Source organism: Modestobacter sp. KNN46-3, from assembly GCF_011039295.1.
In genome coordinates this window covers 1-55,685 of sequence record NZ_JAAKGN010000013.1, presented here as the reverse complement: position 1 = coordinate 55,685, position 55,685 = coordinate 1, and the positions used below count along the sequence as shown (strand labels likewise).

Below are 55,685 nucleotides of genomic sequence, written 5' to 3'. Positions count from 1 at the left end.
CCGGGGTCCGGCGGCCGGGGTTTTGGCGTGCCGCCGCCCGCAGAACCAGTGCCGTCTCCAGGGGTACCGGACGTCGGTAGTCCAGCTCCAGCCGCCCCGCCTGCGGACCAGGCGCCCGGCCCCCTCCTGCCCCGGCCATCGGACCACCTGGTCTGATCCACGGGTGACGATCGAGGGGACCGCGACCGAGGCCGAGCTGCTGGCAGCCGTCACCGACCTGGGCAGCGCCCTGCGCGAGCTGGTCGGCACCGCGGTGACGACGACGGTCCCGGCTGCCGAGCTGCGGTCGGCGGCCGTCGCCGTCCGGCAGGTCACCGCCCGGCTGTCGGCCGCCCGACGCAGCCGCGACCAGCTGCCGGCGCTCGACGACCCGGGGCAGGCGCGCCGGGTCTTCAACCCGGTCAGCGGCGTCGGGAACCCGCTGGCCCCGCCCCTGGTCATCCGGCGCGAGGACGACGGCGTGGTCACCGAGGTGGCGCTGGGGCTGGCCTACGAGGGCCCACCGAGCTACGTGCACGGCGGGATCAGCGCGCTGATGATGGACCAGCTGCTCGGCTCCGCGGCGATCGCGGCCGGGCTCTGGGGCATGACGGCGCGGCTGGAGCTGGACTACCGCCGTCCGGTACCCCTGGAGACGGCACTGGTGCTGCGGGCGGCGGTCCGCGAGAACGCCGGCCGCCGGAGCACGGTCTTCGGGACGATCGCGCTGGCCGCGGCCCCGGACCAGCCGCTGGTGGAGGCGCGCGGGGTGTTCGTGACGCCCCGGCCGGAGCAGGCCGCTGCCTACTTCTCCGCCATCACCGACGCGTCCGGCCGGTCGACCCCGCCCGGCCGCCCCGGGGACGCGACCGCGGTCGTCGAGCAGCCCGGCGCCACCGGCTGAGCCGACCGGCCGCCGGGCCCGAGGGCGCCATGCCGGACACTGGTGCCGGGAATCCCCATCACGTCGATGGGGTTGCCCCACTGATCGCGTCGCCGGCCGGCGACGTCTGCCGTCGTCCCCGGGAGCTCGACAGCGTGTCCATCGCCGACCACCGGCTCACCCAGCTGCAGACGCTGGAGGCCGAGTCCGTCCACGTGATCCGCGAGGTGGCAGCCGAGTCCGAGCGGCCGGTGCTGCTCTTCTCCGGCGGCAAGGACTCGATCGTCATGCTCGAGCTCGCCCGCAAGGCGTTCGCACCGGCCCGCATCCCCTTCCCGGTGATGCACGTCGACACCGGGCTGAACTTCCCCGAGGTCCTGGAGTTCCGGGACAAGCGGGTCGCCGAGCTGGGCGTGGAGCTGGTGGTCGCCTCGGTGCCCGACGCCATCGCCGCCGGCACGGTGCGTCAGGAGCCCAACGGGTCGCGCAACCGGATCCAGACCCCGGTGCTGCTGGACGCCGTGGAGCAGCACGGCTTCACCGCGCTCTTCGGCGGCGCGAGGCGCGACGAGGACAAGGCCCGGGCCAAGGAGCGGATGTTCTCCTTCCGCGACGAGTTCGGCCAGTGGGACCCGAAGAACCAGCGCCCCGAGCTCTGGGACCTCTACAACGGCCGTACCCACCTCGGCGAGTCGATCCGGGTGTTCCCGCTGTCGAACTGGACCGAGCTGGACATCTGGGGTTACGTCCTCCAGGAGGAGATCGCGATCCCGCCGCTGTACCTGGCGCGGGAACGGGACGTCGTCGACCGTCAGGGGATGCTCTACGCGGTCAACGAGTTCATCACGCCCCGGGACGGCGAGCAGGTGCTGCGCGAGAGCGTCCGGTACCGCACCGTCGGCGATGCGAACCTGACCGCGGCCGTCCGCTCGACGGCCACCAGCATCGAGGAGGTCATCGCCGAGATCGCGGTGACCCGGCTGACCGAGCGCGGCGCCACCCGCGGTGACGACAAGGTCAGCGACGCCGCCATGGAGGACCGCAAGAAGGAGGGCTACTTCTGATGGCGGTCCTGATGGCGGCGAGCACGCGCGGCCAACGCGGCCTCCAGCCGCTCGACCTGGGCCTGCCGCCCCTGGACGCGGGCCCGGCGCAGCGACCGCCGCATGCGCCGGCGGCGGTCGACCAGCACCCGGACGACGACGCCCAGGAGCACCAGCCCGGTCAGCCAGCCGACCACCTCGGGCACGCCCGGGCCCAGCGGCGCCCCGAACGCCGCGCCGATCAGCCCGCTGGCCCACTCGGTGACGACGTAGCCGACGACGTAACCCAGCAGCACGACCATCAGCGCGGGCACTGCGGCAGCGAAGACGAACACCGTCACCTCTCCGTGGACGTGGTGCCCAGCGTCCGCCTCCACGGAGCCCCCCGCCAGCGAGACCTCCGACGAGACAGGGAAGAGGCCGCCCGATGACCTCCGCCGAGGCACCCATCGACGTCCACTCCGCCGCCGCCGAGGCAGCCGCGGAGATCGCGCACGCCCGCAAGGACATCTTGCGCATCGCCACCGCCGGCTCCGTCGACGACGGCAAGAGCACGCTGATCGGCCGCCTGCTGTACGACAGCAAGGCCGTGTTCGAGGACCAGTACGCCGCGATCGAGCGGGCCAGCCGGGGCGACTACGTCGACCTGGCGCTGCTCACCGACGGGCTGCGCGCCGAGCGCGAGCAGGGCATCACGATCGACGTCGCCTATCGCTACTTCAGCACCCCGCGGCGCACGTTCATCCTCGCCGACACCCCCGGGCACGTGCAGTACACCCGCAACATGGTCACCGGCGCCTCGACCGCCGACCTGGCGATCGTGCTGGTCGACGCCCGCAAGGGCATGGTCGAACAGAGCCGCCGGCACGCCTTCCTGGCCTCTCTGCTCCGGGTGCCGCACCTGGTGGTCGCGGTGAACAAGATGGACCTGGTCGACTGGTCGGAGGACGTCTTCGAGGGCATCCGCGACGAGTTCACCGCCTTCGCCACCAAGCTCGAGGTCCCCGACCTCACGGTCGTCCCGATCTCCGCGCTGCAGGGCGACAACGTGGTGACCCGGTCCACGAACATGCCCTGGTACGAGGGCACCTCGCTGCTGCACCACTTGGAGCACGTGCACGTGGCCAGCGACCGGAACCTCGTCGACACCCGGTTCCCGGTCCAGTACGTGATCCGGCCGCAGTCCGACGCCTTCCACGACTACCGCGGCTACGCCGGCCGGGTCGGCGCCGGCGTGCTGCGCCCCGGCGACGAGGTGCAGGTGCTGCCCAGCGGGCTGACCACCACGATCACCGCGATCGACGGGCCGAACGGCCCGGTGGAGGCGGCCTTCCCGCCCATGTCGGTGACCGTGCGGCTGGCCGACGACCTCGACGTCTCCCGCGGCGACATGATCTGCCGCCCGCACAACGCCCCGCAGGTCACCCAGGACCTCGACGCGCTGGTCTGCTGGATGGCCGATGCCCCGTTGACCCCGCGGATGCGGCTGGCCGTCAAGCACACCACCCGCACGGTGCGCGCGATGGTCAAGGAGCTGCAGTACCGGCTGGACGTCAACACGCTGCACCGGGAGACCGACGCGACCGGGCTGGGTCTCAACGACATCGGCCGGGTGCGGCTGCGCACCACCCAGCCGCTGTTCGTCGACGACTACCACCGCAACCGGGTGACCGGCCGCTTCATCCTGATCGACGAGGCGACCAACGCCACCGTCGGCGCCGGGATGCTCACCCCCGCCGGCTGATGGCCGCAGGACCCCGTCCTCCCCGGGGCGGGGTCGTGCGGCGGTGACCGACGTCGCCGCACCGCGGGTCCGCTCGCGGGGCGCGGTGCTGCTGCTGGTCGCGGCGATCGTCGTCGTGGCGCTGAACCAGCGACCGGCCGTCGTCGCGGTGGCCCCGCTGCTGGGCGCCCTGCGTGCGGACACCGGCCTGAGCAGCGCGCTGGCCGGCCTGCTGACCGCGCTCCCGGTGCTCTGCTTCGGTGCCTTCGCCCCGCTCGCCCCCCGGCTGGCCCGCCGGATCGGGCTGGAGACGGCGGTGGCCGCCTCGCTCGTGCTGCTGGCCGGTGGCATCGCCCTGCGGCTGCTGCCACCGGTCGCGCTCCTGTACGCCGGCAGCCTGGTGGCCGGCGCGGCGATCGCCATCGCGAACGTGCTGATGCCGGCCTACGTCAAACGGGAGTTCACCCGGCCCGGCGCGGTGATGGGCGCCTACTCAGCGTCGCTGAACATCGGCGCGGCCGCCGCCGCGGGGCTCACCGTGCCGATCGGCGCGGCACTGGGGCTGGAGTGGCGGGTGGCGCTCGCCTCCTGGCTGGTGCTCGCCCTCGCGGCCCTGGCGCTCTGGCTGCCGGTGGCGGGGGTGCGCGGCACCCGGACGGCGCCGCCGCAGGCCGGCTCGTGGTCGCTGCTGCGGCAGCCGCTGGCCCGGCAGGTGACCGCCTACCTCGGCCTGCAGAGCGTGCAGTTCTACTCCTTCGCCGCCTGGCTGCCCACCCTGCTGGCCGACGCCGGGGTGCCGGTCCGGGAAGGTGGGCTGCTGCTGGCGGCCTCCAACGTCACCGGCGCCCTCGGGGCACTGCTGGTGCCGGCAGCGGCCGGGCGGATGCCGGACCAGCGGCCACTGGTGGCCGGCGTGCTGACCGCGTACGCCGTCGGGCTCGGCGGGCTGCTGCTCGCCCCGGCCAGCGGCACGTTGGTCTGGGTGGCCGTGTTCGGCGTGGCCCAGGGCGGCGGGTTCGCCCTGGCCCTCACGCTCATCGTGCTGCGCAGCCCGAGCCCGCTGGTGGCCGCCCGGCTGGGTGGCGTGGCCCAGTGCCTGGGGTACCTGGTCGCCTCGACCGGGCCGGTGGTGCTGGGGGCGCTGCACGACGCCACGACCGGGTGGACCTGGCCCCTGGTGCTGCTGATCGCGCTGCTGGCCCCGATGGTCTGGGCCGGCTGGGGTGCCGCGCGCGACGCCGTCCTGGACCCGGGAGGGGCGAGGACGGCGTCGCGGCCGGACTAGGCCGTCGGGTCGGTCGCGGCGTCCGGCTGCGGGGCGTCCGCGGCCTCGCCGTTCCAGTCCCTGCCGGCCTCGTCGGCGTTCTCGGAGGCGCTGTCGGTCTGCCCGGCGACGGTCTCCACCATCTCCTCGTCGGACAGGCCCTGTCCGGCGGGCTCGGTGTGGCTGGTCGGCTCACTCATGCGACGACTCCTTCGTCTGACGGTCGCGGTCCCCCGGACCGTCCCCGTCCCGCCGGGGCGGCAAACCAGCGGCGGTCAGGGCTCGGCGGGCTCCCCAACGCCGGCGGGCGACAGCTCGAACCACACGCGCTTGCCGCCGCGGTGCTCTTCGCAGCCCCAGCGTTCCGCGATGGCAGCGACCAGTTGCATCCCCCGGCCCCGCTCCTCGGTGTGCGACATCTCCCTGATCACCGGCACCACCGCGGAGCCGTCCAGCACACCGACCCGCAGCCAGGCACCGGCCAGGCTGAGCTCCAGCGTCAGCACGTCACCGCCGGCGTGGTCCACGACGTTGGCCACCAGCTCGGTGACCAGCAGCTCCGCGTCCTCCGGGTCCTGCGGTGCGCGCCAGGTGCGCAACACGTCGCGGACGAGACGCCGGGCCAGCGGGACGCTGCTCGCCCGGGGCGGCAGGTCGATGCTCGCGGTGAAGGAGGACACGGGTCTCATCTCGGCAGGCAGAGCTCCGGTTGTACGCAACCGGCAGGTGCACCACCATCCCATCGAGCACGCCGAAACGCAACGCCCATTGCATGTCATGGTCGTTGCATGCAATAACCGTTCAGTCCAGTAGTGTGCAACTGAACTGATGGGCCGAACGGTCCGTACCGATGCCCGAGGAGGTGATGGCGTGACCGAGACCGGCGGACCGTTCGAGGACGACGCCACCCGCGCCTTGCGCACCCTGCTCACCGAGCTGGACGCCTGCACCGCCCAGCTGGAGCAGGCGAAGGCGCGGGCCGAGGCGCTCCTCGCGGCCCGGGCGTCCGGCCTGCCCTGGCAGGACGTCGTCGGCTCGGAGGCGCGTCCGCTGATCGTGGAGCGGATCAGCACCGTGCTCGGCGCCCTCTCCACCGCCGGGCACGCCTGGCGGCGGGAGCAGGCGGCCGCCCTGCAGGCCGAGGACGTGAGCATCAACCGGATCGCCGCGATGTTCGGCGTGACCCGCCAACGGATCTCCGCCCTGCTCCGCGAGGCCAACGACCCCGCCTGACCCCCACGGCCCTGGCGGGGCCGTCACACGCTGATGGCGTCGATCGCCTTGTAGACCCGCTGCTCGGAGATCGGCCGGGGGGTGCCGACGGTCTGCGCGAACAGCCCCACCCGGAGCTCCTCGATCATCCAGCGCACCCGGGTGACCGGGTCGTCCGGCGCCCCGCTCGGCGGCGCGGCCGCACGCAGCTGCGCGTACTCCGCCGTCACCGCGGCGACCTGCGCCGTCCACAGCTCGTCGCGAGCGGCGTTCGCCGGCAGCTTCTCCAGCCGGTGGGCCATGGCCGTCAGGTACCGCACGAGGTCCGGCAGCCGGCGCCGGCCGGCGGTGGCGACGAACCCGCGGTGCAGCAGCCCGCCCATCTGGGCGCGCAGGTCGGCGATCGCCGCCTCCGGCACCCGGCGTCCCGGTGCGGCACCGATGGCGATGGCGACCTCGCGCGCCTGGGTCAGCACCGCCTCCACCCGGCGGACGGCGTCGGAGGTCAGCGGCAGCAACTGCTCCCGCGCAGAGGCGACCAGCGCGGTGAACGCCGCCTCGGTGCGCGGCGGGCCGCCGCCCGCGGCGATGAGCTCGTCGGCCGCCGCGTCCACGCAGTCGGCCACCAGGTCGGGGATCTCGCCGTCCGGGTTGAACTGCAGCGCCAGCCGGCTGCGCGGGCCCAGCCCCTTGACCACCTGCTTGACCGGTGCCCCGGCGACCAGCACCAGCAGCCGCCGCGCGCCGCACCAGCCCAGCCGGATCGCCTCGGCCTGGGTGGCCACCACCCGGACGCCGACCGTCGCGCCCTCGTCGACCAGCGCCGGGTACGCGGTGACCACGTGGCCGCCGCGCTGCACCTCCACGGTCGCCGGCAGGTCCCCGAAGGTCCAGCTGGTCTGGCCGGTGCGCTCGTAGGTGGAGGCCGCCCGCGCCAGGCTGGCCCGGGCGTGCGGTGCCACCTCGGCGCGCAGCGCGGTCAGGTCCTTGCCCTGGGCCAGCGGACGCTGCTGGTCGTCGAGCACCCGGAAGGTCGCCCGCAGGTGGGCGGGCACCTCGGCCGGCTGCCAGGCGTCGGGCGGGATGACGACCGAGGTGGCCCGGCGCAGTTCGCGCTCCAGCGCCGGCAGCAGCGGCTCGGTGGGGTCGATGTGCGGCAGCACCTCACGCACCCGGTCGGGGATGGGCACGAGGCCGCGGCGCAGCTGCTTGGGCAGGGAGCGCAGCAGCTCGGTGACCAGCTCCGCCCGCTGCCCGGGCACGGTGAACGCCAACGACTCCCCGGAGGTCGCGGCCAGGGTGTCCAGGACGCCCAGCGGGACGTCGACGGTGACGCCGTCCTCGGCCGCTCCCGGGGCGAACGCGTAGGACAGCGGCAGGGTCAGCCCCTGGGTCAGCCGCACCTCGTCCGGGTAGTCCTCGGCCTGCACCTGCCCGGCGGCCGCGGCGTTGGTGAGCATCTCCGGGGTGAAGGTCAGCAGGTCCGGCTGGGTCCGCCGGGCCTCCTTCCACCAGCGGTCGAAGTGCCGGGTCGAGACGACGTCGGCGGGCACCCGGGCGTCGTAGAGCTCGAACACCGTCTCGTCGTCCACCCGGATGTCCCGGCGGCGAGCCCGCTCCTCCAGCTCGGCGACCCGCTCGATCGCGGCCTGGTTCGCCGCCCAGAACCTGTGGTGCGTCGTCCACTCGCCCTGCACCAGGGCGTGCCGGATGAACAGCTCGCGGGAGACGACCGGGTCGATCGAGCCGTACTGCACCCGCCGGCCCACCACCAGCGGCAGGCCGTAGAGGGTGACCCGCTCGGTGGCGACGACCGAGCCGCGCTTCGCGTCCCACCGCGGCTCGCTGTACTGCCGGTTCACCAGGTGGTCGGCCAGCCGCTCGACCACCTCCGGCTCCACCCGGGCCACGGTGCGGGCGAAGAGCCGGCTGGTCTCGACCAGCTCGGCGGCGACCACCCAGCGCGGCGGCTTCTTGGCCAGCGGCGTGCCCGGGGCGATCACGAACCGGGTGTTGCGGGTGCCCAGGTACTCCCGGCCCGGCCGGCCGGGCTTGCCGCTGCGGTCCTTGACCGGCTCGGCCTGCATCCCGACCTGGGAGAGCAGCCCGGCCAGCAGCGACGCGGTGACACCACGCTCGTCGGGCGCCGGGGCCAGCGAGCCGGTGGTCATGCCCAGCCGGCGGGCGGTGCTGCGCAGCTGACCGTGCAGGTCCTGCCACTCCCGGATCCGCAGGTAGTGCAGGAACTCCTTCTTCACGGTCCGCCGGAACTGGTTGCCGGACAGCACCTCGGCCCGCTCCGCCAGGTAGCTCCACAGGTTCAGCAGGGCGAGGAAGTCGGAGTTCTCGTCGGCGAACCGCTTGTGCAGCTCGTCGGCGGCCTGTTGGTGTTCGGCCGGGCGCTCCCGCACGTCCTGCACGGTGAGGCCGGCGGCGATGACCAGCACCTCCTCCAGCACCCCGCGCCGGTCGGCCTCCACGACCATCCGGGCGATCCGAGGGTCCAGCGGCAGGGCGGCCAGCGCCCGCCCGGTCTCGGTGAGCTTCCCGTCGCCGTCGAGGGCGCCGAGCTCCTGCAGCAGGGCGAGACCGTCGGCGACCGCCCGGCGGTCCGGGGGGTCGATGAACGGGAAGTCGGCGATGTCGCCCAGGTCGAGCGAGGCCATCTGCAGCAGCACCGAGGCCAGGTTGGTGCGCAGGATCTCCGGGTCGGTGTACTCCGGCCGTGCGTCGAAGTCGTCCTCGGTGTACAGCCGGATCGCGATGCCCTCGCTGGTGCGCCCGCACCGGCCGGAGCGCTGCCGGGCCGAGGCCTGGCTGACCGACTCGATCGGCAGCCGCTGCACCTTCGTCCGATGGCTGTACCGGGAGATCCGCGCGGTGCCCGGGTCGACGACGTACTTGATGCCCGGCACCGTCAGTGACGTCTCGGCGACGTTGGTGGCCAGCACGATCCGGCGGCCGGTGTGCGCCTGGAAGACCTTGTGCTGGTCTGCGGCCGACAGCCGCGAGTAGAGCGGCAGGACGTCGATGGGCGTGCCGTTGCGCTCCGTCGTCCCACCCAGCGCCTCGGCGGTGTCCCGGATCTCGCGCTCACCGGCCAGGAAGACCAGCACGTCGCCCGGCCCCTCGGCGACCAGCTCGGCGCAGGCGTCGACGATCGCCGAGACCTGGTCCCGGTCCGGGTCGGCCTCGGGGTCGTCCGGGTCGATCACCGGCCGGTAGCGCACCTCGACCGGGTAGGTCCGCCCGCTGACCTCGACCACCGGCACCTCTGCGCCGTCCCGCTCGCCACCACCAAAATGGCCATTTTGGTGGTGGGAGTGGCCGGAGAAGTGCTTGGCGATCCGGTCGACGTCGATGGTCGCCGAGGTGATGACCAGCTTCAGGTCCGGACGGCGGGGCAGCAGCCGGGCCAGGTAGCCCAGCAGGAAGTCGATGTTGAGGCTCCGCTCGTGGGCCTCGTCGATGATGATCGTGTCGTACTGGCGCAGCATCCGGTCGCGCTGCACCTCGGCCAGCAGGACGCCGTCGGTCATCAGCTTGACCAGGGTCTTGTCGCCGACCTCGTCGGTGAACCGGACCTTCCAGCCGACGGTCTCGCCCAGCGGGGAGCCGATCTCCTCGGCGATCCGCTCGGCCACCGTGCGGGCGGCCAGCCGCCGCGGCTGGGTGTGCCCGATCCGACCGCGCACCCCGCGGCCCAGCTCGAGCAGGATCTTCGGCAGCTGGGTGGTCTTGCCCGAGCCGGTCTCGCCGGCCACCACGACCACCTGGGAGTCGCGGAGCGCGGCGGCGATGTCCTCGCGGCGCTGGCTGACCGGCAGCTCCTCCGGGTAGCTGACCACCGGGACGGCGGCGCGACGGCGGGCGATGCGCTCCTCGGCGGCGGCGACGTCCGCGGCGATCTGCTCGTGCTGGCGAGCCCGGGCGGCCGGGTCCTTGGTGCGCCGGGTGCCGTCGAGCCGTCGGCGGAGCCGGTGCTCGTCGGCGAGGGTGAGTGCGGACAGCCGGGACCGGAGGTCGTCGTGCGGGGTGGTCACGGGGGTGCTCGCAGTTCCTTGGAGAGGGGGGACGACCACCCAGGGTCTCACCTCCCCGGCCACGGTCGCAGGCGTCACACTCCGTGCAGCTTGCAACTGGTTGCGTGCATCGCGCAACGGATTGTACGGTGCAACGGTTCCTCCGGCGCACCGTCGCGCTGCGCAGACCCGCCGCGATCCCCCGGAGCACTGATGACCGACCTTGCCCGCCACCCGGACCAGAGGGTGGCCCTCGGCGACGAGCTCGGCCGCCTGATGCGGGTGATGCACGCGCTCAAGGCACTGGCCACCGACGACTCCGGCCCCGACGCCCGGGAGCGGGCGGCGCACGTGCTGCTGTTCCCACTGACCCGGCTGGGCCCGCTCCGGCAGGGCGCGCTCGCCGAGATGGTGCACGCCGACCCCTCGACGGTCAGCCGGCACGTCACCCTGCTCGTCGACCAGGGGCTGGTGCGCCGGGTCGCCGACGAGCGGGACGGCCGGGCCAGCCGGCTCATCGTGACTCCCGCCGGCGAGGCCGCCCTGGAGCGGCTGCGCGAGGAGCGCAACGCCCACCTGGCGCAGGCCACCGCCGGCTGGACCCCGGCCGAGCTCGACTCCTTCACCGCCGCGCTGCAGCGGTTCGTCCAGGACCTCACCGACCACCTCCCGACCCCCGGCGCCCCTGCTGGCAGCGCCGGAGACGACAGCGAGAAGAAGAAGGACCGATGACCCAGACCAGCGACCGCGCGACGGGCGCCGAACGCCGCAACGCCCGGGCCGCCGCGGCGGCGCCCGACGCCACCGGGGTGTTCACCCACCGCCAGATCATGACGATCCTGGGCGGCCTCCTGCTCGGCATGTTCCTCGCCGCGCTGGACCAGACCGTGGTGTCCACGGCGATCCGCACGATCGCCGACGACCTGGACGGCTACGACCTGCAGGCGTGGGCGACCACCGCGTTCCTGATCACCTCGACGATCACCACGCCGCTCTACGGCAAGTTGAGCGACATGTACGGCCGCCGGCCGTTCTACCTGTTCGCGATCGCCGTCTTCGTCATCGGCTCGATGCTCTGCGGTCTGGCCGACACGATGTACCAGCTGGCCGTCTACCGGGCGATCCAGGGCATCGGTGCCGGTGGGCTGATGTCCCTGGCGCTGGCGATCATCGCCGACATCGTGCCGCCGCGGGAGCGCTCGAAGTACCAGGGGTACTTCATGGCCGTCTTCGGCACCTCCAGCGTGCTCGGCCCGGTGATCGGCGGCTTCTTCGCCGGCCAGTCCGCGATCCTGGGCATCACCGGCTGGCGGTGGATCTTCTACGTCAACGTGCCGCTCGGCATCCTCGCGTTCGCCGTCGTCTTCAAGGTGCTGCACCTGCCGCACACCAAGCGCGAGCACCGCATCGACTTCCCCGGCGCCCTGGCCCTGATCACCTTCCTGGTGCCGCTGCTGATCGTCGCCGAGCAGGGCCGCACCTGGGGCTGGGACAGCACCGGCGCGCTGGTCTGCTACGCCCTCTCCGCCGTCGGCTTCGTGCTCTTCGTGCTCGCCGAACGGGTCTACGAGGACGACGCGCTGCTGCCGTTGCGGATGTTCGCCAACCGGACGTTCGCGGTGACCAGCCTCAGCAGCATCGTGCTGGGCGCCGGCATGTTCGGCGGCATCCTGCTGCTGCCCCAGTATCTGCAGATCGTGCTCGGCTCCAGCCCCACCCAGGCCGGGCTGCAGATGATCCCGCTGGTCATGGGGATCATGGCCGGCTCGATCATCGCCGGCCAGGTCATCGCCCGGACCAGCGTGTACAAGCCGTTCCCACTGGTCGGCGTGGTCTTCATCGTCACCGCACTGGTGTCGCTGTCGGTCATCGTCGGCGCGGACACCTCGGTGTGGGCGATGTTCCCCTTCATGACGCTGATGGGGCTGGGCCTGGGCTTCAACTTCCAGCCGGTCATCCTGGCGGTGCAGAACGCGGTCAGCCCGCGGGAGATCGGCGTCGCCACCTCGTCGGTGACGTTCTTCCGGCAGATGGGCGGCACCCTGGGGACGGCGGTCTTCCTCTCCGTGCTGTTCACCCGGCTGCCCACCGACATCGGCAACGAGGTCTCCGCCGCCGCTGCCGCCGACCCGGCACTGGCCCCGCAGCTGCAGGCGGCAGCCGGCAACGCGGCCGACCTGTCGGGCACCTCCTTCATCCAGGAGCTGCCCAGCGCCGTCGCCCTGCCGTTCAAGGCCGGTTTCGCCGACTCGATCGACATGGTGTTCCTGATCGCCGCCGGCGTGGTCGCGCTGGGCTTCTTCGTGCTGCTCTTCCTGCCCCAGCTGGAGCTGCGGACCCAGTCCGGCATCCAGGCCCAGCAGGCCGGCGCCCGGGAGGTCACCGACGACCCGAACACGGCAGCGGCGCACGCGGCCGGGGTCGCGGCGCCGACGTCGGTGGAGCCGCCGGTCGACGACGCCGACCGCACCGACCGGCGTCTGGACGACGACGGGGTGGGTGCGCCGACGTCCGCCGGGGGTCGGCACGAGGCGGCCGCGGACCAGCCGACCGGGCTGGACAGCGTCCCGGCCGACCACCTGCCCGACGGGGCGCGCGACCGGCGCTGACCGCTCGTCACACCGACTACGGGCGCTGTGCACGTGCTGCGGCACGTGCACAGCGCCCGTAGTACGTGCAGGGCGGTCAGTGGGTGAGCTTGAGCCCGACGACGCAGCCGACGATCCCGGCCAGCAACAGCACGCGGACGACGGAGACCGGCTCCTCCCCCGACCACATCGCCCAGCCGGCGGTCAGCGCCGCACCGATGCCGACCCAGACGGCGTACGCGGTGCCGATGGGCAGGCCGCGCATCGCGTAGGCCAGCCCGGCCATGCTCCCGGCGAGGCCGACCGCGAAGACGACGGTCGGCGCCAGCCGGGTGAACCCCTCCGACCGGCCGAGGGCGGTGGCCCAGACGGCTTCGAGCACGCCGGAGAGGACGAGGACGAGCCAGTACACCGGGGCCTCCTGGTACGCCGTCTTGTCGCTGTCCGGGTACGGCGTGCTCGTCCGGGAGCCCGGTGCCGGGCTCGCCCCCAGCCTGGCACGGCCGGGGACGGGCTCGTCAGCTGCCGGGGGTGAAGACGGCGCGCACGCAGCCGTCCTCCTTGTCCTTGAACATCTGGTAGCCGCGGGGCGCCTCGCTCAGCGGCAGGACGTGGGTGGCCAGGTGCTCGGTGGTCAGCTCGCCCCGCTCCATCCGCTCGAGCAGCTCGGGGATGTAGCGCTGGGCGTGCACCTGTGCCCCGCGGAGGGTGATGCCCTTGTTCATCAACGCACCCAGCGGGAACTTGTCCACCATCGCGGCGAAGACCCCGAGGGTGAAGATGCTCCCGCCCTTGCGGCAGGCCATGACCGCCTCCCGGAGGGCGGTGGGCCGGTCGGTCTGCAGCCGCAGCTGCTGCTTGACCTGGTCGTAGACCCCTGCGGCGCCGGAGCTGTGCGCCTCCATGCCGACCGCCTCGATGCAGACGTCGGGCCCGCGGCCACCGGTCCGTTCGCGCAGCTCGGCGAGGACGTCGGTGCTCGAGTAGTCGATGGTCTCGGCGCCCACGTGCTCCCGGACCTGCTGCAGCCGCTCGGGGAAGCGGTCGACGACGACCACCTGCTCCGCGCCGAGCAGCATCGCGGCCCGGGCCGCCATCTGGCCGACGCCGCCAGCGCCCCACACGGCCACGACGTCGCCGGGCTTCGTGCCGGCCAGGTCGGCGCCCATCCAGCCGGTCGAGGCCGCGTCGGAGGCGAACAGCGCCCGGGTGTCGGAGATGCCCTCGGGGACGACGAAGGTGCCGACGTCGGCGTAGGGCACGCGGATGTACTCCGCGTGGCTGCCGGCGTAGCCGCCCATGGCGTGGGAGTAGCCGAGGCAGCCGCCGGGGCTCTGCCCCCACAGGCCCTCGGTGATCCCCGGGTTCGCGTTGCCGTTGTCGCAGAGCGAGTACTGCTCCTGCTTGCAGTACCAGCAGTTCCCGCAGGCGGCGAACGGGGCGCCGACCACCCGGTCGCCGACCTTGCGGTGCCGCACCGCTGACCCGACCTCGACGATCTCGCCGATGAACTCGTGGCCCAGCACGTCGCCGGCCCGCATGAAGGGGATGTAGCCACCCAGCAGGTGCAGGTCCGACCCGCAGGTCACCGACTGCGTGACCTTCAGGATCACGTCGTGGTCGTTGAGCAGCTGCGGCTCGGGCACCTCCTCGACGGAGACCTCGTTGACGCCGGTCCAGGTCGCGGCCTTCACAGCACGCCCTCCTTCGGTGCTCGCTCGACCATCCCGTCGAGGACCCCGCCCTGCGGGGTCTGCTTGCGGTGACCGTGCGGCTGCGGCTCGTTCCGGAGCACCTCGCCGGTCTCGATCCGCTGCTTGGCCTCCCGCAGCGCTGCGCGGAGCTCGCCGACCTCGTCCTCGCCCACCGGTTCACGGAAGCGGGCGGCCAGCTCGGCTCCGCGCTCGCCCGGGGCCGGGGTCACCCGGACCTCCACCCGGTCGCCGAACCGCACCAGCGGCGCCGGCGTCGCCGTCCGCAGCTCGTCGGGGTCGGTGAGCACGGTGACGGCCCGCCAGCGCCGGGCGGCCGTGTCGGGGTCGTCGGTCACCGACGCCTGACCGATGCCGGGGATGCGGACGTGCTGGAGCTGCGAGAGCGCACCACTGCCGGCCTGGGTGGCCAGACCGGCCACCTGGCTCAGGAACTTGGGTAGGGGCATGGCGCGGCCCTACCCGGGCCCGTCGGGCGCCCAACCCCGGACAGTGCGACACGCTGCACGCCGACCGCCGAAGGCTGGTCACCGAGCACCATCGGCGACCACCGGCGGACGCCTAACCTGGCAGGGGGTCGACCATCCGCCCCGCCGACACCGCCGTCGTCAAGGAGCCCCCGTGCGCTCGTCGCTCGTCCTGTCCCCCCGTGACCTCGAGTTCCTGCTGCACGAGTGGCTGCAGGTCGAGACCCTGACCAAGCGGGAGCGGTTCGCCGAGCACTCGCGGGAGACGTTCGACGCCGTCCTGGAGCTGGCCGAGCAGATCGCCACCGAGCAGTTCGCCCCGCACAACCGCAAGGCCGACGAGAACGAGCCGCACGTCGTCGACGGCAAGGTCGTGCTGATCCCGGAGGTGGCGGCGGCGCTGCGGGTCTTCGCCGAGGCGGGGATGACCGCCGCCGCGCTGCCCGAGGAGCTCGGTGGGCTCCAGTTGCCGGCGGTGGTGAACCAGGCGGTGCACGTGTGGTTCCAGGCCGCCAACATCGGCACCTCGGCCTATCCGTTCCTGACGATGGCCAACGCGAACCTGCTGGTCGCCCACGGCACGCCGGAGCAGGTGCAGACCTACGTGCCGCCGATGGCCGAGGGTCGCTGGTTCGGCACGATGGCGCTGTCGGAGCCGCAGGCCGGGTCGTCGCTGGCCGACATCACCACCCGCGCCGTCCGCGCCGACGACGGCAGCTACCGGCTGACCGGCAACAAGATGTGGATCTCGGCCGGGGACCACGAGCTGACCGAGAACATCGTCCACCTGGTGCTGGCCAAGGTGCCCGGGGGCCCGGCCGGGGTGAAGGGCATCTCACTGTTCATCGTGCCCAAGTTCCTGGTCGGCGAGGACGGGTCGCTCGGCGAGCGGAACGACGTCGTGCTGGCCGGCCTGAACCACAAGATGGGCTACCGCGGGACGACGAACACCCTGCTGAACTTCGGCGAGGGCGTGCACACCCCCGGCGGGCAGCCCGGCGCCGTCGGCTTCCTGGTCGGCGAGCAGCACCGCGGACTGACCTACATGTTCCACATGATGAACGAGGCGCGGATCGGCGTCGGGATGGGCGCCACCGGGCTGGGCTACACCGGGTACCTGCACGCCGTCGACTACGCCCGCGACCGCACCCAGGGCCGGCCGCTGTCCGGCAAGGACCCGGCGACGCCGCCGGTGCCGATCATCGAGCACCCGGACGTGCGGCGGATGCTGCTGGCCGGCAAGTCCTACGTCGAGGGCGGGCTGGCGCTGGGCCTGTACTGCGCCCGACTGGTCGACGAGGAACGCACCGCCGAGGACGAGGCCGACCGGCAGCGGGCGCACCTGCTGCTGGAGATGCTCACCCCGGTCGCCAAGAGCTGGCCCTCGCAGTGGTGCCTGGCCGCCGACGACCTGGCCATCCAGGTGCACGGCGGCTACGGGTACACCCGCGACTACCCGGTGGAGCAGTTCTACCGGGACAACCGGCTCAACCCGATCCACGAGGGCACCCACGGCGTCCAGGCGCTGGACCTGCTGGGCCGCAAGGTCGTCATGTCCGGCGGGGCGGGCCTGAGCCTGCTGGGCGAGACGATCGCGGCGACCACCGCCCGGGCGGCCGGCACGCAGTGGGCCGACCTGGGCGAGCAGCTCGACGGCCTGGTGCAGCAGCTCGGCGCGGTCACCGCGACCCTGTGGGGCCAGGGCGACCCGCAGGTGGCGCTGGCCAACGCCAGCGTCTACCTGGAGGCGGCCGGCCACGTCGTCGTCGGCTGGCTGTGGCTGGAGCAGGCCCTGGCCACCGAGGGCCGCGACGGCGACTTCTACACCGGCAAGCGCCAGGCCGCGCGCTACTTCCAGCGCTGGGAGCTGCCCAAGGTGGGCCCGCAGCTGGCCCTGCTGGCGTCGCTGGACACCACGGTGCTGGAGATGCGCAGCGCCTGGTACTGAACGCGACGACGGCGGCCCTCCGGGAGGAGGACCGCCGTGGTCGGGCAGTTCATCGGCGCCGGTCGGGCGCCGGCCAGGTCAGGAGACGGCGTTCGCCGACAACTTGGACCGGTGCTCCCCGGTCGCGTGCCGTCCGCGCGCACCGGAGGCTGCGCGCTTCTCCGCCTCGTACCGCGCCGTGGACTGCGTGCCCATCGCGATCACCAGGGCCGTCAGGACCAGGAACCCGATCAGGCTCAGTGCCGGCCAGAACACCATCTGTAGCTCTCCATGCTTCTCTTCGAGACTCGCCGGGACGCGCCCGGCGACTTCCGTCCGGCGTCCACTGCCCGGTCCGGCGCGCTCCGAACCCCTGGACACCCGGAATTCACCCGAATGAGTTGTGACGCTGCTCGCACGGGCCGTGGGGGGTGGACCGACCAGCCGCCGAGGGCGGCCGTCGCGGCACCCGGGACCGCCCGGTGTCGGATTCTCTCCCGCCGGAGGAGTGCCGGGGGCCGGGCCGGGGCACCCACCGCTCGACAATGACGGCGCCACACCCCGGAGGCCACGAATGGCCGGAGCCAGTGCGCGCGACCCCCGCGAGGGGGCGCGCAGCGACACTGCGCAGCACGACCCGGAGCGGGACATCGCTCCCGGGGACGACAACATCACGCACGAGCGGGCCGACTTCGCGCCCACCGGTGCAGACACCGACACGGGCACCGGCGCGACCCTGAAGCGCACGGCCAAGGAGTTCAGCGAGGACGGGCTGACCGACTGGGCGGCCAGCCTGACGTACTACGGCGTGCTGGCCCTGTTCCCTGCCCTGACCGCCCTGGCGTCGATCGTCGGTCTGCTCACCGATCCGGAGCAGCTCACCACCGCGCTCACCGAGGTCGTGCCGGAGTCTGCGGCGGACACGCTGAACCCGGTGATCGAGCAGGTCGCCGGCAGCCCCACCGCGGCCGGCTTGGGTCTGGTCCTCGGCCTGCTGGGTGCCATCTGGACGGCGTCGGGCTACGTCGGCGCCTTCACCCGGGCGGCGAACGTGGTCTACGAGACCCGCGAGGGCCGCAAGATCTGGAAGCTCAAGCCGCTGCAGCTGCTGGTCACGCTGATCGGCATCCTGTTCGCCGCGCTGATCCTTGCGATGCTGGTGCTCAGCGGCCCGGTGGTCGACGCCGTCGGCCAGGCGATCGGCCTGGGCGACACCGCGCTGACCGTGTGGACCTGGGTGAAGTGGCCGGTCATCCTGGTGCTGCTGGCGCTGATGATCGCCGTCCTCTACTACGCCACCCCGAACGCCGAGCTGCGCGGGTTCAGGTTCGTCAGCCCCGGCGCCGGCGTGGCCATCCTGGTGGCGGTCGTCGCCTCCGCGCTGTTCGCCTTCTACGTGGCGAACTTCAGCAGCTACAACGCCACCTACGGGGCGCTGGCCGGCGTGGTGATCTTCCTGATCTGGTTCTGGCTGATCAACCTGGCGCTGCTGTTCGGCATCGAGCTCGACTCCGAGGTGGAGCGGAGCAAGGAGCTGAAGGACGGCGTGCCGCGCGCGGAGAAGGAGATCCAGCTGGACGCCCGGGACGAGCCGAAGCGTCAGCAGACCACCTGATCGCACCCTGCGGGTCCACGACGGCCCCCGGTCCAGCTGGACCGGGGGCCGTCGTGCGTCCTCAGTCGGTCGGCCGGCGCATCGACCACATCTGGGCGGGCCGCTCGAACTGGGTGGCGATCTCCCAGCTGACCCCGGGCGGGCCGGTCTCCTTGCGGAAGTTGCCGACCGCCAGCCGGGCCAGGGCCGGGTCCCGGGCCACCCGGGCGGCCAGCTCCCGGGCGCGGCCCTCGACGGCGTCGTCGTCGTGGGTCTCCCAGGCCAGGCCGAGCCGCACCGCTGCCTCGCCGTCCAGCTCCTCGCCGAACAGCGCCATTGCTGCGGCCGCCTCGCGCCCGATCAGCCGGGACAGCAGCACGAAGTGCCCGCCGCCGGGGTGGATGCCGCGCTTGAGGAAGCCGCAGATCAGCCGGGCGTCCCGGGCGACGATCCGCAGGTCGGCGGCGAGCAGCATGTTCATCCCGGCGCCCACCGCCGAGCCGCGGACGGCGGCGATCGTCGGGACCCGCACCTGGCCGAGCCGGTAGAAGGAGTCGTAGATGGCCCCCATCCCGGCGTAGGCCTCGGGCGCCGCCGGGTCGCGGCCGGCGTCGGTCAGGGTCTGCACGTCCCCGCCGGCGCAGAACGACTTCCCGACCGCCTGCACCAGGAGGGCGCCGACGTCGTCCCGGCCGTCGACCTCGTCGAACGTCGCGATCAGCTCGGCCGCCATCGCGGGGGTGAGCGCGTTGCGGCGTTCCGGGGCGTTGAGCGTGACGACGGCGACGCCGTCGGTGACCTCGAGCTGGACCTCGCCTGAGCTGCCGGACATGCGACTCCCTCGCGTCGTCGGCCGGCGGCGGTGCCGACCGTGTCCCTGCGATCAGACCACGAGGCCGGCGACGTCTCTCATCGGCTGGTCGACTGGCCGTCGTCACCGCGGCGGGCCAGCGGCACCCGCTCCACCCAGCCAGCGACCGTGGCCAGCCCGCGGCTGACCGCCTGGCCGGCCGGGGCGATCCGGGCGGGGGCGTGCTGCACGCCCGCGTCGACCAGGTCGCGGGTGCGGTCGAGCACGGTCAGCGGCAGCCCGGAGAGGGCGTTGCCCGGTGGACGGCGGGACACCGTCGGGTGCGGCCGGGTCGGCGAGACCAGCCGGGCCAGCTGCCACTGCCGGCCGAGCCGGCGCAGCGCGTCGGCGTCCAGGGCCTCCTGCAGGCGGGGGAACAGCACGTCCTCCTCGTCCCGGACGTCCTCGCGCAGCACCTCCACCAGGCGGGACAGCGCGGCAGCCCGGCGCGGGTCGTCGTGCGGGAGGGTCTCCAGCTCGCTGACCAGTTCGTTGACCTCCTGGTGCTCCTCCTCGACTTGGCGGGTCAGCGCGTCACCATCGGGCAGCACCCGCCGGATCACCGGCCAGAGCACGGTCTCCTCGGCGAAGGCGTGGCTGAAGACCAGCCGGTCGATCCGGCGCAGCAGCTGCGCCTGCTCGGTGCCGGTGGTGCCGTCCAGCTCGTGCAGCAGCCGGTCCAGCTGCTCGTGGTCGTCCCGCTGGCGGGCGAGGACGCTGCCCGGCCCGCCGAGCTCCTCGACGGTCTGGTCGGCGATCGATCGGGGCATCGGGGACTCCTGGCGTGCGGCGGTGCGGCGTCCGGGGCTGGGACGCTCCTGGTCCCTGCCCGGGACCGGTCCGTCCCATGCGCCGGCCGAGCCCGCCAGCCGCAGGTGAGGGAGAGTGGAGGACATGGCGAACGTGATCGGGCGGGCCCGGCGGACGGCGGAGGACCCGGTGGGCGAGAAGCTGGCCGGGCCGCTGCACGCGGTCGACGCGGCCGTCGGGCGTCCGGCACTGGAGTCGCACGAGGACGTGCCGGCCCTGTGCGGCGCGTACGTCCAGGTGGTGCCGGTGGAGGACGTGCCGGACGACACCGGACTCTGCCCGGCCTGCCAGCACGGCAGCTGAGCGATCGCGTCGTACCCGTCCAGCACACTGCCGCGGTGACCTCGGGCAGTCCGGTCCAGGACGGCGGCGTCCCGGAGCGGGTGCTGCTGGTCCGCCCGGCGCCCGGTCAGGTGGAGGCGCATGCCCTCGCCGGCGCCGGTGCACCGGTGCGGCTCCCGGAGGAGGAGCTGCCCGGGTTCGTCCGGCAGCGCGCACGGACCCGCTGGGTCTGGGACGACACCACCCGCTGGTACCCGGGGCTGCTGGCGGCCGGGGTGCGGGTCGAGCGCTGCTCCGACCTGCGGTTGAGCCGGGCGCTGCTGCGCCACTCCCCTTTCGTCGACCAGGCGTTCCTCGCCGGGGACGACGCCGCGGCTTGGGACGCGCTCGCGCCGGTCGCTGCCGAGGACCACGCCCTCTTCGCCCTCGACGACCTGGCCGACCGGCTCGACCCGGGCGCCGAGCACGGCCGGCAGCAGGCGGCCCTGGCCGCATCGCCGCACCGCGGCCGGCTGGCCCTGCTGCTCGCCGCGGAGTCCTCGGGTGCGCTGGTGGCCGCGGAGATGACGCACGCCGGGCTGCCCTGGCGCGCCGACGTCCACGACCGGCTGCTGACCGAGCTGATGGGCCCACGGCCACTGCGGGGGCAGCGGCCGGCGGAGCTGGAACGGCTGGTGCCGGAGATCCGCACGGCCTTGGGGGCGCCGCAGCTGAACCCGGACTCCCCCGGCGAGCTGCTGCGGGCGCTGCAGACCGCCGGGCTGCCGGTGGCCGACACCCGGTCCTGGACGCTGGAGCAGCTGGACCACCCCGGCATCCCGCCCCTGCTGGAGTACAAGAAGCTGGCCCGGCTGCTCGCGGCGAACGGCTGGGCCTGGCTGGACAGCTGGGTGCGCGACGGCCGGTTCCGCCCCACCTACCTGCCCGGTGGGGTCGTGACCGGCCGGTGGGCGTCCTCCGGCGGAGGCGCGCTGTCGGTGCCGGTGCAGATCCGGCCGGCGGCCGTCGCCGACGCCGGCTGGCGGTTCGTCGTTGCGGACGTCTCCCAGCTGGAACCACGGGTGCTCGCCGGGATGAGCGGCGACACGGCGATGGCCGAGACCGCCCGTGCGGCGGACCTGTACCAGGCGATGGTCGACAGCGGCGCCGTGCCGAGCCGCAGCGACGCGAAGCTGGGCATGCTCGGCGCGATGTACGGCGGCACCCGGGGCGAGAGCGGGCGGATGCTCCCTCGGCTGGCGCGCCGTTACCCGCGGGCCATCGGCCTGGTCGAGGAGGCCGCCCGGGCCGGCGAGCGGGGCGAGGTCGTGCACACCCTGCTCGGACGCGGCTCTCCCCCGCCGACCGGCGCGTGGGCCGAGCGCTCCCTGGAACCGTCAGATGACGATGTGTCGCCGGAGGACCGGGCCCGCGACCGTCGCGCGTGGGGCCGGTTCACCCGCAACTTCGTCGTCCAGGGCACGGGTGCGGAGTGGGCGCTGTGCTGGCTGGCCGACCTGCGCAACCGGCTCTGGCAGCTCGGGGACGCCGGCGGGCTCACCGACCGCCCGCACCTGGTGTTCTTCCTGCACGACGAGGTCGTGGTGCACACCCCCGCCGACCTCGCCGACGAGGTGACCGCGGCGGTGCACCAGGCCGCGGCGGAGGCCGGCCGGCTGCTGTTCGGCTCGTTCCCGGTCGACTTCCCGCTCGACGTCTCGGTCGTCGAGTCCTGGGCCGACGCCGACTGACGCCGGGTCAGACCTGCAGCAGCGACAGGACGCGCTGCGCCGACTGGTTCGCCTGGGCGAGCATCGCGGTGCCGGCCTGGGTCAGCACCTGGCCGCGGGTGAAGAGGGTCCTCTCCTGGGCCATGTCGGTGTCCCGGATCCGCGACTCGGCGGCCGTGGCGTTCTCCAGGGCCACCCCCAGGCTGCTGATCGTGTGCTCGAGCCGGTTCTGCACGGCCTCCAGCTCCGCCCGCTGAGCGGACACCAGCCCGATCGCCTGGTCGATGGCGCGGATCGCGGCCGGGGCGCCGACGGCGGGGCGGTACACCGGGCTGGCCGCCAGCACCTCCTCCGCGGTCGCGTCGTCGGCGGGCACGGGACCACGGAACACGAGGTCGTCGCCGACGGCCGTGAAGGCGTCGTCCCCGCTGGTGAGGCCGGCCGCCTGGGCCGCGGCGCCCAGCTGCTCCAGCGCCTCCGCGAGCGAGACGCCCTGGTCGCCGGTGGTGTCGACGAGGGACACCCGGCCCAGGTCCAGGGTCCGCCCGCCGACGGAGACCGTGCCGGTGAGCCGCGGGACGTGGCCGCCCGCGGCGGCGCCGAGGAGGACGAGCGAACCGGCCGCCGGGCTGTCCGGGGGCAGGGCGGGGACCGTCCACACGGTGACCGGCGGCGCGCCGGTCACCGGTGTGTACACCGGGGTGGCCGCGGCCAGGTCGCCCGCCGCCGCGTCGTCGGCGGGCAGTGGGCCGCGGAAGAGCAGGTCGTCGCCGTCGTCCAGGAACGGGTCGTGCGGCCAGCTGAAGCCGGCGGCCCGCGCGGCCGCCTTCAGGTGGGCCACGGCCTCGGCGTTGGTCACGCCGTCGCCCTCGGGATCGGGGTGGGCCACCGCTCCCAGGTCGAGGGTGCGCCCATCGACCGAGATGGTGCCGGTGAGCGCGGCGACGCCATCGGCCACCAGGGTCACGCCCTCGAACACGAGCGCGGCGCCGCTGGGGCTGTCTGTGCCGTCCGGGCCCACCGCCGCGGTCGTCCGCACCGCCGGTTCGCCCCGGGTGACGTCGACGTCCGCGAGGCCGAGTGCGACGGCGTTCGTGCCCCTGCCCAGGCGCAGCCCGATCGTCTCGCCCACCTGGGCGCCCACCTGGAAGACCCGGTCCCAGGTGCCGTCCAGCAGGGTGTTGCCGTGCGAGGTGGTGGTGACGGCGATCCGGTCCAGCTCGTCCCGGAGCTGGCTCAGCTCGGCCTGGACGGCCGACCTGCCGGCGGCGTCCACCGCCCCGTCGTTGGCCGCCCGGACGGCGAGGTCGCGCATGCGCTGCAGGATCGCGGCGCTCTCGTGCAGCGCGCCCTCCGCGGTCTGCAGGACGCTGATGCCGTCCCGGGCGTTGCGGAGCGCCTGGGTCGTCCCCCCGATCCGGGAACGCAGGCCCTCGGAGAGGGTCAGCCCGGCGGCGTCGTCGGCGGCCCGGTTGACCCGGAAGCCCGAGGAGAGCCGTTCCAGCGACGTGCGCAGCGCCTGGTCGTTCGTCGCCAGCACGCGGGAGGCGTTCATCGCCGCGATGCCGGTGGTGACGGTGAGACCCACGCTGTTCCTTCATGGCCGGGGGGGACCGCCGCAGCCGTGCGGCGGGTGGGTGACAGTGGCCCGGGGCGTGGCCGCCCCGGGCCGCCGTCGCTCAGTGCGGGTCGACCGCCACGAGGAAGCACCCGGCCGCCCCGAACGGCTGGACGTCGAAGCCCAGCTGCAGCAGGCACTCGGCGATCGCGGCGTTCATCGTGTGCTGCACCGCCTCCTGCGCCGCGACGCCGCGGACGTGGTCGCGGCTCATCCGGTCGTGCTGGTGCCAGCTGACCAGCACCCCCGGGTGCCCGGGCTCGGGCGTCAGGCACACGCCGCCGGCCGGACCCTCCCCCGCGCAGTCGTGCAGCTGCAGCCCCGCCTCGACCAGCGCCGCAGTCACCTCGACCCCCAGCGAGACGAGCTCGTCCTCGTCCGCCAGCGGCCCGTCCCACTCCTCGGGCAGCCGGTCGAGCTGGTCCCCGAGGTCGCTGAGCCACTCCCGCTCGGCCGGCAGCTGCCGGCGGATCAACCGGCCGTCGGAGCGCAGCACGCCGTAGACGGCCCGGCCAGCACCCCCCGGTGCCGACATCGCCAGCCAGTCGGCCTCGATCGGGTCGGCGAACGGGCCCGCCAGCACCCGTTCGCGGGCGCCGTCCTCCTGCTCCTCGACCAGCCACCAGGCCGGCGGGGTGCCCTGCGCGCCGCCCTGCCGGCCCGCCGGGTGAGCCGCCATGCCGTTGGCCGGGACCGGCTGCAGCGCCACCGCGTTGGCCGGCTCAGCTATCTGGGGCTGGACTGCCGCACCGCCGGCGACCGCCGCCGCGCCCACCGCCACCGGGACCGCCGCCTCGGCCGGCGCCTGCTGGCGCTGGCCCTGCACCTGGTTCCGCTCGAACTCGTACTGCGCGGTCGAGCTCTGCGCGAGGGCCACGACGAGCGCGGCCAGCACCACGAAACCGACCACTGCGACCAACGGCCAGATCAGCATCACTGCCACCCACCGGGGACGGCGCCCCAGCTCGCGGCCCGACGCGAGGAGCCCTGGGCCCACCGGAGGAGCGAGACAGCGGACGACCACAGGGAGGCGTGCACCGGCGTCGTCCCGTCCTCGCCGTCCACGTCGGCCTCGCCGTCCACGCCGGCCTCGAAGAGCTGGAGCAGGGCGGCCAGGTCGAGCTCCTCCTCTGCCGGGATCACGGAACGGGACGACGGGCGGGTTGCCAGGTCGAGCAGGGCGGTCACAAGGGGCTCCTCGGTGCATTCCGTCGCGGCTGGGGAAGTGCCGCGGACATGCCGAAAGCTAGGGCTCCCGACGCGCCGGACGACGCGCTTTCACACCGTCATCACGGCCCCGTCACCAAATCGTTGTGCGGGGCACCCGAACGGTCGATGACCGACCTGTCAGCAGCCGCCTTGTCGACATCGACACACCGCTGAGCTGGCCTTTTCTCGGATCAGGCCTCGGTCGTCCCGATTCGGCGCGCGATTCCGGCCTGTCGCGCACGCCATTCCACGGTGGGCATCGGGCACATCCCCGGGAAGACGACACCGCCGCCGGTCTGGGCGGGGTCGCCGTAGGAGCGGCCGTGGAGGACCGCCTGTCAGAAGACGGCGGACCGCCGCCGCCACCGTGTGAGCACGACGGCGTAGGACACGAGGGCGACGCTCATCGCGGTCAGCCAGGCCGCCGTCTCGTACTGCGCCGGGTAGAGGACGTCGTGCAGGTAGTGCGCGATGAAGCTGCCCGCGTACGGCGCCCTGCCGCCGACCTCGAGCAGCCACTTCTCCAGAGTGGTGAGGGGACACGTGAAGTCGGCCAGCGTCACGTAGGCCGAGTAGGAGGTCGCCGCCATGCTCGGCCACAGCCAGGCCAGCCTGCGCAGCGCCAGGAACCCGCCGAACACGATGTAGGCCAGGAAGCCCATGTGCACGATGGCGACCACCACCGCGGCCATCACCGCCAACCCGCTCGCCACGTGGGAAGCATAGGACCGGGCGACCTGCCACACCGGGTCTGTCGCGACCGGGGCGGTGGCCGGTGCGGGGCGTCGAGGCACGGTGGTCCGCGGTTGAATGGGGCGTGGCCACGCCTGTGGACCGGGACCTCGGCCCCGCCCCATCCCCCGGGCGCTCGGCCCGGCAGTTCCTCGTCCCGATCTGCCTGGTCGTGGTGCTCGTCCGCGCGACGTACGTGCTGAGACCGCTGCGGAACGACGAGGGGGGCTACCTGCTGGTGGCGCGGCAGTGGCACGCGGGCGGCGAGTTCCTGTACGGCGACTACTTCGTCGATCGCCCGCCGCTGCTCATGCTGATTTTCAAGGTCGCGTCGCTCACCGAGTGGGATCAGGCCATCCGTGCCCTCGCCATCCCGTTCGTCCTGCTGTTCGTCCTCGCCGGCTGGCGTGCGGGCACGCTGCTGGGAGGGCCGGTCGGCGGGCGGTGGGCCGCCGTGGTGGCCGCCGGGATCATGTGCTCGCCGGCGCTCGCGGCGGAGCAGGCGGACGGCGAGCTGTTCGGGGCTGCGCTCGTGATGGCGGCGCTCGCGCTGGCTCTGTCCGCATGGAACGCCGACTCCACCACGAGCCGGTTCGGGTGCGCGGTCGCCGCGGGCGCGGCCGCCGCAGCCGCACCGCTGGTCAAGCAGAGTCTGCTGGAGGGCCTGCTCCTCCTCGCCGGCCTGGTGTTGTCCGCGTGGTGGAGCCAGGGCGCAGACCGCCGGCGCGCCCTCCTCGTCGGAGGCGGGGGCCTCCTGGGCGCCCTGATCCCCTGTGCGATGTCCCTGCTGTGGCTGACGGCCGCCCGGATCGAGCCGGCCGACGCCTGGCACGACCTCGTCGGTTCCCGTGGTGCCGCGTTCGACGCCATCTGGTCGACGAGTCCCGACGACTCGATCCGCCGGGCGGGGATGCTGCTGGTCCTGGGATCGATCACGGGCCTCCTGCCGGTCGTGGTCACCTGGCTCCTCACCGCGCACCGCGGCCTGCGGCAGGGGTCGGCCGAGAGGAAGGTCATCACCCTGCTCCTCGGGTTCGGGATCGTGGGCATCGCGTCGGGTGGCGCGTACTGGCCGCCCTACCTGCTGCAACTCGCGCCGGCGGCCGTCCTCGCCGCCGGCGCGCTCGCTCCGTCCGTCTCCCGCGCCGGCGCCTGGATGCGGGGCTGCTGCAGGCTGGTCGCGGCCGCCGCTCTCGTCGGCACCCTGGCCTCGAACGTGATCTACGCCACCGTCCCGTCGGCCTGGTCCAGCCAGCGGACCGGCGAGTGGCTGGCCGACTCGAAGGCGGCGAGCGACACGGGCTTCGTGGCATACGGCCTCCCCTCCGTCCTGGAGACCGCGGACATGCCGTCGTCGTACCCGCACCTGTGGAGCGCGGCGATGCGCACGCTCGATCCCGAACAGACCCGGCTGCGGGCCACCCTGGCGGGGCCCGATGCGCCGTCGTGGGTCGTCCAGATCAACGGCCTGAACGCGTGGGGCATCGACGAGGGGTCGCGGCTGCGGGACCTGCTGCACGAGCGCTATCAGGTCGTCGCCGAGATCTGCGGCTACCGGGTGTGGTTGCGTGCGGATCTGACCCGGGAGCTGGCGCCACCACCGCCCTGCTGACGAGCCTGTGATCCTCCGTCCGCGCCAGAGGCGGCGGTCAGCGGGGCACCTGCCGCCCAGGGGCCGCCGACGGCTGCGGGGAAGGAGGCCGGGCCCGGGTCAGCGCCGCTGCCTTCACTCCGTAGTCCAGGCCGGTGACCACCGTCCAGAGGACGGTCGTCACCACCACGGCCGTCAGGACCTCCGTCCACCCGGGTGCCGCCAGGGCGAGCACGATCAGCGTCGTCTGCGCTGCCGTCTTCGCCTTGCCGCCGCGGCTCGCCGGGATGACACCGTGGTGCAGGACCGCCAGTCGCAGGACCGTGACGGCCGCCTCGCGGGCGAGGATCAGCACGGTCGCCCACCAGGGGACGAGGCCGCGGGCGGACATGCACACCAGCGCCGTGGCGATCAAGGCCTTGTCGGCGATCGGGTCGAGGAGGGCGCCGAAGTCGGTGCACTGGTCACGATGCCGCGCGAGCCAGCCGTCCGCGACGTCGGTGAGCGACGCAGCGATGAACAGGGCAAGTGCGATCCACCGGCCCCGGGGGGTGTCTCCCGACACGACCAGAACCGCGCCGAAGACCGGCACGGCGAGCAGGCGGAGTCCGGTGAGGGCGTTGGGCAGCGTCCACATCCCGCTGGTCATCGCTGGAACACCATGAGGTGGTACCGGCAGGAGGCACCCTGCCCGACCGCCACGTGTGCGAGGCGGTATTCCGCCATGTCCGGGTGGTCGTGGATCGCCTGCTCGGTCGGGTAGGAGCCGACGAACCGGCTGGCGTCCCGGCTCGCGAGCACGAGGACGTCCGGGGCGCGGCCGTGCACGAGGTCTGCCCGCTCGCGGAACGGGATCCGGCCGGTCTCCTGGATGAGCGGCTCGTTGAGGAAGAAGTCGTCGATGACGAACCGCCCCCCGGCGCGGGCCGGCACCAGGCCGGCGTCGGAGATGGCGAAGGACGTGTCCGGCGGCGTGGTCAGCAACCAGTCGATGGCCGACTCCCGGGCGCCGACCCTGCAGTCGGTGTACCGGTCCTGCATGGCGTGCACGCTCCGGACGTCGCCGGGAGGCAGTGCCAGCACCAGGAGGGCGGCGACGACGACCAGTGCGGCGGCGCTCACCGTGCGGCGGCGCCGGGCGAGGGCCGTGACGCCGTACCCGACGACGACCGCCGCCAGCAGCGCGATCAGGGGCCAGACCGGCATGAAGAACCGGCTGTAGGCGTTCGCGCTGTCGAGGGTGCCGATGGACCCCAGCCCGTAGACGAGCGGCGGAACGGCGAGGAGGCGCGCCCTGCCGGTCAGGAGCAGCACACCGACCGCCGCCAGCACCGTCGGCAGCAGGGCCTGGTCGAGGAACTTGTCCAGCACGGTGAAACCGTCGCCGGCGCCGGACTTGTAGAGCACCGAGTTGGGGAGCAGGTGCCCGTAGATCCCGAGCCGGACGGCCTCGAGCGCGATCTGCGAGCCGAGCGGGATGCCCCCGAGCAGCAGGGCACGTCGGAACGCGCGCCGGCGCGTCGCCGCCCGGAAGAGGCCCGGGACCTCGCCGAGCGCCACCACGGCAGCCGCAACGGCGAGACCCTCCGGGCGCAGCCAGGGCAGCACGGCGAACGCCGCGGCGGCGCGCAGGACCCTGCCGCCGTCCCGTCGGGCGACCTCGAGGGTGCCCGCGGTGAGGGCGAATGCCACCAGCAGTGTCTCCAGGCCGCCGACCGCCCACAGGGCGAAGGGCGCGCTGCAGGCGGTCAGCACCGACCCGATCCGGGCCGCGGTCTCCCCCACGACGGGGCGGCCCGCGGCGTAGACGAGCACCACGCAGGCGAGGCCGGCCGCCACGCCCAGGAGGCGCGCCGCCCCGGGTGCGGACCAGCCGGCCCACGAGGCCAGCGCCTCCACGGCGACGAGCAACGGGTTGCTGAAGCCCTCGACGCGCGGGCCGCCCGGGTTCCACACGAATCCCTCGCCGGCCGCGAGGTTCTCCGCATATCGGACCGAGATCCAGGCGTCGTCGGTCAGGAAGCCCCGGAAGAGCCAGCACAGGGCCAGGTGGACGGCCGCGGAGAGTCCGACGACGGCCCAGCCGGGGCCCGGCGACCACCGGCCAGCGTGTGGGCGAGGTGGCGCGATCTCCTCGACCGGTAGACTGACCGTCCTCACAGCGCTCCGTTTCGGGCGGCCTCGAAGGCGATTCGAACGTCGACGTGTGCTGGCCGACGATTCAGAGAAGATAGCCGCGTATGGACGAACCCGCCGCCCGTGGACCTCGCGACCGCCACGCCTACGGCATGGCCGTCGCCGTCGCCCTGCTCACGGGTGCCGTGGCCGTCGTCTGCGCCGTGGTCCTCGGTCTGCCGCTGCGCGACCCGGACGGGTTCCTCGGCCCGACCTACGTGCGGCTGCCGTTGATCGCGGTGCTGCTGCTCGCGCTCGACGTGCTGACGCGCGTCCTGGTGCGCGTCCGCTCACCGAGAGCGGTTCCGGCAGAGATCCTCAGCGTCGTTCGCGAACGCTGGCCCTGGCGCCGGCTCCGTCCGGTCCTGGTCGGGCTCGTGGCCTTCTACGTCACGTACGTCGCCTACCGGAACCTCAAGCACTACCTGCCCCTCCTCAGGCCCGGCCTGGTCGACGACGAGCTGGCAGGGACCGACCGGGCGCTCACGGGAGGCGTCGCGCCCGCCGAGGTGCTGCACGACCTGCTCGGCACCGGGATCGCCGCCCACGTCCTGTCGTGGTTCTACCTGGCGTTCCTGATCTTCGTGCCGGCCTCCCTGGGGCTCGCCCTCGTCCTCCGGGGTCGGGCCGGGCACGCCTGCTGGTACGTCACGGCGTTGTGCCTCAACTGGGCGCTCGGTACCGCCAGCTACTACGTCCTGCCGTCGAGAGGCCCGATCTACGCGGAACCGGAGCTGTTCTCAGACCTCCCCGAGACCGGCGTGTCCCGACTCCAGGACAGCTTGCTGCTGTCCCGCCTGATCGTCCTCGGCGACCCACAGGGGACCGAGCGACTCAACAGCATCGCCGCCTTCGCGTCGCTGCACGTGTCGATCATCTTCACTGCCGCGCTCATCGGACAGTTCGCGCTCGGCTCGATCGCGGTGCGCGCGGCGCTCTGGGGTTTCTTCGGGCTGACCGTCGTCGCGACGATCTACTTCGGCTGGCACTACCTCCTCGACGACGTCGCCGGGCTGGCGATCGGCGCCATCTCGGTCCTGCTCGCCGCATGGGGCACGGGTCAGTTCCGGGGCCGGCGGAAACCCGTGCGCGGGCCGGACGAATCCGGCGTGGCCGGGGCACGCGAGCGGCGACGCAGCCTCCGACGCCACCCGCAGGCGGCTCCGTCCCCGCTGACGGCCGGGGGCGGTCCGGCTTCCCGCACCGAGGCCGATCAGGTCGCGGGCTGAGCCGGGAACACGTACCGCCGGTAGGTCAGAAAGCGGAAGAGGCTGCCGAGTGCGAGGCCCACCACGTTGGCCGCGACGTTGTCGGCGACCGGGCTCCTGAGGTCGAGGACGCAGCGCGAGACCGCCAGACAGACGAGCGAGATCACGAGGGCGACTGCGCTGAGCGCCATGTACAGCGAGTACTCCCGCCGGAGTCGGCCACGGGGCCGGTCCCCGTAGGTCCAGAACCGGTTGCCGACATAGGCGACGGTGGTGCCCGCGACGAGAGAGATCGTCTTGGCGACCAGCGGCTGGTCGTCGAGCAGAGCGTTCCCGCGTTGGTGCGCCAAGGCGTTGCGGGGCCGGCTGCCCACCCGAGGGGACTCGTGCCGAGTGCGCGTCGCCTGCTCGGAACGCCGACCGGCACGGGCCGGTTGAGAATGCACCGCATGCGCGCTGCACCGCCGTTCGCACTGAAGGCGACACGGCCGCGGGCCGACCTCGTCGACCGGTTGAGCGCGCGACTGCAGAGGCTCGGGCTCGACGGCGTCCTCGACGACCTCGACCGCGCCGGCGAACAGTGCCTCGTCCCGGGCGAGGCCGCGGGTGACGGCTTCACCTGGGACGAACTGGACCGTAGTGACCCCGGGTGGTGGCCACAGGGTGTGGCGAGCACCCGGTCCGACACGGTGCTGCTTGTGAGCTGGTACGCCAAGCGCGGCCGGCTGCTCCGCACACCGGGCTCCCGGATCTCGGTCGTCGACCGGGCGCACCCGGATGGTCTTCGTTACGGGCACGTCCTGCTGGTCGCGCCGCACCGGCGTCTCGGGGTCCTGACCATGGGCACAGTTCCCGTGCACGCCGGGGGCATCGCCGTCCACGGTGACCTCCTCCTGGTCGCCGACACCCTCTTCGGGGTGCGGGTCTGTCCACCGGGGAACTGGAGGGGCGCCCGACGCTCGCCGTCGGGGAGTACCGGGCCAAGGACGATCGACAGCCCCGGCTCGCGCGCTACCCTCTCGACCCCCGGACGGGGCTCCCGACCGTCGACGGCCACGGCCTGTGCGTTCCGCTCGAGGTCCACGAGGACCAACCGCGCCGCATGCAGGGGGTGGCCGTGCACGGGTCCACCTGGTTCGTCACGGCGAGCAATGGCAGGGGGTCCGCCGGGGACCTGTACGTCGGCCCCGGGCACCTGGCACCGCAACCGGGGGGTGTTGCCGAGCGGGCCGGAGGACCTGGCCTGGTCCCGCCCCGGGGAAGAGCTCTGGTGCGTCTCCGAGTGGCCGGGGCGCCGGTGGGTCTTCCCCGTCGCCACGGATCGCCACTAGCAGCTGCGGCATGCCCGGCGTGCCGTGCTGCTCTAGCCCACGCGGACCTCGATCGCCCCCGGGCGGTTCACGCAGGAGCTTCTGGGCACTCCCGGGCTGGCCTCGCGCTGCTGCAGGGGTCCTGTCGTTCTGGCTGGAGGGAGGCGACGATGCAGCGGACGACCTGGGCCGCCAGTGCCGGCACGTCGGTGCCGGCGGACGCCGACGTCGATCGCCGCGGCCCGCTCGGGGGCCCCGACCCGGCCGGACGCCCGAGACGCGCGGCGTGGGGCCAGGCAGTCCGTGTCGTGCTGTGGCCGCTGGCCGTGGGCTCCCTGCTGCACTTGGCGGTGCGCTCGTCCACGGGGACCGCCTCGGACCTGGCGATCCTGTGGCGCAGCGGCGCCAGCCTGGCCGCCGGCGGACCGCTGTACGACGCCCGCCTGGAGTTCATCTACCCCCCGCTGGCCGGCTGGCTCTTCGCGCCGCTGGGCCTGCTGCCGTTCCGTGGCGCGCTGGTCGTCGTCGTGCTGGTCGGCCTGGCCGCCGTGGCCGCCGCGACGGTGCTGCTGCTGCGTCTGGTCGGCATCCGTGCGACGTCCCCCGTCCTGCCCGGGGCGTTGCTGGTCCTCGCCAACAGCCGGCCGCTGGTCGGGTTGCTGGACCAGGGCAACGTCGACACCGTCCTCCTGCTCGCCGAGGCCGGCGTCATCGCACTGCTCGTGGCTCGCCGAGACATCGCAGCCGGCGCCCTGCTCGGTGCCGTGTGCGCGGTCAAGCCCACCCTGGCCCCGGTCGTGATCGCCCTCGTCCTCCTGGGGCGGGGACGGGCCCTGCTCGCAGCCGCCACCAGCGGAGTGCTGCTCACCGCTGTTGGGGTGCTGACCGTGCCGGACCGCGCCGTGTTCTTCGGCGACGTCCTGCCGCTGCTGGCCGGGGGCAACCGTCCCGAACTGGCCCCGTTCAACCGCTCCCTGCACGGTGCCGCCGTACAGCTGGGGTTGCCGCCGGCGCTGGACCTGGGGCTGCGGGTGGCAGCGTTCGGCTTGGCCTGCTGGGTGGCGTGGCGCCGGCGGTCCCGCCCGCAGGCCCCGCTGGAGGTCGTGCCGCTGCTGATGCTCGGCACGCTGCTGGCGTCGTCCTTCTCGTGGGCCAACTACAGCATCTACCTGCTGCCGCTGCTGGTGACCGTGGTGCGGCGCGACAGCCTGGTGCGCACCTGGCCGGCGTGGGCAGGGGTCTACCTGTTCGCGACCAACGACGCCTGGCACGTAGAGGGCCTGACCGGCCTGCCCGACACGTTCCTGCGCCTGCTGCCCCTCGCGGGCTGGCTGCTGCTGCTGGGCGCCTGCGCCGTGGCCGCGCACCGTTCGGACACGGCCGCGCCCTCCCGCTGGCCCCGCCTCTCCCAGTCCGGAGCCCGGGGGGTCGCGGCGCACCCGCCCGACACCGCCGACCAGGTCGACAGCCAACCGTTGACTCGACCGCGGGACGACGGTGGTCCTGCCCGACGGCGACACGCGCGCCCAGCGAGGTGGGCCCCGTGGGGATCGAACCCACAACCCGCGGATTAAAAGTCCGCTGCTCTGCCAGTTGAGCTAGAGGCCCGGTGGGTGCAGACAACCCTCCAGACAACTCACCAGACAACGCGTGAGAGATCCGGGGTCGTCTGCGGCCCGGTGCGAGGCTACCGCCCGGGCACGAGCCGCTCAGGCCCGCAGCCGTAGCACTGAAGTGCTACTCCGCGATGTCGGCGGGCTCCAGCGGCTCAACGCCGAGCCCGACGGCGATCTCACCGAACTGCTTGAGGATGGCCGCCATCTCCTCTTGGATCTCGGCGATGAGCACGTCGGGCGACGGCAGGCTGTCCGGGTCCTCGAGCGAGTCGTCCTTGAGCCAGGTGATGTCGAGGTTGGCCTTGTCCCGAGCGATGAGCTCTTCGTAGGAGAACCGGTGGAACCGCTCAGACTCCACCCGCGCGTGCCGCGCACCCGGTTGGTAGGCCGCGACGAACTCGTCGAGGTGACTCCGGCGCAGTGGGTTGGTCTTCATCGTGAAGTGCTGATTGGTACGGAAGTCGAAGATCCACAGATCGCGGGTCCACGGCGCCTCGGCGGCCGGCTTCTTGTCGAAGAACAACACGTTGGCCTTCACGCCGCCGGCGTAGAAGATGCCGGTCGGCAGCCGCAGCATGGTGTGCACGTCGCACGTCGCCAACAGCTTGCGCCGGATGGTCTCCCCCGCGCCGCCTTCGAAGAGCACGTTGTCCGGCAGCACGACTACGGCGCGGCCGTTGGTGTCGAGGATCGTGTGGATGTGCTGGACGAAGTTCAGTTGCTTGTTGCTGGTCGTCGCCCAGAAGTCGTCCCGGACGATGGTCAACTGCTCCCGCTCGGTGTCGCCCTCGTCTGTCACCACTACGGCGGAACTCTTGCGTCCGAATGGCGGATTTGTCGCCGCCACGGACCAGCGACGGCCGGGGTCGGCCTTGAGGGAATCACCGGTGCGGATGGGGCTGTCCCCGCTCGGCTGGGTGATGCCGTGCAGGACCATGTTCATGGCGGCGAGTCGAGCGGTGTCGTCGACCAGTTCGTAGCCTGCGGCGAAGTCCGTGCGAAGGTGTCGGCGCTCGTCGGGGTCGAGGTGCGGGTGATGCCGCACTACGTACTCGTGTGCGGCCATGAGGAAGCCCGCGGTCCCGGCTGCGGGGTCGACCACTGTGTCCGATGGGGAAGGCTGGACGCAGTCGATCATCGCCTGGATTAGCGGACGCGGAGTGAAATACTGGCCGGCTCCATAGCCACCCTCCGAAACCCCGCGATCGAGGAGCCCTTCGTAGGCGTCCCCTTTCACGTCGGCGTCGAGGCTCGACCACGTCTCGCGGTCGATGAGGTTGACGATGAGGTGACGAAGCCGGGCAGGATCCTGGATCTTGTTCTGCGCCTTGCGGAAGATCTGGCCGAGGATGCCGGGCTGCTGCCCAAGCTCGCGGAGGATGTGGATGTAGTGCGCCTCAAGGTCGTCGCCGCTGCGGCCGAGCAGCGACTGCCAGTCCAGCCCGGCCGGCACCGCTGACGGGCGGTTGTAGGGCGGCCGGGACTGCTCGTCGGCCATCTTCAGGAACAGCAGGAACGTCAACTGCTGGACGTAGTCGAGAGTGGAGACGCCGTCGTCGCGGAGCACGTGGCAGTACGACCACAGCTTGGCAACGAGCTGCTGGGCGTTGGTCATGCGGACTCCTCGACGGGCGCGGTCTCCACGGCTGCGGGGGTAGCCAAACCAGTGCGTGCGCGGCGGCGGCGCGCAATGGGTGCGGCAAGCGCCTGCTCTTCAGCGATGCGCTTGAGCAGGTGGTCGGCCGGTTCATCTGCCGGATGCTGACGGGTGAGCCTCCCGCCGGTGGCGGCGGCAAGAAGGGCCCGTTGGAGAAGCTCTCCGCGCGATGTCAGCTGCTTCAAGGCACTCAGCGTGAGCTGCGCTGCGGCCAACAGGCGCTGCGCATCAGCCACGAGACGCCGCTGAGTCGCGACATCGGGTACAGGGATCAGTACCGCCTTGACCTTCCCCGTGCTGAGCGTGTACAGGCCGGACGTCGAGCTGGCGACGATTTTCAGCTGCTCCACCGTCGTAGGCGCGTTCCAGACGAGCTCGAGGAACTCGGGCACCAGTTCGTCGCCGGGGCGCACGCGGATGAGGTGGTTCTGATGCGTACACGGCGCGATGGATCCATCCCAGGTGGCCGCGCGTCCGATCTGTTCAGGGCTGCCGTTGCCCTCCACGACGAGGAGGTCACCCTTGCGCAGCAAGGCGCGGGGCTCTTCAGTGCTCTTCAACAGGATCCGGTGTACGTCGGCGAGGTCGAGGGTGCCCCTGCCGACATTCGCGACCCGAAGGAATGGAACGCCCTCATCGTCGGGAGCCTTGCGAGCGGGCTGCTTCTGAATGCCTCCCTGCACATTCGCAACGTCCCCCGTGCTGCGCGACACGCCATCCGTCGCCTTGAGTGCGCGCTGGACAAGCTCATTGCGCGCCGCGTCCCGAAGGCGCTCCACACGTGACCGCAGCTGTACAACTGCCGACAGAGCCGCATCAGCACGAGAGAGGTGCTCGTCTAGCGCGGCAACGATACGGACCTGCTCATCGGTTGGCGCGATGGGCACCGGCAGAGCAAACATCTTCTCGCGTGGCAGGTGCTTGATGGTGCTACCGGTGAAGTACTGCGCCAGCACACCTGTCTGAGCCATCAGCTTCAACAGATAGGCCAGGTAGGTAGAAAGCACTCCTCCGGCTGGGCGCACGCGGTGCAGCGCCTTCTGAAACCCCAATCCCGTCGCCGCCTCTGGTACCAACGCACACCGGCCGGGCTCGCCCCCCTCGCACACAAGCAGGTCCCCTGCCTGGACGGTGTACCGCTCGCGTTCATCTGGGGCGATGTCCATGTGAAGCAGGTCGTCAAGGTCGGTGCGGTGCCACTGCACGTTGATGTTGCGCAGGTACGGCATGGCGTGTTCGCCGGTCTGCCGCTTCGCGTCAAGCATCTTGCCGAGCTGAACGTCGGCAACCTCGCCCAGCTTCGCCCACGCCCACCCGACCGGGAGCTCCCCCGTGCCCCAGGCGGTCACGCGACCAGCACCTGGTTGAGCTCCTCGAGCAGGTCCTCGAGCTCGCCGTGGAACACCTCGTAGGCACCTCCGAGGCCACCGCGCTCGGCGAACGGCGCGTCATCCAGATCGTCGACCGTCACGGTCAGGCTGGAACCGATGACGTCACGGATCCGCTCAAGCCACTCCAGCTGATCCGGCGAGAACCGGCGGCCCTGCTGTTCCTGCTGGGCCAGCCAGCCGGCGAACCGCTGGTTGACCGTCTCGGTGTAGGGCACCAGCTCGTTCTCCTGCTCGAGAGCGAACCGGACCAGTGACACCAGGTCGGTGAGGATGCGCTGCCCGCCGCCGCGCACCCGGGAGGCGTCGAGGGCCTCGTATGCCTCCCACAGCCGCTCAGGCGTCCAGGCGTGCGGCGGCTTACTGATCGCGTTGGCCAGCTCTTTGACCTGCCGGAAGGTGACCCGCCGCTTGTAGGGGACGCCGTAGAGGGCCTGCAGTGCGGTGAGCTCGTCACGGTGATCGTCGAGCCACGCGCGGAAGTCCGCGGCGGTCTGCTTGGCGCGTGCGGTGGCGTCCGTGGAGAACCCGGCCTCGACGACCTCGTCCTTGCTGAACTCGTCGATCAGCTGCTCGGAGGCCTTCTTCAGCGCCGACAGCTTCGTCCGCAGGTCCGCGTTGGACAGCGGCAGGAGTGCGGTGCGGATGAGCTGCTCCTGTGCTGCGGCGATGTCCGCCGGCGTGGGGTCTCCGCCCTCGCCGCGCTCGATCCGGGCGGCCTGCGCGGTGGCGACGGCACGGTCGGGGTTCACCGCGGCGACCAGGTCGTGGGCGAGATCCTGGACGCCGAGCCCGCCGCTGACGGCCTCGACCTCGGTCCGGTCCTCGTCGGTGAGCTGCTTGTCCAGCCTGGTGAGCCGGGAGCCCAGCGAAGAGGCGAGGTCGGCGGTGGCGACACCGTTGGCCGCCTGCTGCAGAAGCGCGTCGAAGCTGACCTTCTTGGCCCGCTCCAGCGGCGTAGTTTCGTTCAGTTCGGTCTCGGTGACACCGACGGCGTCGACGAGCACAAAGTGCGTCTTGCCCGGTGCGTCGGGGGTGACCGCCTGGAAGTCCGCGTCGTTGATGACGCGCACGCCGCGGCCCTTCATCTGCTCGAAGAAGTTCCGGCTCTTGACGCTGCGCAGGAACATGACGCACTCCAGCGGCTTGATGTCCGTGCCTGTGGCGATCATGTCGACGGTGACCGCGATGCGGGGGTTGTAGCTGTTCCGGAAGTCGGAGAGCAGCTCCTCCGGCTTGCGCCCGGTGGTCCGGTAGGTGATCTTCACGGCGAACTCGTTGGGCCGGTCGAACTCCTCGCGGAACACCTTCACGATCCGGTCGGCGTGGGCGTCGTCCTTCGCGAACACCAGGGTCTTGGGCACCTCCCGGCGGCCGGGGAAGATCTCGGTGAACAGCCGGTCCCGGAAGGTGCGGATGATGGTTCGCAGCTGGTCTTCGGCGACGACGGCCCGGTCGAGCTGCTCGGCCCCGTAGACGTAGTCGTCCTCGAGGGCGACCAGCCGCGTCTGCCCGGACAGCCGGTCACGGAACTGCACGACGGTCTCACCGTCGGCCTCCACCACCGAGCCCTGGGTGCCGATCCTCGTGCGGATCCGGTAGACCTCGAAGTCGACGTTGACCTGGTCGGCGACGGCCTCTTCGTGGGTGTAGCTGAAGACCAGGTTCTGATCCATGAACCCCAGGGTCTGCTTGCTGGGGGTGGCGGTCAGCCCGACCAGGTGGGTGTCGAAGTACTCCAGCACCTGCCGCCACAGGCCGTAGATGGAGCGGTGGCACTCGTCGACGAGTAGGACGTCGAACATCTCCACCGGCACCGCCGGGTTGTAGTCGACGGTCGGCAGGTTCGTCGGTGTCAGGTCCTCGATGGAGGTCTCGTCGACCTCGGGATCCAGTTCGGCCTCGCCCCGCAGGATCGAGTACAGGCGCTGGATGGTGGTGATGACGACCTGCGCGGCCGGGTCGATCCGGTTGGAGGTGAGCAGCTGCACCTGGTACAGCTCGGTGAACTTCCGCCCGGTGTCCGGGGTGATGAACGTCTGGAACTCACGCAGGGTCTGTCGGCCGAGGTTGCCGCGGTCGACCAGGAAGCACACGCGGGTCGCACCGGCGTACTTGAGCAGACGGTAGGACTGCGCCGCGGCCATGTACGTCTTCCCGGCACCGGTGGCCATCTGGACCAGGGCCCGGGGCCGGTCGGCCCGCAACGAGGTCTCCAGCGCCAGGATGGAGTCGTACTGGGCCGGACGCAGACCGACCCGGTCCAACGGCGGCAGGTGCCGCAGGCCACCGCGGAACGTCGCCGTCGCAGGCATCTGGGAGAACCGCTGCACCCAGCGGGCGAGGGTGGCGGGGCGGTGGAACCAGTGCACCTCACGGGAGCGGGCCACCGGGTCGTAGCGGTTGGTGAAGCGGGTCTCGGCGCCGGTGGACTCGTAGGCGAACGGCAGCGGCCGGCCGGCTGAGGGAATGACGTCTGGCACGCCGTCGGCGTACTTCGCCGACTGCGTCTCCACGCCGGTCAACGACGTGCCGACCTTCTTCGCCTCCAGCACGCCGACTGCGGTGCCGTCGACGAACAGCAGGTAGTCGGCGGTCCCATGCCCGGGAGCCAGCGGGAACTCTCGGACGGCGACGCCGCGGTTGGCGTGCCGGTTGATCGCGCGGTAGTCCTGAACGACCCAGCCGGCTGCACCGAGCATCTCGTCGATGCGGCGCCGGGCGTGCGCCTCTGGGCCGACGTAGTCGTCTTTGGCCACGGGTGCGCACCTTCCCGTTCCGACTGTGCGGTATCGGGCCCATCCCGTCCGCACTGTGTCGCCGGACGCTACCTGTCGCGGTATGAGCGCCGTGGGTGATGGTTGTCCCGCGTGTCCGTAGCGAGGGTCGCGGCGGTGGTGGTTCACCTCCTGTCGTGCCGGTCTGACCCTCGTCACGGTCGCGGGCGGCCGTGGCGTTGTGGTTCTCGCTGTGTAGTTGTCGAGGTTCGGTGGGGCGGCGCGGCCGCGGTCAGGCTTCCGGTGCCGCCCCGCAGGTGAAGGTGTGCCGCCGGCGGTGGTTGTCAATCGGACCGATCGCCGCGGTTGCCGGGCTCCGCGTCACTGCCGTGGTAGGACGGCGATGGAATGAGAACGCGGACGGGGGGCGGGGCGTGAGGGTCGACTGCTGGCATGCGGGCGCGCATGTTCGCTGAGCTGCACGGCAAGTTCGACGCCCGCCATCCCGAGACCGCCGACCGCAGTGAGGATCTGCTGACCTCTGCGGTGTTCGGCGCTCTCCGGCATCTGCCGCGGGCGGCAGTGGTGGCGCTGTGCGGTGCGGTCGGGGTTCCGGTAGACCCGCATGCTGCCCGCGGTGCACGCGTCCTGCTGTGGCCGCAGGTGCCGATGCCCAAGTGGCCGGGGAAGGTCATCGAGCCCGATGTGCTGATCGTTGTGGGCAAGCAGCCGGTCGTGTTCGAGGCGAAGCTGCACTCCCCGTTCGGCTACTACTTGGAGCCGAACGCGCCGACCGAGCCGCAGCTGCACCAGCTCGCCGTCCAGTACGCGGCGGTGTGCGCGTGGGCGGCCGGGGAGCGGCTGCTGCCGCCGGTGATCGTCGCGGTGACCGCACCGCAGCAGCGGCCGACGACGGATCTGGACCGCGCTGCCCATGACGTCCTCCGGCTGTGCCCGGGGACCGACGCGCGGGTGTTCCGGTGGCTGCCTTGGTGGCGGATCGCCGAAGTGCTCAGCCACCTGCCAGAGCTGCGCCCACATGAGCGAACGCTTGTCGATGACGTGCTCGCCTACATGGAGATGAGAGGGGTACGCCGAGTGTTCAACGGGTTCAAGCCGGAGGACTACTGGCTGGTCTCGGCCGCGCAGCGCGTCGCCGGTGAACGGGTCTACCCGCAGGTGCAGAACTTCGTCGAAGACCTCGCCGCCGTCCTGGATGACGACGGAATCGGCTGGTCGCAGCCGAGCTACCGGTCCATGTGGCTACCCCTCGGCGCGTCAACCAGCAAGCCGACGGACTGGACCCGCGGGTGGGTCGGCGTCGAGTTCTGGCCCAAGGAGTGGCCGAAGCGGCACGGCAAGCTCGGCAGTCACCTGTCCCTGTACATGCTGTTCGACTTCCTGGACCCGGCCCTGGAGGTCGGCCTGTCCATCCCGGGCCCGGGCGTCGCGGCCGCGCAGGTGCACTGGCAGGATCTGCTGGCCAAGCTGGTCGTGGCGCTGCGGGAACTGCCCGCGGGCTACGAGCTGGTGGTCGACCCCGGCGACGTCTCCCGCCCCACCCGCGTCCAGGACGCCGCCACGGTCGACGAGGACTGGTTCTCCGGCACCATCTCGGTGCTCACCACCACCGCCCATCTGCGCCTGCGGCGCCGCGTCGACCCGCTGCAGGCGACGGTCCAGCAGGCGCGCGAGCTGATGCTCGGGCTGCGCGACGAGCTGAACGCGATCGGCGACGTGTGGTGGGACCTCGTGCGGGCGGTCGGCTACCTCGCGCCCGGCGGCGAGCATCCGTCGTGACCGCCCCCGCGGCGCTGCCCGGCGCCCGGTCACAGAACGCGCTCCGGTTCCTTCCCTTGCCCCTCGAGTTCACCGCCACGCCGGTCCCGCTCGAGCCCGGCGCAGGCTGCTGCGACTCGAGGAGGAGACGCTGATCAGGGATTGGCGTCTGCAGCCCACCGGCTGAAACCTGGGGTAGGCGAGCCGGAGGCACCGGAGGGCAGCAACGGGCGGTGCGGCGTCGGTACGGTGTCGGACGATGGACGACGACAGTCGGGTGGTCGTGATCGTGACCTCCGCGACCGGGGTCATCCAGGAGATCGTCACCGGCGGCAATCCGACCGCCGCCGTGGCCGCCGGCGTTTCACCGCTGGTCATCGAGACCTGTAGGCGTGCTTGGTCGGCCCTCCGTGGACGGCAGGCCGAGAAGGTCGGTGAGCTGATCGCCGCCGCCGAGATCCTCGACCCGGGTCTCGGCATCCTCGACTTGCGCGGTCCGGACTACGACGCCCGGCTCGAGTTGCTCAACCGTGTCCTGGAGGCGGCGGCGAAGTCCACGCTCAAGGAGAAGATCCCCGCACTGGCACGTGTTCTCGTCAACGGGCTGCAGGTCGACGGCGACGTTGGGGAGGCGCTCGTTCTGGCGGCCGCGCTGGGCCTGCTCGAGGAGCCCCACGTCGCCCTGCTGGACCACCTATGGGTCCAGCGCAAGCCGCCTGCTGATCAGGTCGAGGTGATGATCTACGCCCACCTGAACGGCTGGCAGGTGGAGCACGTGGAGCGCGCCTTGCCCCGGTTTGCCGTCATCGCAGACGGGCTGGTGGCCGTCCTCGCTGGGCAGGGCTTGCTCCGGGATGCGGGCCACATCAACTTCCCGGGCGCCGTGGGACCCGCGGCCTGGGCCGTCACACCGCTGGGCGAGCGTTGCCTGTTCCTGCTTGGCCGCGGCGCACCGGCCCTGGAAGCAGATCAGGCCCCGGACGGCGAGGAGACGTCCGGGGCCTGAGACCGCCCGTGGCGGTGACTTGCCCCTACTCGACTCGCGCGGGTCGAGGGCGATGTGGCGCAGGCAGTCGATGCCGTAGTCGCGGCCCAGGACGGCCGCGGCAGCGGACAGCCGGCCGCTGGCGTCGTAGGCGTGGCGGCCGGCCCAGTGGCGGATGGAGTGCGGGGCGACGTCGCCGCCGGTGATCCCGGCGGCGTCGAGGACTCGGTTGAGGGTGCCGCCGATCGACGCCTGCACGTCCTTGTCTTCGGGGTTCTTGCGGCCGGTGTAGGCCACGGTCGCGCCAGCGGGCACAGCGGTGCGCTCGAGCTTGCGCAGGACCCGGGCGGCTTGCGCGCAGCCCCATGGGGTGAGGCCGACGATGCGGGGCGCGGCGTCGCGGGTGCCGACGAGGCTGACGTGGGTGGGTGTGGTCACGTCGTCGAAGTCGGTTCCGCGTACCGAGGGGATCTCGCCGGTGCCGGCGCCGGCTTCCGCGAGCGCCCATGTGATCGTCGCCTGATCGCGGCTGGCCGGGGTCCAGCCGGCGACGGTGAGCCGGCCGGCGACGATCTCGATCTCGGTGAGCGGGCGGTCGGGCAGCACGTCGGCCGGTAGCGACTTCTTGCCGGCGCGGCGGGCCTTGAGAGCACGGTTGCGCTGCAGTTCGGTGAGCCGGAACAGCTGGGGGGCGGGGATCGCTCCGGCGGGACCCCGGCGGCGGCTGGCGGCTGCGAGCCATGCCGGACCGTCAACAACGCTGACGTGACGGGCGGCTGTGGGTACGCCGAGGTGGTCGAGGGTGAGCCAGGTGACGATCAGCGTCATCCGACGCCAGTGCTTGTGCTCCAGGGTGGGCTCGCCGTCGAACTTGCCGTTGATGAACCGGCTGGCGCAGGGCGTATCCACGGCGCGCAGATCATCGATCTTGTTCTCGCGCAGCCACGCGGCGAAGCGGGTCAACGTCGTGATCGCTGCGTCCAGGCCGGCCTCTGTGGGGAAGAGGGCGTGCTCGCGCCAGATGGCGGGCGCCAGTGCCAGCGCCTCGTTGGGCGCCAGCGGCCGGTCGCCGTCGTTCTCGTACCCGGCGGCGGCGGTCACCGCCTGCGGAAGGCTCACCGCGGGCAGGGCGGGCAGCGGTCGCACGGGATCGGCGGGGGCGCCGGGGATCAGGTCGGACAGGGTGAACGGGGGACGCAGCCGTACGGGTGTTGGCAGGTCATCGTCGGCGGGCGACAGGGGCAGGGCGGCTGTCATCGGAGGTCCTTCTCGGCAGGCGCTGGGGCGGTCCCCGGGGTGGTTCTCAGCCTGTTCGAGCTGGGGTGCCGCCCGCGTCGGCCGCGGGCCCGGTTTCGATGTCCCCTGATCGCCCTACAACAGCGGCCGCGGCCGGGGGCGCCCGGTGGGCTGTCCCCCGGCCGCGGCCGGTTCGCTGTGGTGCTGATCAGGCGGTGCGGGCCGCCTTGCTGGTGTTCTTCGGCTTGTGCCCGGCCTCGAGGCCGGCGGCGAAGTGGTGCACGTAGGTGAGTGCGTTGTTCAGCAGCGCCCAGGCCAGCCAGTCCAGCAGCTGCGCGTGGGCGTCGAGGCTCTGCGCGCGGCCCTGGATGTACAGGGTGGCGTTGTAGCTGGAGTTGGCGGCCTCGGCGTCGTTGCGGACGTCGAAGACGGCGTGGAACGCCTCGGCGTAGGCCTCCGGCAGCACCCGCAGCAGCCGGGTGGGCCGGGTGCGCTGGCGCCGGCCAGACAGGTCAGGTCGGAGCTCGATGCGGTGGGTGAAGTCGCCGTGCTTGCAGGGGATGCGGTAGTCCAGCTGCAGGTAGTGGCGGCCCTCGGTGTCCTGGGGGAGCGCGGCGCCGACTCGCTCCAGCGGCTCGAGCGTGGTCTTGATCTTCTCCCCGGTGACCTGGTCCGGCCGCCACTCCCACAGCGCCTGGTCGTCTGCGACCAGGCCGTGCTGGCAGACCGTGCCGTCGGCCCGCTCGTGGTCAGCCGGGGCGAAGTCAAAGCTGGCGAGCGTGGCCTTCTGCTTCGCCTTGCCAGAGGGGGTCAGGAAGGTGCGCTGCCCGACGGGGTCGCGGTAGTCGGGGTCGTCGAGGACGGTGCGGATCGTGCGCTGGAACTCGGCGCCGCGCAGCCGCATCTTCTCGGCGGCGGTCCTGACCTCGCGGCCGTCAGCCCGGTGGGTGGCGATCGGCATCGTCTCCGGCGTCAGGTCCGGGCGGCGGGTGCGGTTCGTTGACCGCGTCGTCGCCTTCTTCCCCGTGTCAGCCTGCGGCGGCTTGTTGACGGTGATGACGCCCTCGGCGAGCAGCGCGTCGATCGGGAGGCCGTCGAACAGGCCGTCGTAGATGAGGAACTGCAGCGCGTGGCCGACAAGGCCCTTGACCTGACGGACGGCCGGGAAGGCGACCTCCTTTTCTGCTCCGGGGGCCATGCCGGTGAACAGCACCACCCTGCTGTCGGTGCGCTCGGGGTGGCGCCAGTACAGCCCGACCATGTTGAGGCCCTCCCCGCTCTTGCCGTCGGCGGTGGCGTCGGTGAAGACCCGCTGTACCCGCGGTGTGCCGACGGTGGCCCGGGATCCGTACAGCCGGGTCTGCGTGCTGCCGTCGGCGAAGGTGTCGGTGTACTCGCGTACCCCCGAGTTGGCCTTCTTCTGCGAACCGTCCCCGTGGACGGCGTTGAGCGGGTTGGGGGTCTGCAGGTTGATCTTGTCTTCGGGGAAGCCACCCAGCTCACGAACCAGTTCGACGGACGTGACCCCGAGGTGGCGGATGAGCGTCTGCAGCACGGTGGGGTTCGCGGGGTCGTAGACGCCGGTGTCGATCGGCTGCCCCTTCTTGTGCTTGGGCGCCAGGTAGCGGTCGCGGTAGTACTCGAACTGCGCCCAGGTCATCGGCTGCTCGCGGAGCCACTCTCCGGTCAGCCGCCGGTAGGCATCGCGGAAGCGCAGCCAGTTGTACGGGTTGCGCATCTCGGCGTCGACCCGGGTGCCGGTGCGGTAGACCCTCTCCAGCACCGCGTAGACCAGGATCAGCAGCGGCGGGTAGTCCATCTTCCGGCCGCCCTTGCCGGCCAGGGAATCCGGCTTCGGCAGCACTAGGGCGAAGGTGGCCAGCGCCGGCCATTGCAGGACCGCGCAGGCCACGTCGATGGCCGGTGCGGCGGCGCCGCGGATGCGCTCACCGGCCCGCAGGTTGTCCACCGCCAGCAGCTCGGCGACCGACATTTTCAGCAGGGCGCTCACGCCGGGCGGGACGGTGTCATCGGTGAGGACCATCCGTGCCACGGACTTCGGCTGGCAGAGGGATGGAAGGGCGGTCATCTGATCGGTGGTCGCGGCTTGCGTCGGCGACGTCGGGGTGCGCATGGAAGTGCTCCAGGAGATCGTCGTGTCAGAACACGACGACCCGTCCGCCCCCGCGCATCGGTAGGCAGTCACCGCCGCCGACACCCGCCGATGCGTCGGCGTTTCGTAGCCCCCAGCGGAGCTACGAAAGGCAAGCTGCCGCAGTGGCCCGACGACGCAGCTGCTTGGTCTGCAAGGTCCCGCTGACGCATGCAGAGACCGGCCGTCCCCGCACGTACTGCTCCCTGTCCTGCCGGCAGCGGCTCTACCGACGTCGCCGGAAGCTGCGGCTTCGCGAGGAGGCGCTCACCCGGGCCCAGTTGTGGGCCACACCCGTCACGACGCGAGCGCAGGTAAGGGCCGCGTTCCCGCACATCACCCTCGACGTGGCTGCCACCCGCGACACCGCACTGACCGAGCTCTACCTCGGCCCCGACCAGCTCGACCCCGGCCTTCGCAATGCCCTCCACCCTGCGGTCGACTGGGCGGAGCTCGCCGACGGCGGCGCCTGCTGGATGAACTGTCCGTACCGGCGAGGCATGCTGGAGCCGTTCCTCGCCAAGGCGGTCGCCACCGCCGCCCGCTGCGACGTCATCGGCCTGATCCCCTGTAAGCCGAACGAGCGTTGGTGGATCCGGTGGGTGCGGGATGCCGGCGCGCGGTGGGAGGCCCTTCCCGGCCGGCTGTCCTTCGACCACCCCGACGGGACACCGGGCAGGTCCGCGCCGATGGGAGTGGCGCTGGTGCACTGGCCGACACGCACCGGCGACATCCCAACGGGCGGCGAGACACGGCTGCTCGACGTCCCGGTCGACCGATAGGCGTTCCCACCAGTGGGACCGGGCCTGCAACGGCCGAATGGGCGCACTGGCCGGACGCCGGGTTCACCAGCCAGAGATGGCGCACAGCAGCGCGGCCATCACGGTCTCACCCATGAACCGCTCTCCCCCCAGGCAGCGGGTCCACACGGTTTCGGAGACGCCGAAGGCGCGGGCGTAGCGACGGCCGTCGCCGTGCTCACGCACGCCCCGGTAGTGCAGGACGAGTTCGTGCTGGATGCGGGCGACGGCGGCCGAGACGTGGTCGCCACCGGCCGGGGTGTGGCAGCGCGCGCCCGGAAGGACCCCGAAGCCGAGCGGGATGTAGTCACGCGGGGTCAGCCGCCGACGGCGGTCGAGATGGTTGGCACCCGGTCGGTTCATGGCCGTAGCGGTGCCGACGAGCCGAGTCGGCGACATTCGCCGAAACACCCGAACGAGTGCGATGTTGCCCGGCGATGGCCGGGCAACATCGGCCATCTCGATGCGGGCGCCCGCGGGCGCCAGGTGCGCTGGGGGTCCGCCGCTGACCGGCAGCGGCCGACCCGAGAGGACCGAGACGATGACCGAGGAGACCCAGCCCCCGCAGAGTGGCCCCGGCAACGAGGAGACCTCGTCGGCCGCCCCGATGGAGATGAGCGACGGGCAGGAACAACCCGCGGCTGGCAGTGAAGAGGGTCAGGAAGACGTCGAGGCGCAACCGCCGGCGAGCGCGACGTTCTACCAGCCCGCCCCTGTGCCGGCGCCGCCCGCGCCCAGCGCGACGCAGCCGCCGGCCACGGCCGGCAGGCCCGGTCAGCGGCGCATCACGCGGCACACCACCACGTCCACCACGCGCACCGAGACCACGACCGACGAGACCGTCGTCGAGACCATCGCCGTGGCCCCACCGGTGTACGCGGCCTCCTCCGGCGAGCACCCCCGGCCGGTGGGCTGATGACCGCCCCGACGATCGGCCTCACGCCCTGGCGGCTGGCCTACCCCGAGGTGTGGGCGGCCGAGCAGGACGCGCTGGCCGCCGCCGGCGCCACCTGGATCGAACAAGCCAGCGACGATGCGGCGGAGCGCGAAGGAGCCACCCCCGTCCGGCAGCTGACGGTGCGAGTGGACTGGCCGCACCCCGCGCCGCGGCCCGGGGACCCGGCCGTCCTCCAGCTGGAGGTCACATTTCCCGCCGAGTACCCGTGGTGGGCGCCGGAGGTACGTCTGCCCGCGGCGCCGCCGGACTTGCTGCGCCACCGCAACCCGATCACCGGCACCCTGTGCCTGCTGGCCGACCCCGGCGACTGGCGACCGGGCACCACGCTGGCTGGCCTGCTTGGCGCGCAGCTGCCACGGCTGCTGGCCGCCGGCCGAGACCCGGGCGCCGGGGCGGCGACGCTGGCACTGGAGGCCGGCGCCGAGGCGGCCTCGACCCGGGTGCGCCTGTCACTGGGGGCGCTGCTGGTGGAGGCCGGGTGCCAGCCGGCGCCGGACGTCCCCGGCGGCTGGGCAGACGTGGTCACGGTGGGCAAGACCCTCGCCCCGGTGTCGGCGTTGACCAGCCTCCGGGCTGCTGATGGCGAGGTGCTGTGGAAGAGCCGCGCGTTCGGCCAGCGCGGCCGATGCATCCGCTGGGTTCGCCTGACCGGCGCGCCCACCGAAGGCTTGGACGTCGACCGACTGTGGACTGACGCGAGCGCACGGCTGGCCGAGATCCTCGCCGGCCGCGGAGAGGCTGAGGAGCCCACCACCATCGCGGCGCTCGTGGCCAGCGAGGGCCCGGCCCGGCGGCCGTGCGAGGAATGGCTCCTGCTCACCCGCGGGGTGCCCAAGCCCAGGAGCTTGGATGCACTGCTGGAGCCCGCCGAAACAGCCGACCAGGCCGTGACGACATCCGGGCCCGGGAGCGGGCAGCTGACCCTGTTCGACGGCATCACGGCTCCATCGCCGGCCGGCGAGGGAGCAGCTGACCTCCGGTCGTACGCCCCCCGGGTTCGGGTGCGGCGCAGCTACGCGATCGACCGCGACGCGCTCACCGCCCGCCTGCCCGGTGACGCCGCCCGTCTGGCCGACGCGGCGGTGACCGTCGTCGGCGTCGGCGCCCTGGGCGGCCCGGTCGCACTCGAGCTGGCCCGCGCCGGCGTCGGGCGGCTGCGCCTCGTCGACGGGGACTTGCACGACCCGGCCACCGGCGCGCGGCAACTGCCGCCCATCCGCGACGCCGGCGTCCCCAAGGCGCTCGCCGTCGCGCTGGCGCTGCTCGACGTCAACCCCCACCTCGACCTCACGACGGGGCTGCAGTTCCTGGGCAACGACGACGGCCGGGAGCTGCCCGGGCTGGCCGCCAGCACGCTGGTCATCGACTGCACCGCCAACTCGGCAGCCAGCCGCTACCTCGCCGCACACCTGGCCCTCACCGGCACCCCGTTGCTGATCGCCTCGGCCACCGCGGGAGCGTGGGGAGGTGCGATCACGGCGCTGCCGGCGGCCGGCGGTGGCTGCTGGGAGTGCCAGCAGCTGCACCGCGCCGACCGTGCCGTGCCGTGGCCGCCCGCCCGGCCCGACGGCCAGCTCGTCCCCGTCGGCTGCTCCCACCCGACCTACGTCGGGGCGTGGGCCGACAGCCTGGGCCACGTCGCCCTGCAGACCGCCCGCACCGCCATGGCACTGCTGAACGCCCCGGCCGGCGCAGCAGGGGCATCCGGCAACCCCTACGGGGACCTGCAGGTCGTGCACCTCTACCGGCGCGGTCGCCCGGTGCACCCTCGCTGGCAGACACGCCAGCTGACACCCCACTCGGCCTGCCCCCTCCACCCGGCTCGTCCCGCCGGGAACTCGCAGTGACCGACCGGGCGGCCGAGCTGTGCGACGTCCTGCAGCTCTGCCTGACCTTCGCCAGCGCCGGGTCCCCCGAGGATCAGGCAGCAGTCACCCGTGACGGCCGGGCCGCGCTCGATGAACTGCGTCAGCTACTCGCTCACCGGCAGTGGCCTCGTGCCGTCCGCGGCGGCCTGACGCCCGGCCGCACTTCCTGCAACTCGATGACCGGGCGCTCACCGGCCTGCTCGCCGACATCCAGGACGCCTACGGCGAACTCCAGCACCGCCTGCACACCGCCGAGGCCCGACTGCGCGCCTGCCAGGACCGCCTGCAGACCGCCGCACCCTCCGCATCACCCGACGCCACCGCGCCGCCCGAGGACAGCTGATGACAGGACCAACCCGCGACCCAGCCGACCAGCGGCCACCGGACGACGACAGCGAGGCTGGGGACTCATGGCCGGCCCTCCGGCTCCGCATCCCCGGTCCGGCGGCACGGACCGCGCCCCCACCCGACGCAACGACCATGCGGGTGGTGACCGAGGGCGCCATCCATGAGTTCGACGCCGGCTCGATGACCGCGGTCCGGCTACGCCGAGACGGCAGTCACCTCCGCCGCAACGGTGAACCCCTGGCCCTGCTGAGTTGGCCCACGCCGGTCCTCCGGCGCGGCATGGAGCTGCAGCTCCTCGTGCGAGAGGACGGGCTCCCCACGACCAGATTCACCAGCCTCGTGAGAGGGGTCGAGCGTTGAGCCGAGCCGACCTGCCGACGGTCCCGTGACCGACCGACCCCGGCCGGGCTCGCCCGCCGCTGCACACCGCTGGCGCTGGCAAAGGCGCACAGAAGGTGCGATCGAGTGGGTGGCGCCTGCACCAGGGCAGCTGGGCGCCGACGGCGGCACGGTCACGGTAAGCCCACCCAGCACGCATCCGGGCCGCTGCCCTTCATGCGGACGGGACACAGGCATCCGGATCGCGTTCCTCGTGCTGCCCGTCTGCTCACCGTTCGCCCCGGTGGGTGAAGGCTGCTCCCGTGCCCATGCGACCGAGACCATCGCGGCAAGGTGGTCCAGCTGGGCAGACGTCGCCAACGCGCACACCGACGCAGCCCGCGAACACCGCAACAGGCGGGAGGGCTCGGAGTGGGCCGAACGGACCGCTGCCTACATCGAAGGGCGCGGCCAGTACGCCGCCTTCCTGGCCGCCGCGCCCAGCGACTCCGCACGCCGCCTAGCCCTTCAACTGTGGCGCGGCGCCCCACCCCGGCTCAGCGTGGCCGACACCGCAACGATCGTCGCCGGCATCATGACCGCAGGACCCGAATAGGGCGCGCAGAGCATTGACCGGGACGTGGACCCCGACCACTGACACGGGCCTGCTGGGTCAGCCGAGCGGCGAGCCGCTCAGGGACATCGGCCGCGGGCGCGGCGCACACGATCCGCAAGACGGCCCGGTACATCGAGCCTGCCAGTCACGCGGAGCGCAGCGGCCGCCGGCGACCGCCGGCGGGCGTGATCACGCCGACCTGCGCGGCCCGGTGGGCCACGACGGCGTTGGACAGCAGGGCGAAACAGAGGGCGTCGAGCAGTTGGCGACGCCACCCCAGGCTCATGGCCCTGTTCACCAGCAGCGACCGCTTGAACGCGCTGTTGAATGCCTCGGAGTCGTTGCGGATGCCGTAGAGCCTCGCGAAGTCCTCCTCACCTTCAGCGATCAGCCGTACGTTCTCGGCACGACGGGCGTCGGGGTCGCCGGACTCGCCGTGCGGAGTGATCCAGGCGTCGAAATCTCCCCGGAAGCACGGCACCACGAAGGCGGCGGAGAAGTGGTAGTTCCCGTTGCTGCGGCGGGGACGCTTGACCTGCCGGCGGACCAGCCGCTGCGCCACCACGGGGTCACCGGTGTCATCGAGGGTGATCTCCACGACTGCGCCGTCGACAGCGGCGAGCGTGTGCGTACACGCACCGTCATCGGTGTCGTGCTCCCACTGACCCAGCGGGTAGCTCTTGACCGCCTTGAGCCCTCCCCGCTGGGTCTTCTCCTCGTCGCTGAGCGGGGCCGCGGCGACCTTGTTGACCACGACCAGCCCGTGTCGGGTCATCAGGTGCTCCAGATGCACGCCGCGCAGTGCACCGTCGTAGACGACGGCCTGCACCCGGCGCCGGCGACGCGGTGCACGTCACCGATGAGCCGGAGCGCGGCCTCGGCCTCTCGGCCGGGTCGCTCCGCCCGGCCGACCGCGAGCACGACCCGCTGGTAGGCGGCGTCCCCGCGGGCGTAGACGACGACCAGGTTGGTGCCGTGGACGGGGCCGGTGTGCCCGTGCCACTCGGCACTGTCGGGGTCGTAGCGACGGGTAGGTGTCTCGACCAGCTCGCCGGTCCTCTTGTCGCGGTAGCGGCGGATCCGCTCCCCTGTCTCCGGGTCGTCGATCCAGACCACGGTCGGCGGCTTGTACAGCGAACGGACGACCGTGCCGTCGCCGTAGACCGTTCGGGAGCGAGCGGGATGGTTCAGCGAGCCCGGGCCCTTCGGATCCAGAAGCCCGAGCGAGCGTGCTTGGGCCACCGAGCCGGCGATGAACAGCCGGTGCATGTCGGCCAGTGCCTCGTCGGTGGTGAGGTGGGTGTTGCGGGCGTACTGCCACGCCGCCCACGTCGGCGGCCGGTCCCCCGGCGGCATCCACAGTTCGTCGGGCAGGTCGTCCCGCATGGCGCCAGCCTCTGCCTGCATCAGCGACCACAGGCTTCCGGTGCGCAGCTCGGCGTCCAGTTTCGCGCCCGAGCGAGTCATCCTGGCCAGCACTCCGAAGGCGATGAGCAGGTAGCCGGGGTGCACGGGACGGCGGCCCACCGGCGGATCGGCGGGGATCAGCGAGCCAAGCTCGTAGACGAGCCGGTGCCGCAACACCGCCCGCACTGTCTCCATGGTCGTGGGCACGCTGCTGCGGGGCCGGGTCATCGGACGTCCCGCCAGTTCAGGGCGATGTCCTCGGCGGCGGCATCCAGGCTGCGCGCCCCGAGCCTGCGGGCCACTTCCTCGATGGGCGCGCCGGCGTCGAACAGGTCGCGGGCGGCCCAGTGCCGCAACGACGCCGGACGCACATCCGGCTCCGCGCTCAGACCGGCCAGATCCAGCACCGCACCGAGGGCGTTGCAGACGCTGGCCTGCCCGACCGCGCCGCCGGGCTTCGAGGCGCCGCGGTAGGCCAGAGGCGTCTCCGGGTGAGAGCTGGCGGCGCGCAGGACCTCCAGGTGGCGCGTGAGCACCGTCTGACCCCACGCGCTCAGCGTGCCGATGCGCGCATCGTGGCGTCGGGTGCCCGGCAGTCGCACGGTCCTGGGCCGGCGAGGGTCGTCCAGGTCGCACATCCGCAGCGCGCTGATCTCACTGGTGACCGCGGTGGTCTCCCCCAGCGCCCAGCAGACCGCCAGCCGCAGCGTGCGCGCGCCAGCGCCCAAGCGGCTCGACACCCGACACAGCGCGACCTCGTCGCTGGTCAGCGGACGTGCAGCGAGCACACCCCGCGGCGGAAGTACCAGATCGAGGGTGGGGTCGCCGTCGTGCCAGCCGCGGGCCCTCAGCGTCCGGTACAGCATGCGCAGACAGGTCCGGCGTGCGTGCATCGTGACCAACTCCGGTGGCCGGCCGTCCCGGGTCGTTGCGTGCACGAACGCGGCAGCGTCCGCCGGCCGTTCCTGGCCGAACCGCTGCACGCCGGTGCGCTCCAGTCTCCGCCCGTAGCGGCTGATCGTCTCGGTTGTGCGCAGCAGCGTCTGCTCGCTGACCAACCGATCGGCGCGCCACTGTGCGCTCACTGCGGCTATCGCGTTGGCCAACGGCGGCCCGGCATTCACCAGAACCGTCGCCGGCGGGGTGCTCTTGGTGGCTACCCGTCGCCCCACGTCGTCTCCCTTGGGTTGGGGGTGTGACGGGCGGCAACGTGCGGGCGAGCCTGGCCGCTGCATTCGAACGCTCGTCCGATGACGCATCTTCTCCAGGTCGTCGCCGGGTGATTGCGCAGCGCCCCGGAACCGCGCACAGACCTCCACATCCGGTCTCGTGCCGGTGACCGCCGGCGTCACGCCCGGACCGCCTCCGGGCGGGCACCTCGCAACTCATCCCCATCACGATGACCGCGGACAACTACACAGCGAACGAACGACCCAGCACGCAGATGCAGGCGGAGCAGCGACGCCGCGCGCCGATGGCACCGAAGGAGGTGATGAGCAGCCACCGGGCGCGACGGGGAACGGCTTCGGCAGGAAGGGGGTGATCAGCGCCGAGGCCGCCCACGCGCCGCGCGCAACGTGGTCGCACAGCAACGAGCGCCAGCCAGGTCGGGTACGCCCGGCTCTCGGCTCATCAGCGGGCATGGCCGCGTTCGACTAGGAGATGGAAGAACAGCTGTTTGAAGCGACACGGGCGGGTTCCAAGCGCAACGATGCAGGTCCGAGCCGAGGGGGAGGCGAGATGCAGTCAACGACGGGAGCGACCAGCCTGAAGCTGCTCCTGGACACGAACGCCTTCATCGCCCTCGAGCCCACATCCACAGCCGTGGAGCGGGGACTCGAGTTCGGCGCCGAGCTTGCCCGTCTGGCTGCCGAGGGAGGTCACCGGCTGTACCTACACGAGGCGACCCGGCGAGACTTCGCCCGCGACCACGACCTTGCGCGCCGTAGCGCGCACCTCGCCCTTGCCGCCAAGTACCCGGCGCTATCCGGCATCCCGAAGTCCGCGCTCGCAGACCTGCTCACGCGACTGGACCTGCCGGCGCCACCCTTGTCCGAAAGCAACGACGCGGTGGATTTGGAGATGCTGGCGGCCGTCGGCGCAGCCGCCGTCGACTACCTCGTCACGGACGACGCCCGACTGCGAGGTCGAGCGCGCCGCACCGGACTGGCCGAGAACGTCCTGCCTCTGGCCGAAGCGGTGCAACTCCTCCGCGACCTGTCACCGCGCCCACTCAAGCCGCCGCCCGCGGTTGAGCACGTCCTGTCCTACCAACTCGACCCACACGATCCGATCTTCGATTCCTTGCGGGACGACTACCCCGGCTTCGACGCGTGGTTCGCGGGGGTGCGAAGGGCGCACCGGCCCGCGTGGATCATCCGTCACGACGACGGGCGGTACGCCGGGGTGATGCTCGTCAAGGAGGAGACCGACACTCCCTACGGGCTGCCCGGCAGGCTGCTGAAGGTCTCGACGCTCAAGGTGACCGACGAGGCGCACGGCCGCCGCTACGGCGAACTGCTGCTCAAGACCCTCTTCAACCATGCCGAGCACCACAGCCACGACGCGATCTACGTCACCGTCTTCGAGAGGCACGCGACCCTAGTCGATCTCCTCACGGCGTTCGGGTTCCGGGATCACGGACGAAGTCCCGTCGGCGAACTGGTTCTGGCCAAAGGCCGGCGTCCATCTGTGCAGGACGCGGCACTGGACCCCCTGAAGTTCCACACCACATTCGGGCCGCCCGCGATCGACACCCGGGCACCCTTCTTCGTGGTCCCGGTGGAGCCGCGTTGGCACGACGTGCTGTTTCCGGACTACCCCGGCCAGTTGAGCCTGCTGACCGGTGAGCACCCGTACGGGAACGCGCTGCGCAAGGCGTACCTGTGCAACGCCCCTACCCGCCGCGTCGCCCCTGGGTCGACGCTGCTGTTCTATCGCTCCCGGGAGCGATCGGCGGTCACCGTCGCCGGTGTCGTCGAGGACGTTCACGTCAGCCACCTCCCCGAGGAGGTCGCCCGCTACGTCGGCCGGCGCACCGTCTACACCCTGGAAGACATCACACGGCTCTGCCGCTCGGCGCGTCCGGTGCTCACTCTCCTGTTCCGTCAGGACCGCCTGTTAGAACCAGCATGGTCCCGAGGAGAGCTGAAGACCGCCGGGGTGCTCAACGGTCACCCGCAGAGCATCACCGAGGTCTGCAACGAGGAGGGACGACACTGGCTGCAGGAACGGCTCAACGAACAGCGCTGATGTCGATCCACCCGCGGTACGCGGACGCGATCCTCGCCGGCACCAAGCGGGTGGAGTTCCGCAAGCGACGCCTCGCACCGGACGTTTCCACCGTGGTCATCTACGCCACTCGGCCGGTGGGTCGCATCGTCGGCACCTTCGAGGTGCTCGGCCACGACGTGGCGCCGCCTGCAGAGCTTTGGGACCGACACGGCACACACGCCGGCATCAGCGTCACCGGATACGACGAGTACTACGCGCAGACGCCGGCAGCCGTAGGCATCCTCATCGGCTCGGTGCAGCAGCTATCTCAACCGCGGCCGGTCACTGATCTGCCCGGCGTCAGCCGACCACCCCAGAGCTTCAGCTACCTGACCCGTGCACAGGCCACTGACGTGGAGATGTGGCTTCAGTGCGCACCGCAGAGCACTGACAAGAAGTCCTCCGCCGGCGGCCCCCAGTCGGCGGTGACTTCGATCGTCGTCAGGGCCACGGAAGCCATCCACGCCGCGACCAACCTGCTGCGGCGCGCCGTGTAAGCGGTTTAGGGTTGCCGACGGCCTCGCGGGCGGTAGGGCCTTACCCCCTGATCACGGACACGCGATCGGTGTCTACGCGGCGGTCTGCAGCGTAGCCAGGGTCTGGTTCGTTTCGTAGGTGATCGGACTGACTTGGCCGCAGGTGGAGTGTCGGCGGCGGGT

At 72.3% G+C, this 55,685-nt stretch carries 47 protein-coding genes, 1 tRNA gene and 1 riboswitch; of the genes, 20 read left to right on the top strand and 28 right to left on the bottom strand.

Annotation, left to right across the window (positions count from 1 at the left end):
• Positions 1-163 precede the first annotated feature (163 nt).
• Positions 164-883 carry a PaaI family thioesterase gene (locus G5C62_RS05670; protein ID WP_164700234.1) on the top strand — a complete coding sequence of 240 codons (720 nt, stop codon included), beginning with the start codon at positions 164-166 and terminating at the stop codon, positions 881-883.
• 140 nt (positions 884-1,023) lie between these two features.
• Positions 1,024-1,926 (top strand): sulfate adenylyltransferase subunit CysD, encoded by a 903-nt coding sequence (gene cysD / locus G5C62_RS05665; RefSeq protein WP_206330487.1) that lies wholly within the window; start codon positions 1,024-1,026, stop codon positions 1,924-1,926.
• On the opposite strand, the gene G5C62_RS05660 is transcribed toward cysD, so the two are convergent.
• On the bottom strand, positions 1,917-2,240 hold the full coding sequence (locus G5C62_RS05660) for a hypothetical protein (protein ID WP_231557984.1): 324 nt from the start codon (positions 2,238-2,240) through the stop codon (positions 1,917-1,919). The two genes, cysD and G5C62_RS05660, sit on opposite strands and share 10 nt — an antisense overlap.
• Positions 2,241-2,332: 92 nt before the next feature.
• Here G5C62_RS05660 and G5C62_RS05655 point away from each other — a divergent pair, with 92 nt between their 5' ends.
• Entirely contained in the window at positions 2,333-3,649 is a 1,317-nt protein-coding gene (locus G5C62_RS05655; protein ID WP_052090739.1) for a sulfate adenylyltransferase subunit 1, read from the top strand.
• Between the two features lie 43 nt (positions 3,650-3,692).
• On the top strand, positions 3,693-4,913 hold the full coding sequence (locus G5C62_RS05650; RefSeq protein WP_206330485.1) for an MFS transporter: 1,221 nt from the start codon (positions 3,693-3,695) through the stop codon (positions 4,911-4,913).
• On the opposite strand, the gene G5C62_RS05645 is transcribed toward G5C62_RS05650, so the two are convergent.
• Entirely contained in the window at positions 4,910-5,092 is a 183-nt protein-coding gene (locus tag G5C62_RS05645) for a hypothetical protein (RefSeq protein WP_036333859.1), read from the bottom strand. The genes G5C62_RS05650 and G5C62_RS05645 overlap by 4 nt on opposite strands.
• A 75-nt stretch (positions 5,093-5,167) precedes the next feature.
• Complete coding sequence (locus tag G5C62_RS05640) at positions 5,168-5,581, bottom strand: ATP-binding protein (protein WP_241175718.1); 414 nt, start codon at positions 5,579-5,581, stop codon at positions 5,168-5,170.
• A gap of 181 nt (positions 5,582-5,762) precedes the next feature.
• Between G5C62_RS05640 and G5C62_RS05635 the strand changes: the two genes are divergently transcribed.
• Positions 5,763-6,125 carry a hypothetical protein gene (locus tag G5C62_RS05635; RefSeq protein ID WP_036333861.1) on the top strand — a complete coding sequence of 121 codons (363 nt, stop codon included), beginning with the start codon at positions 5,763-5,765 and terminating at the stop codon, positions 6,123-6,125.
• A 23-nt stretch (positions 6,126-6,148) separates the two neighbouring features.
• Here G5C62_RS05635 and hrpA read toward each other — a convergent pair whose 3' ends face one another.
• Positions 6,149-10,147, bottom strand: a complete 3,999-nt coding sequence (gene hrpA / locus G5C62_RS05630) for an ATP-dependent RNA helicase HrpA (RefSeq protein WP_164700231.1) — start codon at positions 10,145-10,147, stop codon at positions 6,149-6,151.
• Positions 10,148-10,339: 192 nt separating this feature from the next.
• Here hrpA and G5C62_RS05625 point away from each other — a divergent pair, with 192 nt between their 5' ends.
• Together G5C62_RS05625 and G5C62_RS05620 are read left to right on the top strand one after the other, a co-directional pair.
• A complete protein-coding gene (locus G5C62_RS05625) occupies positions 10,340-10,858 on the top strand; it encodes a MarR family winged helix-turn-helix transcriptional regulator (RefSeq protein ID WP_164700230.1) in 519 nt (172 codons plus the stop codon).
• Positions 10,855-12,735 carry an MDR family MFS transporter gene (locus tag G5C62_RS05620; RefSeq protein WP_164700229.1) on the top strand — a complete coding sequence of 627 codons (1,881 nt, stop codon included), beginning with the start codon at positions 10,855-10,857 and terminating at the stop codon, positions 12,733-12,735. Before G5C62_RS05625 ends, G5C62_RS05620 begins: the two co-directional genes overlap by 4 nt.
• A gap of 76 nt (positions 12,736-12,811) precedes the next feature.
• Here the strand turns inward: G5C62_RS05620 and G5C62_RS05615 are convergent, their stop codons facing one another.
• The 3 genes from G5C62_RS05615 to G5C62_RS05605 form a co-directional block, all read right to left on the bottom strand.
• Positions 12,812-13,126 carry a multidrug efflux SMR transporter gene (locus tag G5C62_RS05615; protein WP_206330484.1) on the bottom strand — a complete coding sequence of 105 codons (315 nt, stop codon included), beginning with the start codon at positions 13,124-13,126 and terminating at the stop codon, positions 12,812-12,814.
• An 11-nt stretch (positions 13,127-13,137) separates the two neighbouring features.
• Positions 13,138-13,202, bottom strand: a riboswitch (guanidine-III (ykkC-III) riboswitch).
• Between the two features lie 30 nt (positions 13,203-13,232).
• A complete protein-coding gene (locus G5C62_RS05610; protein WP_164700228.1) occupies positions 13,233-14,408 on the bottom strand; it encodes a zinc-dependent alcohol dehydrogenase in 1,176 nt (391 codons plus the stop codon).
• The gene (locus tag G5C62_RS05605; protein WP_164700227.1) at positions 14,405-14,875 is read right to left on the bottom strand and encodes a hypothetical protein; all 471 of its coding nucleotides are present in this window, start codon (positions 14,873-14,875) and stop codon (positions 14,405-14,407) included. Before G5C62_RS05605 ends, G5C62_RS05610 begins: the two co-directional genes overlap by 4 nt.
• A 172-nt stretch (positions 14,876-15,047) precedes the next feature.
• On the opposite strand from G5C62_RS05605, the gene G5C62_RS05600 reads away from it, so the two are divergent.
• Entirely contained in the window at positions 15,048-16,841 is a 1,794-nt protein-coding gene (locus G5C62_RS05600; protein WP_164700226.1) for an acyl-CoA dehydrogenase, read from the top strand.
• A 78-nt stretch (positions 16,842-16,919) separates the two neighbouring features.
• Here G5C62_RS05600 and G5C62_RS05595 read toward each other — a convergent pair whose 3' ends face one another.
• Positions 16,920-17,099, bottom strand: coding sequence for a hypothetical protein (locus G5C62_RS05595; protein ID WP_164700199.1), 180 nt, complete (start codon positions 17,097-17,099; stop codon positions 16,920-16,922).
• Positions 17,100-17,394: 295 nt separating this feature from the next.
• Between G5C62_RS05595 and G5C62_RS05590 the strand changes: the two genes are divergently transcribed.
• The gene (locus tag G5C62_RS05590; protein WP_164700225.1) at positions 17,395-18,435 is read left to right on the top strand and encodes a YihY/virulence factor BrkB family protein; all 1,041 of its coding nucleotides are present in this window, start codon (positions 17,395-17,397) and stop codon (positions 18,433-18,435) included.
• Positions 18,436-18,496: 61 nt separating this feature from the next.
• Here the strand turns inward: G5C62_RS05590 and G5C62_RS05585 are convergent, their stop codons facing one another.
• Entirely contained in the window at positions 18,497-19,246 is a 750-nt protein-coding gene (locus tag G5C62_RS05585) for an enoyl-CoA hydratase/isomerase family protein (protein WP_164700224.1), read from the bottom strand.
• Between the two features lie 77 nt (positions 19,247-19,323).
• Positions 19,324-20,034, bottom strand: coding sequence for a hemerythrin domain-containing protein (locus G5C62_RS05580; protein ID WP_164700223.1), 711 nt, complete (start codon positions 20,032-20,034; stop codon positions 19,324-19,326).
• A 124-nt stretch (positions 20,035-20,158) separates the two neighbouring features.
• On the opposite strand from G5C62_RS05580, the gene G5C62_RS05575 reads away from it, so the two are divergent.
• A complete protein-coding gene (locus G5C62_RS05575; protein ID WP_036333872.1) occupies positions 20,159-20,377 on the top strand; it encodes a hypothetical protein in 219 nt (72 codons plus the stop codon).
• A gap of 35 nt (positions 20,378-20,412) precedes the next feature.
• Complete coding sequence (locus G5C62_RS05570) at positions 20,413-22,086, top strand: bifunctional 3'-5' exonuclease/DNA polymerase (protein WP_164700222.1); 1,674 nt, start codon at positions 20,413-20,415, stop codon at positions 22,084-22,086.
• Positions 22,087-22,093: 7 nt separating this feature from the next.
• Here G5C62_RS05570 and G5C62_RS05565 read toward each other — a convergent pair whose 3' ends face one another.
• The 4 genes from G5C62_RS05565 to G5C62_RS05550 form a co-directional block, all read right to left on the bottom strand.
• The gene (locus G5C62_RS05565) at positions 22,094-23,653 is read right to left on the bottom strand and encodes a flagellin (RefSeq protein ID WP_206330483.1); all 1,560 of its coding nucleotides are present in this window, start codon (positions 23,651-23,653) and stop codon (positions 22,094-22,096) included.
• Between the two features lie 91 nt (positions 23,654-23,744).
• Positions 23,745-24,617 (bottom strand): hypothetical protein, encoded by an 873-nt coding sequence (locus G5C62_RS05560; protein WP_164700221.1) that lies wholly within the window; start codon positions 24,615-24,617, stop codon positions 23,745-23,747.
• Complete coding sequence (locus tag G5C62_RS05555; protein ID WP_164700220.1) at positions 24,617-24,871, bottom strand: hypothetical protein; 255 nt, start codon at positions 24,869-24,871, stop codon at positions 24,617-24,619. Before G5C62_RS05555 ends, G5C62_RS05560 begins: the two co-directional genes overlap by 1 nt.
• Positions 24,872-25,230: 359 nt before the next feature.
• A complete protein-coding gene (locus G5C62_RS05550; RefSeq protein ID WP_164700219.1) occupies positions 25,231-25,605 on the bottom strand; it encodes a DUF2784 domain-containing protein in 375 nt (124 codons plus the stop codon).
• A 104-nt stretch (positions 25,606-25,709) separates the two neighbouring features.
• Between G5C62_RS05550 and G5C62_RS05545 the strand changes: the two genes are divergently transcribed.
• A complete protein-coding gene (locus G5C62_RS05545; RefSeq protein ID WP_164700218.1) occupies positions 25,710-27,236 on the top strand; it encodes a hypothetical protein in 1,527 nt (508 codons plus the stop codon).
• Positions 27,237-27,273: 37 nt separating this feature from the next.
• Here G5C62_RS05545 and G5C62_RS05540 read toward each other — a convergent pair whose 3' ends face one another.
• Complete coding sequence (locus G5C62_RS05540) at positions 27,274-27,864, bottom strand: CDP-alcohol phosphatidyltransferase family protein (protein ID WP_206330482.1); 591 nt, start codon at positions 27,862-27,864, stop codon at positions 27,274-27,276.
• On the bottom strand, positions 27,861-29,375 hold the full coding sequence (locus G5C62_RS05535; RefSeq protein ID WP_156119029.1) for a hypothetical protein: 1,515 nt from the start codon (positions 29,373-29,375) through the stop codon (positions 27,861-27,863). The genes G5C62_RS05540 and G5C62_RS05535 overlap by 4 nt, the downstream gene beginning before the upstream one ends.
• Positions 29,376-29,629: 254 nt before the next feature.
• On the opposite strand from G5C62_RS05535, the gene G5C62_RS05530 reads away from it, so the two are divergent.
• On the top strand, positions 29,630-30,619 hold the full coding sequence (locus tag G5C62_RS05530) for a phosphatase PAP2 family protein (RefSeq protein ID WP_164700217.1): 990 nt from the start codon (positions 29,630-29,632) through the stop codon (positions 30,617-30,619).
• Here the strand turns inward: G5C62_RS05530 and G5C62_RS05525 are convergent.
• The 5 genes from G5C62_RS05525 to G5C62_RS05500 all read right to left on the bottom strand — a co-directional run bounded on the left by G5C62_RS05525 (position 30,604) and on the right by G5C62_RS05500 (position 39,328).
• Positions 30,604-31,479 (bottom strand): GtrA family protein, encoded by an 876-nt coding sequence (locus G5C62_RS05525; RefSeq protein ID WP_164700216.1) that lies wholly within the window; start codon positions 31,477-31,479, stop codon positions 30,604-30,606. The genes G5C62_RS05530 and G5C62_RS05525 overlap by 16 nt on opposite strands.
• A 1,964-nt stretch (positions 31,480-33,443) precedes the next feature.
• Positions 33,444-33,516, bottom strand: a tRNA-Lys gene (locus tag G5C62_RS05515).
• Between the two features lie 129 nt (positions 33,517-33,645).
• A complete protein-coding gene (locus G5C62_RS05510) occupies positions 33,646-35,139 on the bottom strand; it encodes a class I SAM-dependent DNA methyltransferase (RefSeq protein WP_164700215.1) in 1,494 nt (497 codons plus the stop codon).
• Positions 35,136-36,530 (bottom strand): restriction endonuclease subunit S, encoded by a 1,395-nt coding sequence (locus tag G5C62_RS05505; RefSeq protein ID WP_164700214.1) that lies wholly within the window; start codon positions 36,528-36,530, stop codon positions 35,136-35,138. The genes G5C62_RS05510 and G5C62_RS05505 overlap by 4 nt, the downstream gene beginning before the upstream one ends.
• Positions 36,527-39,328: a type I restriction-modification enzyme R subunit C-terminal domain-containing protein gene (locus G5C62_RS05500; RefSeq protein WP_206330481.1), complete on the bottom strand. Its 2,802-nt coding sequence runs from the start codon at positions 39,326-39,328 to the stop codon at positions 36,527-36,529. Before G5C62_RS05500 ends, G5C62_RS05505 begins: the two co-directional genes overlap by 4 nt.
• Positions 39,329-39,751: 423 nt before the next feature.
• Between G5C62_RS05500 and G5C62_RS05495 the strand changes: the two genes are divergently transcribed.
• Positions 39,752-41,086, top strand: a complete 1,335-nt coding sequence (locus G5C62_RS05495; RefSeq protein ID WP_164700213.1) for a hypothetical protein — start codon at positions 39,752-39,754, stop codon at positions 41,084-41,086.
• 343 nt (positions 41,087-41,429) lie between these two features.
• On the opposite strand, the gene G5C62_RS05490 is transcribed toward G5C62_RS05495, so the two are convergent.
• The 3 genes from G5C62_RS05490 to G5C62_RS05480 all read right to left on the bottom strand — a co-directional run bounded on the left by G5C62_RS05490 (position 41,430) and on the right by G5C62_RS05480 (position 45,339).
• Positions 41,430-41,759, bottom strand: a complete 330-nt coding sequence (locus G5C62_RS05490) for a hypothetical protein (RefSeq protein ID WP_164700212.1) — start codon at positions 41,757-41,759, stop codon at positions 41,430-41,432.
• Positions 41,760-43,307 (bottom strand): site-specific integrase, encoded by a 1,548-nt coding sequence (locus G5C62_RS05485; protein WP_164700211.1) that lies wholly within the window; start codon positions 43,305-43,307, stop codon positions 41,760-41,762.
• Between the two features lie 187 nt (positions 43,308-43,494).
• Entirely contained in the window at positions 43,495-45,339 is a 1,845-nt protein-coding gene (locus G5C62_RS05480) for a hypothetical protein (RefSeq protein WP_164700210.1), read from the bottom strand.
• Positions 45,340-45,563: 224 nt separating this feature from the next.
• On the opposite strand from G5C62_RS05480, the gene G5C62_RS05475 reads away from it, so the two are divergent.
• Positions 45,564-46,220 carry a DNA N-6-adenine-methyltransferase gene (locus G5C62_RS05475; RefSeq protein WP_164700209.1) on the top strand — a complete coding sequence of 219 codons (657 nt, stop codon included), beginning with the start codon at positions 45,564-45,566 and terminating at the stop codon, positions 46,218-46,220.
• A 63-nt stretch (positions 46,221-46,283) separates the two neighbouring features.
• On the opposite strand, the gene G5C62_RS05470 is transcribed toward G5C62_RS05475, so the two are convergent.
• Positions 46,284-46,601: a hypothetical protein gene (locus G5C62_RS05470; protein ID WP_164700208.1), complete on the bottom strand. Its 318-nt coding sequence runs from the start codon at positions 46,599-46,601 to the stop codon at positions 46,284-46,286.
• Between the two features lie 178 nt (positions 46,602-46,779).
• On the opposite strand from G5C62_RS05470, the gene G5C62_RS05465 reads away from it, so the two are divergent.
• From G5C62_RS05465 to G5C62_RS05455, 3 genes are all read left to right on the top strand, one after another.
• Entirely contained in the window at positions 46,780-47,154 is a 375-nt protein-coding gene (locus tag G5C62_RS05465; RefSeq protein ID WP_164700207.1) for a hypothetical protein, read from the top strand.
• Positions 47,154-49,043 (top strand): ThiF family adenylyltransferase, encoded by a 1,890-nt coding sequence (locus G5C62_RS05460; protein WP_164700206.1) that lies wholly within the window; start codon positions 47,154-47,156, stop codon positions 49,041-49,043. Before G5C62_RS05465 ends, G5C62_RS05460 begins: the two co-directional genes overlap by 1 nt.
• Positions 49,044-49,185: 142 nt before the next feature.
• Positions 49,186-49,407 (top strand): hypothetical protein, encoded by a 222-nt coding sequence (locus tag G5C62_RS05455; protein WP_164700205.1) that lies wholly within the window; start codon positions 49,186-49,188, stop codon positions 49,405-49,407.
• Positions 49,408-50,491: 1,084 nt separating this feature from the next.
• On the opposite strand, the gene G5C62_RS05450 is transcribed toward G5C62_RS05455, so the two are convergent.
• The 3 genes from G5C62_RS05450 to G5C62_RS05440 are packed head-to-tail and all read right to left on the bottom strand — an operon-like array spanning position 50,492 to position 53,105.
• Positions 50,492-51,121 carry a hypothetical protein gene (locus G5C62_RS05450; RefSeq protein WP_164700204.1) on the bottom strand — a complete coding sequence of 210 codons (630 nt, stop codon included), beginning with the start codon at positions 51,119-51,121 and terminating at the stop codon, positions 50,492-50,494.
• A complete protein-coding gene (locus tag G5C62_RS05445; RefSeq protein ID WP_164700203.1) occupies positions 51,121-51,981 on the bottom strand; it encodes a hypothetical protein in 861 nt (286 codons plus the stop codon). Before G5C62_RS05445 ends, G5C62_RS05450 begins: the two co-directional genes overlap by 1 nt.
• On the bottom strand, positions 51,978-53,105 hold the full coding sequence (locus G5C62_RS05440; protein WP_164700202.1) for a site-specific integrase: 1,128 nt from the start codon (positions 53,103-53,105) through the stop codon (positions 51,978-51,980). The genes G5C62_RS05445 and G5C62_RS05440 overlap by 4 nt, the downstream gene beginning before the upstream one ends.
• Positions 53,106-53,415: 310 nt before the next feature.
• On the opposite strand from G5C62_RS05440, the gene G5C62_RS05435 reads away from it, so the two are divergent.
• Both G5C62_RS05435 and G5C62_RS05430 read left to right on the top strand, forming a co-directional pair.
• Positions 53,416-55,005 carry a GNAT family N-acetyltransferase gene (locus G5C62_RS05435; RefSeq protein ID WP_206330480.1) on the top strand — a complete coding sequence of 530 codons (1,590 nt, stop codon included), beginning with the start codon at positions 53,416-53,418 and terminating at the stop codon, positions 55,003-55,005.
• On the top strand, positions 55,005-55,523 hold the full coding sequence (locus tag G5C62_RS05430; RefSeq protein ID WP_206330479.1) for an ASCH domain-containing protein: 519 nt from the start codon (positions 55,005-55,007) through the stop codon (positions 55,521-55,523). The genes G5C62_RS05435 and G5C62_RS05430 overlap by 1 nt, the downstream gene beginning before the upstream one ends.
• The last annotated feature ends 162 nt before the right edge of the window (positions 55,524-55,685 follow it).

Bases quoted from the DNA above. Each gene is read 5' to 3' on its own strand.
- G5C62_RS05655 (WP_052090739.1), top strand. From the start codon at position 2,333: ATGACCTCCGCCGAGGCACCCATCGACGTCCACTCCGCCGCCGCCGAG.
- G5C62_RS05645 (WP_036333859.1), bottom strand. From the start codon at position 5,092: ATGAGTGAGCCGACCAGCCACACCGAGCCCGCCGGACAGGGCCTGTCC.
- G5C62_RS05640 (WP_241175718.1), bottom strand. From the start codon at position 5,581: ATGAGACCCGTGTCCTCCTTCACCGCGAGCATCGACCTGCCGCCCCGG.
- G5C62_RS05625 (WP_164700230.1), top strand. From the start codon at position 10,340: ATGACCGACCTTGCCCGCCACCCGGACCAGAGGGTGGCCCTCGGCGAC.
- G5C62_RS05620 (WP_164700229.1), top strand. From the start codon at position 10,855: ATGACCCAGACCAGCGACCGCGCGACGGGCGCCGAACGCCGCAACGCC.
- G5C62_RS05605 (WP_164700227.1), bottom strand. From the start codon at position 14,875: ATGCCCCTACCCAAGTTCCTGAGCCAGGTGGCCGGTCTGGCCACCCAG.
- G5C62_RS05595 (WP_164700199.1), bottom strand. From the start codon at position 17,099: ATGGTGTTCTGGCCGGCACTGAGCCTGATCGGGTTCCTGGTCCTGACG.
- G5C62_RS05590 (WP_164700225.1), top strand. From the start codon at position 17,395: ATGGCCGGAGCCAGTGCGCGCGACCCCCGCGAGGGGGCGCGCAGCGAC.
- G5C62_RS05585 (WP_164700224.1), bottom strand. From the start codon at position 19,246: ATGTCCGGCAGCTCAGGCGAGGTCCAGCTCGAGGTCACCGACGGCGTC.
- G5C62_RS05580 (WP_164700223.1), bottom strand. From the start codon at position 20,034: ATGCCCCGATCGATCGCCGACCAGACCGTCGAGGAGCTCGGCGGGCCG.
- G5C62_RS05575 (WP_036333872.1), top strand. From the start codon at position 20,159: ATGGCGAACGTGATCGGGCGGGCCCGGCGGACGGCGGAGGACCCGGTG.
- G5C62_RS05560 (WP_164700221.1), bottom strand. From the start codon at position 24,617: ATGCTGATCTGGCCGTTGGTCGCAGTGGTCGGTTTCGTGGTGCTGGCC.
- G5C62_RS05540 (WP_206330482.1), bottom strand. From the start codon at position 27,864: ATGACCAGCGGGATGTGGACGCTGCCCAACGCCCTCACCGGACTCCGC.
- G5C62_RS05510 (WP_164700215.1), bottom strand. From the start codon at position 35,139: ATGACCAACGCCCAGCAGCTCGTTGCCAAGCTGTGGTCGTACTGCCAC.
- G5C62_RS05495 (WP_164700213.1), top strand. From the start codon at position 39,752: ATGTTCGCTGAGCTGCACGGCAAGTTCGACGCCCGCCATCCCGAGACC.
- G5C62_RS05485 (WP_164700211.1), bottom strand. From the start codon at position 43,307: ATGACAGCCGCCCTGCCCCTGTCGCCCGCCGACGATGACCTGCCAACA.
- G5C62_RS05470 (WP_164700208.1), bottom strand. From the start codon at position 46,601: ATGAACCGACCGGGTGCCAACCATCTCGACCGCCGTCGGCGGCTGACC.
- G5C62_RS05465 (WP_164700207.1), top strand. From the start codon at position 46,780: ATGACCGAGGAGACCCAGCCCCCGCAGAGTGGCCCCGGCAACGAGGAG.
- G5C62_RS05460 (WP_164700206.1), top strand. From the start codon at position 47,154: ATGACCGCCCCGACGATCGGCCTCACGCCCTGGCGGCTGGCCTACCCC.
- G5C62_RS05450 (WP_164700204.1), bottom strand. From the start codon at position 51,121: ATGACCCGACACGGGCTGGTCGTGGTCAACAAGGTCGCCGCGGCCCCG.
- G5C62_RS05445 (WP_164700203.1), bottom strand. From the start codon at position 51,981: ATGACCCGGCCCCGCAGCAGCGTGCCCACGACCATGGAGACAGTGCGG.
- G5C62_RS05435 (WP_206330480.1), top strand. From the start codon at position 53,416: ATGGAAGAACAGCTGTTTGAAGCGACACGGGCGGGTTCCAAGCGCAAC.
- G5C62_RS05430 (WP_206330479.1), top strand. From the start codon at position 55,005: ATGTCGATCCACCCGCGGTACGCGGACGCGATCCTCGCCGGCACCAAG.